The sequence below is a fragment of the Litorivicinus lipolyticus genome, assembly GCF_009650135.1.
Lineage (GTDB): Bacteria > Pseudomonadota > Gammaproteobacteria > Pseudomonadales > Litorivicinaceae > Litorivicinus > Litorivicinus lipolyticus.
On record NZ_CP045871.1, the window covers coordinates 1,067,725 to 1,123,489 of the forward strand.

A 55,765-nucleotide genomic window follows, 5' to 3' on the forward strand; every position below is an offset into this window, starting at 1 on the left:
GCTATTTCGGCAGCCGGGCGAGTAGGCCATCATAATAGCGGTGGTCAAAGGACTGCCACTGGGTCAGTTGTAGGCCGTCGGTTAGTCGCAGCCCGTTAAGGGCGTCGATGCGTGTCGGTCCAGCCATGCTGGGTGCACGAAAAAGCACATCGCCCGGCAAGTTAATGCCCCGGCCGACCTGTTTGAACGGGGTGCCGTAACGCGTCGTGTAGCCGCGAGCTGCCGCTATGGTGGTCAGGCAGGCGTCGACTTGGCCGGCTATCACCGCGCGCAGACAGTTGGCGTTGTTGAGATAGGCCTCCACAGTGACGGCCTCCGGTACCAGCACCTTGGCGAGCCAGTGCGCGCTCGAACTCAAACCCGGTGTGGCGATGTGCCTGAGTGGTTTGCGTTCGACCACAAAGGGCGCGATCGGCTGACTACGGTTGCTGCGGGCGATCGCAGTCCAGCCTAAGCTGATGGCCTCGCGGTAATGCATGGCGCGCAAAATAACCCAATCCAAGTGCTGCAATTGACTGGCGTGGGTAAAGGTCAGCGATTCGCCGGTTATGGTTCGGCCCAAGCGCGCGCCTAGGTCAGCCCCGGTCCGCGCGGCGTTTTCCGTCGCGATCAACGTCAGGTGGTCGGTTTCGACGCCTAGGCGCTCAGCGCTGACGGCACTGGTTGACATCAGCAAAGCGCAGGCAATGGCTCGGTGGACTTGCGTCATGATTTCACGTTGGTGCTACGCCTGGTTAGTAAGTCTTTGTTATAGTAATGAAAATTGAACGGAATGCACCTTATGACACGATCTGAACTGATTGAACGGATGTCGCTGCGCCATCCCGAGTTGCCGATCCAAGACGTCGAGTTGGCCGTGAAGGGTATTATTGAGCGCATGTCGCGCTCGCTGTCACGGGGACAGCGTGTCGAAGTGCGCGGCTTTGGTAGTTTTTCGCTGGCTCACCGCGAGCCACGTGTGGGTCGTAACCCCCGTACTGGTGAGCCAGTTGTGCTGGGGTCCAAATATGTTCCACGATTCAAGGCCGGCAAAGCGCTGCGTGATGCGGTCGACGATGCTCGAAAGCGAGGTGAGTAAATGCAGTGGTTAAAGACATTGAGTTTGGTGCTATTGGTGATCTTGACGGTGGTGATCGGGATTGTGATGTTTTTGCACAATTCGGCCATGGTCAGCGTTGATCTGATTTGGTTTTCGACACCCGAGGCGGCGCTGGCCGTATGGTTAATGGTGTTCTTTGCGCTGGGGTTGACCCTGGGCGTGTCGATTTCGTTGGTGGCCTATTTGTGGATTCGCGGCCGCACCTGGGGGCTGCGCCGTAAGGTACGCCGGCTTGAGGCCGATCGTGCCGTGACGGTAACACCAGGGAACGCGGCATGACCCACTCCCCGGTCATTGTGGCCCTGGACTACCCAACCGCCGAAGGTGCGCTGGACTTGGCGCGCCGTTTGGATCCGGCGGACTGTCGGCTCAAAGTCGGCAAAGAACTTTACACCCGGGCAGGACCTGCGTTGTTGGCCCAGCTCCATACGCTGGGCTTTGATGTGTTCCTGGACCTTAAGTTTCATGACATTCCGAACACAGTATCGCGAGCGGTCTCGGTGGCCGCGGATTTGGGCGTTTGGATGGTCAACGTTCACGCCAGTTGCGGGCGCCGTGCCATGACTCAGGCTGCTGACACTCTGGCACAGTTTTCGGCCCCGCCGGAACTGATTGCGGTGACCGTGTTGACCAGCTTTTCACAGGCCGAGTTTGAAGAGGTACATCACGGCGAGCGCCTCGAAGAGCGGGTGTCGATGCTGGCGGCACTGACCCAGGACTGTGGGTTGGACGGTGTCGTCTGTTCGCCTCACGAAGTGCCTCGATTGCGCGCCGAACGCGGTCTGAATTTTGGTTTGGTCACGCCCGGCGTTCGCCCTGTCGGCAGTGACGCTGGCGACCAAACTCGGATCATGACGCCTGAGCAGGCGATTGCCGCTGGATCGTCTTACTTGGTCATTGGTCGTCCCATTACCCAAGCGAGTGACCCATTGCAGGCCCTCCATCAGATTAATCTGACCTTGGGCGCTGACTAGGCCGACCTCACCAATCCGGTGTGTGTCGGCCAGCGTGGATAATGCCGCCAGACTGCTTCTTCAACACACAGGAGCAGCACATGCGACAACTGGCATTAATGATTGGTTTGTTTTCCGGCGCGGCACTGGCCGGTGCGGTCGACATCAACAGCGCGGACGAGGGGGCGCTAGCCGAGGCCCTCAGCGGTGTTGGCCCGGCCTTGGCGCGCCGCATTGTCGAATTTCGGGAGCGCGAAGGGCGCTTCCCGACACCGGACTCGATTCAACTGGTGCCGGGTGTCGGCATTAAGCTGTACCAGCGCAACCGTGACTTCATTCAAGCCCACCCCAAAGAACAGCCCGCGCCCCGACAGGACTAGTCCTCAAGCACAGGGTTAGTCGCGCACTCGCGGCGCACAATAGCCTTGTCAGTCAACAGAGGGCAGAGCATGCGCAAGCTATTGGTGCTGGGTGGTGCGGGGTTTATCGGGCATCAAGTCGCCAGTCACTGGGTTGAATCCCATACGGACGCCTGCGTCACGGTGCTGGATTCTATGAGCAGTCCATTTGCCAGTGCACGGATGCAAAATTTCGCGGCACGCGACGGTGTGCGCTTTATTCATGGCGACATCCGTGAGCCGCGGCTGTTGCAGGACTGCCTGGCCGAGCATGGCTTCGATGCGGTGCTGCACGTGGCGACCGGCTTGGACAGTGGCCCGTTCGCGCCGCTGGATGCGTCCGAGGACTTTTCGGCCAGCACCCAAGCGGCGATGCAGGCGCTGACCGGTCTATCAGGTCCCAAGCCGGTGCTCGGGATGGTGGTCTCGACAGCGCCCTGGGGCAATGACATCAACAAAGTTATCGGCCATCGCGTTGCCATGCGTCCGGCCACCGCATTGGGGGTGGCCGAAGCGGTCGCCTGCGAAGTGGCGCTGGGTCTTGGTCGCGCCGGGGCGATTGATACACGGTTATATGCGGCGCCCCTCGCCTTTGGCCCGGGTCAAATGGAAGGGCCGGTCGCTGATTTGATTGCAGCGCTGTTGCTGGGCTATCCGGTGACCACGCGACTGCCCGCCGAGGTGCGTTGGAACGGGGTCTATGCGCCGGACCTGGCGGCACGTGTATGTGCTGATTTGCGAGTGCCGATTGGCCCCGGTGACATTCGACGAGTGGTCGGCAATCCAGGGCGCGGTTGGGCTGCGCTGGTCAATGAACTGGCGGGGTTGCTCGAACGGTTCTTTGCCACCAACCCAGCCCTTAAACACCGCTTTCCAAATGCGACCTGGACCTGTCACACGAAAGGCATTGATATTGTTCACCCCGGCTGGCCCGAACAACTGGATACGGGCATCGGCGCACTGACCGAACCGGCCACCGGCTGGAGTGCGGCGCTGGCCGAAACCCTGCGTTGGTACCTGTCCAATCAGGCCAGTTGGCAGGGGCCGTTTGAGTCGACATTGTCTGCACGCGTGGCAATTGATCAATAACTCAAAAAAGCGTTTGACTCGGGGCCGGCCTGCCCCTAGTATCTGCGCCGTTCCAAACTGATCCGCTGTAGCTCAGTTGGTAGAGCAGAAGACTGTTAATCTTTTGGTCGCTGGTTCGAGTCCAGCCAGCGGAGCCATTTTGGAAGTAATTAACCCCAGCATTGTCTGGGGTTTTTTGCGTCTGGGTATTGGGCTTTTTATCCGCCAAGTTGCCCCCACTGAACAGTCAAACAATAAAGGAATTCAACATGGATCTGGGAATCACGAATAAACGCGCGCTGGTCATGGGTGGGTCACAGGGCATTGGCCGGGCCATCGCCTTGTCGTTGGCCGGCGAGGGCGCCGCGGTCACGGTGGTGGCACGCGATGCGACCAAACTTGGCGCGGTCGTGGCGGAGTTGCAAGCGCTTGGCGCGACTGCGGATATGCAGGTGATTGACGTCGGCGACGCGCAACAGCGTGACGCGCTGTGTCAATTGGTGGCGGGCGGTCGCTACGACATCTTGGTCGCCAACGCCGGTGGGCCGCCTCCGGGCACCGTTCCGGGTATCGCCGAGGACGTTTGGCAGTCGCACTTTGACATGATGGTCAAGGGCATGATTGCGGTGATCGAATCGGCACTGCCGCACATGCAGTCAGCGGGCTGGGGCCGGATCGCGGTAGTGTCGTCCTCGGGTATCCAAATACCGATTCCAAAATTGGCGATCTCGAACACCCTGCGCAGTGCCTTGGCCGCCTATGCCAAGTCGTTGGCCGAGCAGGTCGCCGCGGACGGCGTCACGGTGAATCTGTTGTTACCTGGCCGAGTTGATACCGATCGCGTCAAGGCAATTGATGCAGGTGCCGCTAAAGCCGCCGACATCACGCCGCAAGAGGCACGCACGCGTTCGATCGCCACCATTCCGGCGGCGCGCTATGGCGACCCGCGCGAATTTGGAGACGTAGCGGCATTTATTTGCAGCGAACGCGCCAGCTACGTCACCGGCAGCCAAATTCGAATTGACGGTGGCCTGATTCGGGCCTTGTAAGGCCCGAATCGTCTGGGTTACTGTCAGTAGGTTCCACTACAAAAAAATAAAAGGAAGTCGCATGAAACAACCTATTCTCGCAGGCCTCGCGGTCGCTGCCATGGGTCTGACGCCATTGGCTCAGGCTGAGGGCAACTACATCTTGGCCACGGCCTCCACCGGCGGTACCTACTACCCGGTCGGCGTGGCGATCTCGACCCTGACCAAAATCAAGCTGCAGCCGAAAATGAAGATTGGCATGTCGGCGATTAACTCGGCCGGTTCAGGTGAAAACTTGCGTCTGCTGCGCGAGGGCGAAGCCCAGTTTGCGATCTTGCAGGGCTTGTACGGCTACTACGGCTATCAGGGTGTCGGCCCCGTCGAAAAAGACGGCGCTCAAAAACACCTGCGTTCGGTGTCGATGCTGTGGCAAAACGTCGAGCACTACATTGTTCAAAGCGAGTTCGCCAAGACCGGCACGGTGGATGATATCGTCGGGCTGAAGGGCGAAACCTTGGCGATGGGCAATAAGAACTCGGGCACCATTGGTTCGAACGCGGCGATCATGTCGAATCTGGGCTTGGACATTTACGCGGACGTTAGCTTGATGCACGGCGGTTATGGCCCCTCGGCTGATGCCCTGCAAAACGGTCAGGTAGCCGGTGTCGGTATCCCAGCGGGTATCCCGGTTGGCGCAATTACCAAGTTAAAAGCCTCGGCGGGTGATGATGTGACCCTACTGACCATGACCCCGGAGCAGCAAAAGCGCGCCGACGGCGGGTTTGAGTTGTGGACGCCCTTTACCATCCCCGCGGGCACTTACCCAGGCCAAGACGCCGACGTTCAAACGGTGGCGCAGCCTAACTTCATGGCGACCCATGCGGACGTCAACGAAGAAGACGTTTACTTGATCACCAAGACAATTTACGAAAACTTGGCGTTCTTGAACGGCATCCACCCCGCAACTAAGGCGATGGCCCTTGAAAAAGCCATTTCCGGTCTGCCTGCGCCGCTGCACCCCGGTGCCGCGCGTTTCTACCAAGAGCAGGGTATTGAAATCCCCGCTCGTTTGATCGCTAACTAAGCGGCAGGGCGGGCCGCAAGGCTCGCCCGTTCCCTAATTATGTTTGACAGAAATATACCCGGCGGCCTGTCCCATGTGGCCTGGCTGCTTGGGCTAGTGATCGCTATTTTCCACCTCTGGGTCGCTTTTGTGCCGGTGGTGTCTGAGTTTGCGCGCAATGCCATCCATTTTGGTGGTTTTGTCGTGCTGGCGGCGCTGACGCGCCCGGCCAACTTGGGCCATGCGTATGAACGCAAAGGCTGGATCCTGGACCTTATTTTTGCCGGGGCCGTGGCCTGGGCGGCCTCCCATGTGATCTTGGGTGAGGACGCAATTTACGACCGTGGCGTGCGCTTGATAGCGGTCGATTGGACCGCGATTGGCGTGTTGATACTGGCGGCGATCGAGTTTTCGCGGCGTGTGGCGGGCTGGGTTGTGCCCTGTCTCATCATTGTCTGCCTGACCTATCTGTCGTTTTGGGGCAAATATGTCCCCGGCGTGTTTAGCTTCGGAGGACTGTCCCTCGAAACTCTCGCATTCCGCTCGGTCTACGGCGATGACGCGCTGTTTGGCACCATCAGCCGAATCTCGTCGACCTATGTTTTTGTATTTATTATTTTCGGCGCTTTTCTGGTGCGCTCCGGCGCCGGTGAGTTCGTCATTGACCTGGCCCGCGCAGTCGCCGGACGCCTGCAGGGCGGCCCGGGAATCGTGGCGGTACTGGCGTCCGGATTGACCGGCACCATCAGCGGTTCGGCCGTGGCCAACACTGCCAGCACCGGGGTGATCACTATCCCGATGATGAAGCGCGCGGGTTTCCCGGCGCGCTTTGCCGGCGCGGTCGAAGCTAGCGCCTCCACCGGCGGCCAATTAATGCCGCCGATTATGGGGGCGGGCGCCTTTGTGATGGCCGCTTATACCCAAATACCCTACGAAACCATCGCGCTGGCGGCGGCAGTGCCTGCGCTTTTGTACTTTGCCTCGGTCATCTATTTCGTGCGCATTCAAGCACGTAAGCTCGATTTGAAACCGATGGAAAACGAAGAACAGCTGACGCTGGGCCAGGCCTTCAAACGGGGTGGCGCAAGCTTCGTTATTCCGATCTGTTTGTTGATTGGTTTACTGGTGTCCGGTTTCACCCCGACTTATGCGGCGGTCATTGGGATTGTTGCGATCATCGCATCCAGTCACCTGACCCAGCGGCCGATGGGCGTTTTCGATGTCTTGGACGCCTTGGTGTTGGGCTCGAAAAACATGGTGATGACCGCGATATTGCTGTGTTCGGTCGGCCTGATCGTCAACGTCATCGCGACCGCTGGCATCGGCAATACCTTCAGCTTGATGATCGCCGATTGGGCTGGCGGCAATGTCGTCATCGCGATCGGTTTGATTGCGATCGCCTCATTGGTTTTGGGGATGGGGTTGCCGGTCACGGCGGCCTACATCGTGCTGGCAACACTCAGTGCCCCGGCACTGGCCAGCATGATTGCCGACCAGGCGGTCGTGCCGGCGCTGTTAATGGGCGTTAACGAGTCGATCCTGCCGGTCGTTCAGATGGGACTGCCGGGGTTCAGTGCGGACTCCAGTGCGGCCGAAGTGGCTGCGATGTGGGCCCAGGCCGGGCCGGACATAAAGCCGATGATTCGCGACATGCTGGTTGCCCCTGAGGCGGCCACGGCGGCATTGCTGGCGTCACACATGATTATTTTTTGGTTGTCGCAGGACTCGAATGTGACCCCGCCTGTGTGTTTGGCGGCGTTTACGGCGGCGGCGATTGCCAAAAGCCATCCGATGAAAACCGGCTTTACCAGCTGGAAGCTGTCCAAGGGCTTGTACATTGTGCCGTTGCTGTTTGCCTACTCGCCGATTCTATCGGGTGATTGGGCGGCGGTGTTTTGGGTCGGCAGCACCGCTTTGGTCGGCATTTACTTGGTCGCCGGGGCGCTTGAAGGGTGGCTTGAATACGCGTTGCCCGTGTGGGGACGGGCGTTGGCGTTGGTGGCTGGGGTCGCGCTGATGTGGCCCGGCGTGTTGGCACCCATGGCCGGCGCGGCCGGTGCGATTGTGCTGATAATTCAACAAATGAGGGCCAGTTCAACAGTACAGGGCAAGACTGACCACCTTTGAATCGTGATGTTGTTCACATTTTATGGTCTTGTGTCTGGGGCTTTTTTGTCCGCTGGTCGATGGTAGGGGTACGCAAACAATCAACGTTGCCGTTTGGAGGTAATGACGATGTATTCCGATCTTAATATCAGTATGGATACCAATGAAATCCGCCCCGACCACGTTATGCTGTGGTTTCCTGACATGGCTCACCGCGAGGCCTGCCGCTTGCTGTGGGAATGGAAAGCCCGCTCCAATGGGCGACATGCTGGCGTCTCCCGCGGCGACCTAAAAAGCCTGTTGGGCGATCTGCGCCTCATTAAACCTTGAGTCTTGGGCCCATAGGACTCAACCTTGGGCCATGACCAACAAATTTCGCGTTAAAAGCCCGTTCGAGCCGAGCGGCGACCAACCCACAGCCATTGCCGGATTGGTAGACGGCATCAATATGGGCTTGGCCCATCAAACCCTGCTGGGTGTGACCGGTTCCGGCAAGACCTTCACGGTGGCCAAGGTCATCGAGGCCGTTCAGCGCCCAACGATCGTTCTAACGCACAATAAAACCTTGGCCGCGCAGCTGTATGGCGAGTTCAAAGAGTTCTTTCCGGATAATGCGGTTGAGTACTTTGTTTCGTACTACGATTACTACCAACCTGAAGCCTACGTGCCCTCATCCGATACCTTTATCGAGAAAGATGCCCAGATCAACGAGCACATCGAGCAGATGCGCTTGTCGGCGACCAAAGCGCTGTTAGAGCGCTCGGACACGATCATTGTGGCCACGGTGTCCGCAATATATGGACTGGGCGATCCCGCCGCTTATCACCAAATGATTTTGCACATCAGCCGTGGTGACCGTATTGGCCAGCGCGATATCTTGCGCCGCCTAGCGGAGCTGCAGTACACCCGCAACGACATGCAGTTGCAACGCTCGACCTACCGCGCGCGCGGCGATGTCATTGATATTTTTCCGGCCGAGTCGGACGGCCAGGCGGTCCGGTTCGAGCTGTTTGACGACGAAGTTGAGCGGATCACGATGTTCGATCCCTTGACCGGTCAAACCTTGCGCGAGCTGCCGCGCTTTACGGTGTATCCAAAAAGCCACTACGTCACCCCAAAGCACCGAATTATTGACGCCATCGATTTGATCAAGGATGAGTTGGCCGACCGCCTCAAAGTGTTGCAAGACAACCACCAACTGCTAGAAGCCCAGCGCTTATCCCAGCGCACGACCTATGATTTGGAAATGATGCAAGAACTCGGCTATTGCCAGGGCATCGAAAACTACTCGCGCTACCTGTCTGGTAAATCGCCCGGAGAGGCGCCGCCGACGCTGTTTGATTACCTGCCGCCGGATTCACTGCTGGTGATTGACGAAAGTCACGTTATGGTCCCGCAGCTGGGTGCGATGTACAAAGGTGACCGTTCGCGCAAAGAAACCTTGGTCAGTTACGGCTTTCGCTTGCCCAGCGCGCTGGACAATCGACCGCTGCGGTTGGATGAATGGGAAGCGATTAAGCCCCAGTGCATTTTTGTCAGCGCGACGCCGTCCAAATACGAGGCGGCGAACTCGGACCAGACCGTCGAGCAGGTCGTTCGGCCGACCGGGCTGATTGATCCCCAGGTCGAGATTCGCCCGGCTCTGAGTCAGGTCGATGATGTCCTGGGTGAAATACATAAGCGCGTGGCGGTGGACGAGCGCGTGCTGATTACCGTGCTGACCAAGCGCATGGCTGAGGATCTGACGGAATACCTGCGCGACCATGGTGTGCGTATCCGCTACCTGCATTCGGACATCGACACGGTCGAACGGGTCGAGATTATCCGTGACCTGCGGCTGGGCGAGTTTGATGTATTGGTCGGGATCAACTTGCTGCGCGAGGGCCTGGATATGCCCGAGGTGTCATTGGTTGCGATCATGGACGCTGATAAGGAAGGGTTCTTGCGTTCGGATCGCTCCTTGATCCAAACCATCGGACGTGCCGCCCGTCACTTGAACGGCAAGGCCATTTTGTACGCCGATCGCATCACCGACTCGATGCGACGCAGTATCGACGAAACCGATCGCCGCCGAAACAAGCAAGAGGCCCACAATAAAGCCCATGGCATTGTCCCCAAGTCGGTCAATAAACGCATCGATGACATCATGGAAGGGGCGGTCGTGGTGGGCGCGCGCGGCAAGAAGGGCGCGACCAAGGAAACCGTTAAATCCAAGGTCGAAGTGGTCGATGTTCGGGGCATGACGCCAAAGCAGTTGTCCAAGGCGATGACGCAGTTGGAAGAGGACATGTATCAGGCCGCAAAGGCCCTGGATTTCGAGAAGGCAGCGGCGCTGCGCGACCAATTGCATACGATCCAACAAAACGCATTTTAGGGCTTTACAAGGCCGGTCGCGGTCTCTATTATTCGCGACCTGTTGAGGGCGCACGCTCTTAACTATAGCCCCAAATCGGGGGTCCGTAGCTCAGTTGGTTAGAGCGCTGCCTTGACATGGCAGAGGTCGGCAGTTCGAATCTGCCCGGACCCACCACTTCTTATTTATGCCTTCTTTAATTTCGAACACAGCGACTGTAGTTGGGTTGCAACCGTGACTGAATTTTCCAGTGTATGACTCAAGCTTTGCAGCCGACCGCGTAGCCGTTCGTCCGATGAGATTGCGCGTGTCAGTTGACCCTCGATGTCCAGCAATGTGACCGCGATCGACTGCGCCAATGTAGCGATCGCATCGATGGCTTGTGTGGCGTCGGTACCGCTACGAACATAGCGGGTCAGTTGTGACGCCAGCGCGTCCGCTGACAGATGGATTTGGCGAACAATCGGCCGTGCGGCGGTACTCAGTGCAACACTGCGCTGGGCCAGTCGCAGTGTTTCCTCTGCTACCACCGCAAATCCGCCGCCCTCGCCATCGGCTGCGGCGGCATCAAATAATGCGTTCAGCGCCAACAGTTCGGCGTGTTGTCCCCGGTGCTGCAGATCCTCAAGCAATCCATCCAGCCCGCCCGCTTCGGTTGACGCCTGCATCAATGCGTCCTCAGTGGTTAGTAGGTGATGGTGCAAGTGCGTGTCCGGGTTGCTGGGTGTTAGCTGGCTGGTGACGTTACAGGGCGCCCAGAAGGCATTGAGTTCCTGTGATGCCAGCTGTAGCTGGCCACGTTCAAGGCTGATGACTTGGGCGCCATGAGTTTGCCTGACGCGGTCAAAGGCGCGATAGGCCACGACTACGCTGAGTCCGAAGCCTGCAATAATGGCGGCGGGTGTGTTGAGGGAGGCTGTGCCGACGGCTGCAGCAATCAGAGATAAATCCAATGTGTAGTTCATGGCGCCACCCTAACGCCGGTCTTTTGGGCGCGCCTTGTCTTAGGGATCAGGCAGTCGGCAGTGTGAACCAGAACTTTGAACCAGTGCCCACTTCTGACGTGATCCAGATCTTGCCGCCGGCGTTGGTGACCAGTTTTTGGCAAATGGTTGCGCCCAGCCCGGTGCTGCGGCCATACCGATCGTGGGGGTTAAGGTGGCGGAACGGCGCGAACACTTCGGGAATGTGTTGTTCGGCGATGCCGATGCCATTGTCTTCAACGAAAAATGCAGCCGCAGCCGGGTCATAGCCAACATGGATGGTTGGGATGTCCGATTCGTTGTACTTGACGCCATTAACGATCAAGTTACGCAGCAATTCGCGCAGCGCCGCAGGGTCCAGTGTGACCGGTGCTAGCGTGTCGTCGGCGGTCAGTTCGACCTGCTTTTCTTCAAACGTAAAGGCCAGCGACTCACGGATGTCCTCAATCACCTGCTGCCAATGGGTGATGTGTCTGGTGCTGTCAAGCCGGGTAATGCGCGACATCCTCAGCAGGTCCGCAATCATGTCGCTGAGGTTTTTGCTCAGGCTGATCATGCGGTCCATGTATTGATTGGCGGTGTCGTCCAGGTCGTCGCCGTAGTCCTCTTTTAAGAAGTTGGCGTAGTTGCTGATGCCGCGCAGGGGCTCTTTAAGGTCGTGCGAGGCAATGTGGGCAAAATCATCCAGCTCACTGTTCGAACGCATTAACTCGTCCTTAAGCCGTTCGATCTCGCTGAAGCGCAGGGTTTCGTCGGTGATGTCCTGATCGATCCCAATGACGAGGCTACCTTTGGTGCCTGCGAACAATGCGGTCGCTTGTGAGCGTACCCAGCGAATGCTGCCGTCGGTTCGTCGGACTCGAAAGTCACGTGACACCACGGCGTCCGTGACTAGCGCTTCGTCAAAAAAGGCGGCGCGCGATTCGGCGTCGTCCGGATGGACGCGCGACAGCAATTGGTCAACAGCAACGTTATCGTGGGCGCCGTGTACTTCGTAGAGTTCGGCCAAGCGGTCGTCGATATGGACGTTGCGTTCGCGCGCTTCGTACACCCAAATGCCCATGCCGCCAGCGCTCAGCGCCAGGCTGGTGCGCTGTTCGCTGCGGTGCAGGTCCGCCATATTGGATTGGATCTGATCGGCCATGATGTCAAAGGCTTGGCCGACGGAGCTGATTTCGTCGCCACCCTTCATGCCAGTCCGGTGAGTCAGCTCTCCTTGCGCGAATCGCTGTGCGGATTGGGCCAATGCGCCCATGCTGCGGCTCAGTTGGTTACCAATCCAGTAGGCCACGGCGGCCAAAATGAGCAGGGTTACGGTCGACAGCAGGATGCCAGTGGCAAATACATTGCCCAATGCCGCTTTGGCCTGGCTTTCGTCAAAGTGCAGCCATAACGTGCCGCGCTCGCGTCCGCCAACGACCAGTTCGCTGGTGTACCAATTTTCACCGATGGCAACGAATGGTTTGCCTAATTGGCGAGGGTCGGCGGAGGCAATAATTTTAAGGTCGCGATCAACCGCGACGCCTTCCAAAATATCAGGGGATTGACGCAGGTTTAAAAAGAACTCGTCGAGGCGGGCGAAGTCTTGTTCGAGGAAGGCCTCGACCACGGGTTCGGATAGAATCGACGTGGTTGCTTTGAAGCTGGAGTCGCGCACGCTGGCCAAGTCATCCGACACCAAATTTTGCATGGTGAGCAGTGTCAGCATCAGCAGCGCGGCCGTGGGGCAGAACACCAGCAGCGCGATTTTGAATCGTAGTTGCACGGTAATCCTCGTCGGTGCAGGCATTAATACTAATGCGTTGGTCGCTGAAACAACAGTGCGGTGGGTCGCGATTTTAGCCCAGCTACCGTAGACTACGCGGCCTCCGGAACGCCGACGTAGGGCGACCGTAACCTATACTAAGGACTGACTTTGATTACTATTTCTTTGCCGGACGGCAGCCAGCGCCAATTTGATGTGCCTGTGACCTTAATGGACGTCGCCGCGGATATTGGGCCTGGCTTGGCCAAGGCCACTGTTTGTGGGCGTGTCGACGGCGTTTTAAAGGATGCCTGCGAGCCGATTACGGCGGATGCAAAGATTGAACTCATCACTGGGCGTGACGACGAGGGCGTCGAGGTTATCCGCCACTCATTCGCGCACTTGGTCGGTCACGCAGCTAAACAGTTGTTCCCCGGTATCAAAATGGCGATCGGGCCGGTCATTGAGCACGGTTTCTACTACGACGTTGACTTTGAACGGGCGCTGACGCCGGATGATTTGGCGGCGCTTGAAAAACGCATTAAGGAGCTGGTCAAAACCGACTACCCGGTGGTCAAACAGTGGGTCAGCCGCGCCGAGGCGCTGGCAACCTTTGCTAGTCGCGGCGAACCGTACAAGCAAGAGATTATCAATAACGACATTCCTGACGACGGTCAGCCGATCGCGCTGTATCACCACCAAGAATACGTTGATATGTGCCGCGGTCCGCACGTGCCGAATACGCGCGTGTTGCGTTACTTTAAGTTGACTAATATCACCGGTGCTTATTGGCGCGGTGACGCCAACAATCCCCAGTTACAGCGGATTTACGGCATTGCGTTCAACAGTAAAGATGATTTGAAGGCGCACCAGAAGTTCCTCGAAGAAGCCAAGCGGCGCGACCACCGTGAGCTGGCGAAGCGTATGGACCTGTTCCACTTGCAAGAAGAAGCCCCGGGCATGGTGTTTTGGCACCCCCAAGGATGGACGATTTATCAGGTGTTAGAGCAGTACGTCCGCGAGTGCCAAAAAGCCGAGGGCTATCAGGAAATTCGCACGCCGATGATGATGGATCAGGCGTTTTGGAAGCGCACGGGGCACTGGGATAACTACGCCGACGCGATGTTTACCACGTCCAGTGAAAAACGCGACTACGCGATTAAGCCGATGAACTGCCCCGCGCATTGCCAGGTGTTTGACCAGGGTGTCAAAAGCTACCGCGACTTGCCGATTCGATTGGCAGAGTTTGGCTGTTGCCACCGTAATGAGCCCTCGGGGTCACTGCACGGGTTGATGCGGGTGCGTAACTTTACCCAAGACGATGGCCATATTTTTTGCACGCCCGAGCAGGTCGGCGAGGAAGTGCGTCGCTTCAACACCATGCTCTATGCCATCTACCAAGCGTTGGGCTTTGACGAAGTCATTGTGCGCATGTCCACGCGCCCTGAAAAACGGGTCGGCGATGACGCGACCTGGGACAAGGCCGAAAAGACATTGGCGGATGCGCTCAACGACTTGGGCTTGGACTGGAAAGAGCTGCCGGGCGAGGGTGCATTTTACGGGCCAAAAATCGAATACAGCCTGAAAGACTGTTTGGGCCGGGTCTGGCAGTGTGGCACCATGCAGGTCGACTTCTTTATGCCCGAGCGATTGGACATCAATTACGTCGGCGAAGACGGCGATCGTCATCGTCCGGTCATGTTGCACCGCGCTGTACTAGGTTCATTCGAGCGCTTTATCGGGATTTTGATCGAAAACCACGCTGGCGATTTGCCGCTGTGGTTGGCGCCGACCCAGGCTGTTTTGATGAACATCACCGATAAACAGGGCGAATACATCGAAAAAATCAGTGCAGAACTGGCATTAGATGGATTTAGGGTCCAGTCTGACTTGAGGAATGAGAAGGTCGGCTATAAGATTCGCCAGCACACATTGGCCAAGGTTCCTTATTTGTTGGTCGCTGGTGACAAAGAAATGCAGAGCAATCAGGTGGCAGTTCGCACCCAGTCCGGCGAGGACTTGGGCGTAATGGACGTTTCAGAGTTGAAACAACGCCTGGTTGCCGAAGTGGCCCTGTTGGGTCGTAAACCGGAGTAGTAGAGCAATCAGACGCGGAAACATGCAGCGGGCCCCGGCGGCCCCGAAGCACATGATTAATGAAGCCATTCGTTCACCAAACGTGCGCCTTATCGGGCCCAACGGTGATCAGATAGGCGTCGTTGCCACTCGTGACGCTATCGTAGCTGCCAAGGAAAACGATTTAGACCTGGTGATGATCTCGGAAAACGCGGATCCGCCAGTCGCTAAAATCATGGACTATGGAAAGAAGCTCTACGAAGACAAAAAAGCGAAGAATGAGGCCAAGAAAAAACAGGTCCAGACTAAGCTGAAAGAGCTCAAGTTCCGTCCCGGCACGGACGACGGCGACTACAACGTGAAAATGAAACACATGGTTGAGTTTCTGGATCACGGAGACAAAGTCAAAGTCACCATCCGATTCCGAGGGCGTGAAATGGCGCACCAAGATTTGGGCGTCAAATTGTTGCAACGGGTTGAAAAAGACTTGGAAGAAATTGCCAATGTCGAAAGCCGTCCGGCGCTGGAAGGGCGTCAGATGGTCATGGTTTTCGCGCCTAAGTCGCGGAAAGGCAAGTAGTCGACTCGTCGACTGCTTGGAAGTTAATGGCGAAATGCAGTAGGGCCCCCCGGTCCTGCTCATTTACATCCTGAAGAGGGAAAAAGATGCCGAAAATTAAGACAAACTCGGGGGCTCTGAAGCGGTTTAAAAAAACCGGTAAGGGCTGGAAACACCGCGCGGCCAACCGCTCGCACATCCTGACCAAAAAGTCGACGAAGCGTAAACGTAATTTACGTGGAATGGACCAGGTCAAGGCCTGTGATGCGCAACTGCTACCACGCATGTTGCCTTACACTAAGTAAGCGGGAGATAAGATATGGCACGCGTAAAACGGGGCGTACAAGCCCGTCGTCGTCACAAGAAAATCATGAAGCAGGCCAAGGGCTATTACGGAGCGCGTTCACGCGTCTTTCGCGTAGCCAAGCAAGCGGTAATCAAGGCTGGGCAGTATGCCTACCGTGACCGCCGTACGCGTAAGCGTCAGTTCCGTCGTTTGTGGATCGCGCGTATCAACGCTGCGGCACGCATCAACGGTTTGAGCTACAGCCGTTTCATTAACGGCCTCAAGCGCGCCGAAATCATGCTGGACCGTAAGGTATTGGCTGATTTGGCAGTGCGTGAAAAGGCTGCTTTTGCGGCCATCGCGGAGAAAGCGAAGTCAGCACTGGCGGCTTAACTGCCCCCGAGTTGATTTGGTTTTGTACCGCACGAAAGCTCGGCATCGCATGATGTCGGGCTTTTTTAATATTTGACACAACGCAGAGACAGACATGGATCTTGATCAAATTCAAAACCAAGCACTGGACGCCGTTGCCTCCGCTGCGAGCGTAGAGGCCCTGGAAAGTATCCGGGTTCAGTACTTGGGTAAAAAAGGCGAGTTAACGGCACAGCTGAAGGCCCTAGGTAAAATGGAGCCGGAGGCGCGTAAGGCGGCTGGACAGTTGGTGAACGTGGCCAAGCAAGCGGTCGAGGCCGCCATTGGTGAGCGTAAAACGCTATTAACCGCGCAGGCGCTGCAGGCCCAGTTGGCGGCGGAAACCATCGATGTGACCTTGCCCGGGCGTAACCGCAATCCCGGTTCGGCGCATCCGGTGTCCAAGACCATGGAGCGAATGCAGCAGTTCTTTGCCTCGGTCGGTTATTCGGTCGCCGAAGGTCCGGAAATCGAGGACGACTGGCACAACTTTGAAGCGCTCAACATTCCGTCTCACCACCCAGCGCGTGCCATGCACGACACCTTCTATTTTCCGGACGGTCAGTTGCTGAGGACTCACACATCGCCGGTCCAAATACGGGCGATGTTAACGCAAGGCGCGCCGATCCGTGTGATTGCGCCCGGCCGCGTCTACCGCTGTGACTATGATGTGACTCACAGCCCCATGTTCCACCAGGTCGAAGGCTTGGTCGTCGACAAGGGCATCAGCATGGCGGACTTGAAGGGCACCGTGACGGAGTTTTTGCGGGTGTTCTTCGAAAAGGACCTGCAGGTTCGCTTCCGCGCGAGCTACTTTCCGTTCACCGAGCCGAGTGCCGAAGTGGACATGGAGTGCGTGATTTGTAATGGCGATGGTTGCCGCGTCTGTAAAGGCACCGGCTGGCTGGAAGTTATGGGCTGCGGCATGGTTCATCCGGAGGTGTTCAAGCACGCCGGTGTGGACGGTGAAACCTACAGCGGTTTTGCCTTTGGCATGGGCGTCGAGCGCCTGGCCATGCTGCGCTATGGCGTCAACGACTTGCGGTTGTTCTTCGAGAACGACCTGCGTTTCCTCAAACAATTTAGCGCCTAAGGAATTCCCATGCTTGTCAGTGAAAAATGGCTTCGTAGCTGGGTTAACCCGGCGGCCACGACCGATCAAATTGTATCCCTGCTAACCTTTGCCGGTTTGGAAGTGGATGGCGTGTCAGCGCCCTGCAAACCCTTTACCGACGTTGTGGTGGCGCGTATCGACGCGATCGAACCGCACCCGGACGCGGATAAATTGCGCGTCTGCAGCGTCAACGACGGCACCGATCTTCATCAGGTGGTGTGCGGCGCGGCCAACGCGCGCGTCGGGCTGGTTGCGCCCTTGGCGCGCGTCGGTGCCAAACTGGACGACAGCTTCAAAATTAAGAAAGCCAAGTTACGCGGTGTCGAGAGCTTGGGCATGTTGTGCGGCGCGGACGAGCTGGGCTTGTCCGAGGTGCGTGACGGCTTAATGGAGTTGCCGGCGGATGCGGCGATTGGCGCGCCGCTGCGTGACTATTTGGGCCTGGACGACGCCTTAATCGATATTGACCTGACCCCGAACCGCGGCGACTGCTTTGGCTTACGCGGAATCGCGCGCGAAGTGGGCGTGCTGACGTCGACCGCGGTTAACGAGCCCTCGATTAAACCGATCGCGGCCGCCATTGACGCTCAGGTGCCGGTGGTGTTGGACGACCCTGCTGGGTGTCCGCGCTACCTCAGCCGTGTCATCCAAGGCGTGGATTTGTCGGTCGCAAGCCCGGACTGGTTGATCGAGCGCTTGCGCCGCGCCGGTGTGCGTTCCATCGACCCGGCGGTTGATGTGACCAACTACGTGATGATGGAACTGGGCCAGCCGATGCACGCCTTTGACCGCTCACAGATCGACACTGGCATTGTTGTGCGCCGTGCGCGCGACGGCGAGCAATTGACCTTGCTGGACGGCAAGGTGGTGGAGCTGGGTGCCGAGGTATTGATTATCGCAGACCATACCAAACCCTTGGCCTTAGCCGGCATTATGGGCGGTGAACACTCCGGCGTTGCCGCCACGACCACGGATTTGCTGTTAGAGGTGGCCTGGTTCAACCCGCTGACGATTGCCGGCCGCGCCCGCCGTTTCGGTTTGCACACCGATGCCTCGCAACGTTACGAGCGTGGCGTTGACAGCCAGCTGCAAGCCCAAGCGATGGAGCGGGCGACCCAGTTGCTGCTGGACATTGTCGGCGGTCAGGCCGGCGCTGTGGTCGAGGCGGTGTCGCAGGCACATGTCCCGGCGCCGCGCGTCGTTGAATTGCGTGCCGACCGATTGGCGGCCCAGTTGGACCTGCATATCCCCGCCGACACGGTGACGGACATTTTGACCCGATTGGGCATGAATCCGGTCGTGGCTGAGGGTACGTGGCGCTGCACCGCGCCCAGCTGGCGCCATGATATTGCGATTGAACAGGACTTGGTCGAGGAAGTGGCGCGGGTTTATGGGTATGACAACCTGCCCTCGAAAATGCCGGCGGCGACCAACGGTATGCCGCGCCTGGCCGAAGCGATTCGGGATAAAAACCGCATTCGTTCGCAGTTAGTGGACTTGGGGCTGAACGAGGTTATTACCTACAGCTTCGTACATCCCAATCAGCACAATCATTTCCATGACGATAACGCGGTCATGGATTTGGCCAACCCGATCACTGCCGATATGGTGCGCATGCGCCAGTCGATGTTGCCCGGGCTGACGCAGACTGCGGCCTATAACCTGAATCGCCAGCACAAAGGCGTCAGCATTTTCGAGATCGGGCAGTGCTTTGCCGGCGCCGTTGATGCGCTGGAACAAAAGGATCGCTTGGGTGTGTTGATGTCCGGTGATGTCAATCAGTGGGACTGGCAGTCACCGTCACGATCGGTTGATTTCTATGACGTTAAAGGTGTGGTCGAGGGCTTGGTCGCCGATGGCTTGAGCTTTGAGCCGGCGCAGCGCCAGGGCATGCACCCCGGACGCACGGCGAATGTCTTGATCAACGGCGAGGTGGTGGGCTTTATTGGCGCACTGCACCCGCAGTTGGCGAGCACGTTGGACCTGCCGGACGCGACCTACGTGGCGGATCTATCGTTGGCGGCGGTGGCCCACGCCAATGTAGCCTCGTTTAAACCGCTGTCGAAGTTCCCATCGTCCGGCCGCGACTTCGCGCTGTTAGTCGGAGGGCAATCGTGGGCGGCCATTCGTGAAGTTATCGCGGCGTCTGCGGGTCCGTTATTGGATTCGGTGGTGCTGTTTGACGTCTATGAAGGCAAGGGTTTGCCGGAGGGCATGAAGAGCTTGGCGGTGCACCTGTCATGGCGCGACGCGGACGCCACCTTGGAGGAAGCGGTGCTGAATGCCGCGGCCGACAATGTGCTGGCGGCGCTGTCTGAACAGCTGGGTGTAACGCTGCGCTAAGGGCTGTGTGCGGGTCGAGGTTCTCTCGATCCGCACTGAGTTCATTTCGAGTTCTGGGCACTAAGGTGCTTTTTTTCCTTGAGTTTTTCATTTCTCCGCCCCATAGTTTACGGCCGTGGGGAGGGCAATCTTGTGTCAGCACTCAGTAAAGCCGATTTGGCGGAATTTTTAAGCGACGCCATTGGGCTCAGCAAACGTGAGTCCAAAGATCTGGTGGAAGCATTTTTCGACGAAATCAGTGCGGCATTAGTCAGCAACGCCGATGTGCGCCTGTCCGGTTTTGGAAATTTCACTACCCGCGACAAAGCACCGCGCCCCGGACGTAATCCGAAAACTGGCGAAGAGATCCCGATTACCGCGCGTCGCGTGGTCAGCTTTCGCGCGGGCCAAAAATTACGCCACCGCGTCGAGGCCGTGATTGACGGTCGCGATGTCGCCACCGATTGGATGACCGACGACGATCACGACGATGACTGACCCGACCCCGAACGACGATCAAATGGACCTAATCGACACCGGCGAGTTGCCGGTGCCGGTCGATGCCGTGGTGCCCACGGCCGACGGTGAAGCGTTGGGCGAGGGCGAGGTGTTGCCACCGGTGCCCGGCAAACATTGGTTTGCGATTGGCGAGGTGGCGTCGCTGTGTAAGGTGCGCTCGCACGTGCTGCGTTATTGGGAACAGGAATTTCCTGACCTGAAGCCGGCCAAGCGTCGTGGCAACCGCCGTTACTACTCCAATGCCGACGTGCTGTTGGCCCGGCGTATACGGACGCTGTTGTACGATCGTGGGTACACGATTGCCGGTGCGCGCTTGCAATTGGCTAAAAAGGGCGAGCAATCGGAAGGTAAATCCTGGATTCAGCAGGAGCTGCAAAGCCTGCGCCAGGAAATTCGAGCAATTGCACGATTACTCGAAGATTAACCTTTACAGCCACCCCCCGAATACCTATTATGCGCCCCGCAAAGACGTCTCGGGGCGTGGCGCAGCCTGGTAGCGCACTACAATGGGGTTGTAGGGGTCGAAGGTTCAAATCCTTCCGTCCCGACCAGTTTTTGCAATAACGAACGCCGGTCCGGTAGTTCAGTTGGTTAGAATGCCGGCCTGTCACGCCGGAGGTCGAGGGTTCGAGTCCCTTCCGGATCGCCATATTTCATACGAAAAAGCCCATGTCAAAAGAAGCAGCGTAGCGGCTTTTGACATGGGCTTTTTTGTATGTGAGTTTTTTACCGGAAGGGTGCTCGAACCCTCGTGCGGGGTTCGACAAATCGGCCATGGACGGCCGATTTGAGCGAGCGCCTAGCGCGAGTCCGAAGGACGCCGAAGCGGGACGCGTAGGCGCAGTCCCGCCCGGATCGCTGTTTGCCTGCACCTCGATCTGTGTCTTTGCCGTAGCCGCGTCTGACCTACGCCCAGTCCTCACGCGCGTTGAGTGCCGAAGCGGGACGCGTAGGCGCAGTCCCGCCCGGATCGCTGTTTGCCTGCACCTCGATCTGTGTCTTTGCCTTAGCCGCGTCTGACCTACGCCCAGTCCTCACGCGCGTTGAGTGCCGAAGCGGGACGCGTAGGCGCAGTCCCGCCCGGATCGCTGTTTGCCTGCACCTCGATCTGTGTCTTTTCCTTAGCCGCGTCTGACCTACGCCCAGTCCTCACGCGCGTTGAGTGCCGAAGCGGGACGCGTAGGCGCAGTCCCGCCCGGATCGCTGTTTGCCTGCACCTCGATCTATGTCTTACTTAAGCGGCTTTTGACAGGGAACGCGCGTAGCCTTTGTGACGCTGCATCGATCTCGCCGTCATGCCGTCTGCGATTGGCGCGACAATTCTGTAAAATGCGTCGGCATCAGTTGCCCCCAATCCACGTGTTTTGAGTTGCGAATGAACTTTAACGAATGGCTGGCCCTCGCCAGCGTCTGCCTGCTCGGCGCCGTATCCCCTGGCCCCTCACTGTTTGTCATCTTGCGTGCGGCCATCCATGGCGGACGTTGGCTGGGTGTGGTCACGGGCATTGCCCATGCGTTGGCGGTCGCCATCTACGCGGTAGGTGCGATTGTCGTGCTCAGTGGCGTCTTGGCGGTCGGTGAGGGCGCCCTGATGGCGGTCCAGGCAGTTGGCATTATCTGGTTGTTGAAGCTGTCGTGGGGTCTGTGGCATTCGCGCGCGGGCCATATGGACATCAGCACCTCCGCCAGCATCCGAGACGGCTTCTTGATTGCCTTTCTAAACCCAAAAATGTTGGCGTTTTTCCTCGCCGTATTCAGTCCGTTCGTGACCAGTGACGGTGGTTTCCAGCGCAACCTGGTGTTGGTCGCGACCCCGGCGATTATCGATGGTGTGTGGTACAGCATGGCCGCCGTGGTGCTGTCCACGGAGGCCATGCGCCAGGCCTTGTTGGCCCGGGCTGTGTGGTTGAATCGTGCGATGGCGGTGGTGTTAGCGTCGATTGCGGTAATGATCAGCTATCGCTTGCTGGCGAACCTCTGAGCGCGACCTGACGGGCGCACAGCGCCGACACAACGCCCAGCGCTGCAATCGGCAACGGAATCCACAGTAGGGCGCCGGCACTGGCTAACCAACCGATTGCCGCGGGTCCCGACGCGCCGCCGGCTGCCGCACAGGTCAATATTGCGCCGGCAATTTTCGGCTTGGTGGCCGGTTGCGCATTGGTAATCGCCTGATAAATCAAACTGGGGAAAATCACGCTGGCGCTTAACCCGACGGCCCACAGCGCGGCAATTCCGAACCATAGCTGGTGTTGGCCGACGAACAGCAGGCCCGCGGACCCCGCCAGCATCCATGGCATCAGTTTTAACCACCAGGCGGCGCTTAAAGGCAGGCCGGCCAGGCTAATACGCCCGACCGTGATCAAAATCCAAAATACCGAGGTGGCCATGCCGGCGACTTCGATTGACATCGACCAGCCCTGGGTCATCAGCGTGTAGGCCCAGTTGCCGACGGACGCCTCAACGGCGACATAAGTGCCGCCGGCGATGACGGCAATCCAATCGCCGCGTTTGAGTGCACCCAAGGTTTGCCCGCGATCGGTGTCGACCACGCGTGGCAAGGTGTAGTACCCGGCAAAGGCAAACAAGGCCGGCACCACACACCACAGCAAGTTCCATTGCCACGCAATACCCGAGCTGACCAGCAGCGTCATGGTGAACGCCGCGGCCGCCGCGCCACCGCCCCACATGCCATGGATGACCATGGTTTTGCGGTTGCTAAGAGCACGCGCGGCGTAGGTGTTCAGGTACGCATGGATTGCGCCATTGCCCAGCCCGCGAACGACGCCGGCCGCCAGTAACCAGTGCCAGGTCGGCGCCAAAGCGACGCAAATGGCCCCTACCACAGCAATCACGGTTGACCCCTTAAGGCCGTGACGTATGCCCCAGTGCTTCAGTGCCCAGGACGACAGTAAGCTGCCGGCCATGGAGGCGATCAGGTACGCGGCCAGCAAATACCCCAGGTCGCCAATGTCGCGACCCATTTCACCGCGCAGTGTCGGCCACAGCACGCCCAGCATGCCGTCGAAGGCGCCCAAGGACAGGAACATGGCGCCCAAGATAATGGCAATACGGTTAGTCGATAGCATGTGATGGATCCGGTGAATGATGCCGCGGATGCTACCGCAGGGGCGGACGCAAAACGATTACAAATGTTGATCATTGCCAGCCACTTTGATGGGCGCAACTTTGTTAGGCTTGGACAAAATTAACCCGAGACCTGTTGATGAAATTTCCCAAATCCAGTGCCCGCTACCTCAATGCGATTTTATTGTCCGGTGTGATGTCGTTTGTTGTGTCCGGGTTTGCGACCGCCAAAGCGGTGGGCGGACTGCCGCCGGGCATCGTCATGCAATGGCTCGGCGCCTGGGCGATTGCTTGGCCGATCGCGGCGGTGGTGGCGATCTTGGTCGGCCCGCGGGTTCAACGATTGGTCGCCCGATTGACCCAGTAGGTTGCCGGTAGCGCGCTGAAACAATCTTTCGTCAGCCGATGCATTGAAACCCAGATCTAAGCACGGCATGCTCAACCAACAACAAAAAAAGGAATCCCCATGCTAAAACGTCAAATTGCGGCGGCCGTTGCGCTGTCGGCACTTGCGGCCGCGCCGCTGGCTATGGCCGAAACATTGCGCTGGGCGCGCTCCGGTGATTCGTTGACCATGGACCCCCATGCGCAAAACGAAGGCACCACCCATACGCTGGCCCACCAAATTTACGAACCCTTATTGCAACGCGACATGGCCGGCCAAATCATTCCGGCGCTGGCCACCAGCTGGGCCACATTGCCGGGTAATCCCAACGTGTGGCGCTTGGAATTGCGTGAAGGCGTCAAGTTCCACGGCGGCGAAGACTTCACCTCTGAAGACGCGGTCTTCAGCATTAACCGCGCGATGATGGAAACATCGGACATGAAAGGGTTGTTGACGTCGATTAAATCCGTCAGCGCACCCAGCAAATTCGCGGTCGATATTGAAACCAATGGCGCCAACCCGCTGTTGATCAATAACCTGACCAACTTGTTCATGATGGACAAGGGCTGGACCGAAGCGAACGGATCGGTGACTCCTCAAGATTTCGCCAACGGCGAAACAACCTTTGCATCCAGCAACACCAACGGCACGGGTGCTTTTGAGCTGGTATCACGCACGCCCGATGAGCGCACGGTATTGACCGCTAACCCGAACTATTGGGGTAAGGGCCAATTCCCACTGGAAGTTACTGAAGTGATCTTTACCCCGATTCAATCGGCGGCCACGCGCGTGGCGGCGCTGTTGTCGGGCGAAGTCGACTTCGTTCAGGATGCTCCGGTACAGGACCTTAAGCGGGTCGATTCGGCGGACGGGTTGAGGGTGGCGACGGCGGCTCAAAACCGGGTTATTTTCTTTGGCATGAATCAAGGCAAGGCGGATCTGGAAACGGATAACGTCGACGGCGCCAACCCCTTTGCGGACCGCCGTGTCCGAGAAGCGATGAACATGGCCATTAACCGTTCAGCGATTCAGCAAGTGGTCATGCGCGGCCAGTCAGACCCGACCGGTGTCATCATGCCTCCATTTGTTAATGGCTGGACGGCCGAACTGGGTCAAGTCCCGGCCAACGACATGAACAAGGCCAAGGGATTGATGGCCGAGGCGGGTTACGGCGACGGCTTCAGCATCACATTGAACTGCCCGAACGACCGCTACATCAATGATGAAGCAATCTGCCAGGCGGCGGTTGGTATGCTCGGTCAAATCGGCGTCAAAGTGAATTTGGACGCGAAGCCGAAAGCACAGCACTTCCCGCTGATCCAAAACAAAACCACCGAGTTTTACATGTTGGGGTGGGGCGTTCCGACCTTTGATTCGCACTACATCTTTAACTTCCTGGCGCATACGAGCGAGGGTGATCGTGGACCGTGGAACAACACCGGGTACTCGAACGCGTCGGTGGACAGCATGATCGTCAGCCTGGAATCGGAAACCGACCTGGCAGCACGCGACGCCACCATTGGCAAAATCTGGAAGCAACTTCAGGAAGACATCCTTTACCTGCCGGTGCACAACCAGGTGCTGAACTGGAGCATGCGCGACGACATCAAGTTTGACGTGCAGCCCGAAGACCAGCCGCACTTCAAATTTCTGTCATTTAACTAAGCTACGCGGGGCTCCGGCCCCGCTACTCCTATGATTTGGATTATTTTTAACCGCCTCACGCAGGCGGTCTTTGTTTTGCTATTGGTCGCGCTGGTGGCCTTTAGTATGTTCCGGTTTGTCGGTGACCCGGTGTCAAATATGTTGGGCCAGGAAGCGACCTTGGCAGATCGGGAATCATTACGTGACCGGTTGGGGCTGAATGATGCCTTGCCGGTTCAATATTTTAGATTCGTCGCGGATGCCGTTCAGGGTGACTTCGGCGTGTCATACCGCACCGGCGAGCCGGTCGCGGATCTGATTGCCCATCGGTTGCCTGCGACCTTGGAGCTGGCACTGGTGTCGGCGATCCTGGCGCTGACGCTAGGGATTGTGCTGGGTGTGTACACCGCCATCCGGCGCCGCGGCGTGGTTGCGCAACTGATTATGGCGACCTCGTTGATTGGCGTGTCGTTGCCGACTTTCTTGATCGGTGTGTTGCTGATTTGGGTGTTTGCCGTTGAGCTTGGCTGGTTGCCCTCGTTCGGGCGGGCTGGCGTGATCCAAGTCGGCGACTGGAGCACCGGATTGTTAACGCTGGAGGGTTGGCGGTCGTTACTGCTGCCGGCGATTACCTTGGGGCTTTATCAAATGACACTGATCATGCGTTTGGTGCGCGCTGAAATGCTCGAGGTGCTGCGCCAAGACTTCATCAAATTTGCGCGCGCACGGGGCTTATCCCAGCGCCGTATCTATTTCGGCCATGCCCTTAAAAATACGCTGGTACCGGTGATCACCGTGGCCGGCTTGCAGCTGGGGTCCATCGTGGCGTTTTCGATTATCACCGAGTCGGTGTTCCAGTGGCCCGGCGTTGGGCTGATGTTCATTAATGCCGTGTACTTTGTCGATATCCCCGTGATGTCCGCGTATCTGCTGTTGGTGGGCGTGGTCTTCGTGGTCATCAACTTGGTCGTGGACCTGTTGTATTTCTGGATTGATCCGCGCCTTAAGACCGGTTCATTGGCCAAAGGATCACGCGCATGACGGACTTTTTTGATTCGGATTTTTGGCACGCCTTTAAGGGCTCGCCGGTCGCGATCATTGCCTTTTCGGTGGTGGTATTGCTGGTCGGCGGGGCGCTGTTGGCGCCGTGGCTGGCGCCGACTAACCCCTTTGACATGGGCGCGTTGAACCTGATGAACGGCTTTACACCGCCGTTGACGGACAACGCCTTTACCGGCGAGCGCTTTGTGCTGGGCACCGATGACCAGGGCCGGGATCTGTTGTCGGCAATTTTATATGGGCTGCGGGTATCGCTGTTCGTCGGCTTCAGCGCGGTCGGCCTGGCGCTGGTGCTGGGGGTGTCATTGGGTTTGTTGGCGGGCTACGTCGGCGGTTGGTTGGACGCTTTTATTATGCGCGTCGCCGATGTTCAGGTGACCTTTCCATCGATTTTGATTGCGATGCTGATTTTTGGTGTGGCCCAGGGGGTGTTGCCACCCGAGGCCCGCAGCGAGCTGGCAATCGGGGTGCTGATTTTAAGTATTGGGTTAAGCGAGTGGGTTCAGTTTGCGCGCACGGTGCGTGGAACCACCCTGGTCGAAAAAGAAAAAGAGTACGTACAGGCCGCGAAGTTGATGGGGTTGGGGCGCTTTCAGATTATGCGCAAGCACATCTTGCCGAACGTGTTGGGTCCGGTGCTGGTCATTGCCACGATCACGCTGGCGCTGGCTATCATTGCCGAGGCCACGCTGTCATTTTTGGGCGTTGGCGCGCCACCGACCGAGCCCAGTTTGGGGACCTTGATTAGTATCGGCCAGGACTTCTTGTTCTCCGGCGAATGGTGGATTTTGTTGTTCCCAGCCTTAACGCTGTTGTCGCTAGCATTGGCGGTCAACTTGCTGGGTGACTGGCTACGCGACACATTGAATCCGAGGTTGCAATGAGCGTGCTTCGAGTCGAGGACCTGTCGGTTCAGTTTCCGTCACGCCGCGGCACCTTGACGGCATTGGACGGTGTCACCTTCGATCTACAGGCCGGCGAGATCCTCGGTCTGGTCGGTGAATCCGGCGCCGGAAAATCGATGACCGGGGCGGCACTGCTGGGGTTGTTGGAACCGCCTGGGCGGATCAGCGGAGGCCGTATATTTTTTCAGGATGAACGGGTCGACCTTGCCCCCGAGGCCTTTCGCGGCCATCGAATTGGCATGGTGTTTCAAGACCCCCTGACCAGTTTGAATCCTCTGAAAACGGTCGGTGATCAGCTGATCGAAACCCTGCGCTGGCATCGTGATTTGACCGGCGCCCAAGCCCGTCGCGAGGCCGGCGAGTTATTGACCGAAGTTGGCTTGGACCCGAGCCGCCTGGACGCCTATCCGCACGAATTCTCGGGTGGCATGCGCCAACGGGTGGTGATCGCGCTGGCCCTGGCACCGCGCCCGGCGGTGTTGGTCGCCGATGAGCCGACCACGGCGCTCGATGTGTCGATTCAGGCGCAGATATTGGAACTGTTGAAGCGGTTGTGCCGTGAGCGCGGGACCGCGGTGATCTTGATCACCCATGACATGGGCGTGGTTGCGCAAACGACCGACCGCGTCGGGGTCTTGTACGCCGGGCGACTGGTTGAAGTCGGCACGACTGCGCAGGTCATCAACGCACCCAAGCATCCGTATACGCGCGGACTGATGGCGTCGACGCCGACGCTGGCCGGCAGCGTGGACCAGGACCTCTACCAGATCCCCGGCAGCATGCCGCGGCTGGATCAAATTCCCGTCGGTTGCGCCTTCAATCCGCGCTGCGAACACGTCAGCGAGCGGTGTTTGCGCGAGCGGCCACGCCTGGACAACGGTCGCGCTTGTTTTTGGAGTGAAGGCACATGAGCTTGGTTCAGGTCTCGAACCTCAATAAAACCTTCGATCAATCGCAGCCCGCGTGGTTGCGCGCGATCACACGGGCGCCGGTGCGCCAGGTCAAGGCGGTCCAGTCGGTTAGCTTTACGATTGACGCCGGCCAGACCTTTGCGCTGGTCGGCGAAAGCGGGTCGGGTAAATCGACGCTGGCGCGCGCGGTGGTCGGTTTGGAAGCGGCGGACAGCGGACAGGTCCTGTTCGATGGTCAGGCGGTCACGCCACAAGCTCCGATGGCGCTGCGCCGTCAAATCCAAATGGTCTTTCAGTCGCCCTATGCGAGCCTGAATCCGCGCTGGCGAGTCGGGGATATTATCGCTGAACCCTTAACCGTGTTTGGACTGGCGACTGCGCGCGGGGCCGTCCAAACACGGGTCGCCGAATTGTTGGTCAAGGTCGGGTTGTCAGCCAGTGACGGCGCGCGCTATCCGCACGAATTCAGTGGCGGCCAACGCCAGCGCATATCGATCGCGCGTGCGCTGGCGTCCGAGCCGCGCTTTATCGTCTGTGACGAGCCGACCTCGGCGTTGGATGTGTCGGTTCAGGCGCAGGTGTTAAACCTGCTGAAACAGCTGCAGCGAGACCTGGGGTTGACCTACCTCTTTATCACCCATGACCTAGCCGTGGTCCGCACCATGGCCCACCGCATCGGCGTCATGCGTCAGGGTGCGTGGGTCGAAGAGCAGTCCGCGGATGCCTTGTTTGCATCGCCCCAAGACCCCTACACCCAGATGCTGCTGACCTCGGCTCCGGTGATTCGCTAGGACCATCCCAATGGTGCAGGTTCGCGCTGTCTCGCTCCGGCGTAGGCTCAAACCATGGAGGGTAGTCGAATGATTGAAGTGAAACGCAATGGAAAGCGGGTCGAACTGGTGGTCGAAGGGCCTATCAATTTGGCCGCGATGCAAGATTTCATACCGAGGGCGCTGATTGCCACCGAAGGGCTCAAGCACGGGTCGATGCTGATGCACCTAGGCGAGGGCGCCTGGCCAACATTGGCTGCGGTGGGGCTTGAGTTGGTTGAACTGCCGAAAATGATTCGCTTGATTCGCCGCTTTGACCGCATCGCAGTAATGACCGATCGCGACTGGATCGGTGAGCTGGCGGAATTCGAGGGGTTGTTGATACCGGGGCTGAAAATTGAAGCCTTTGACCTCGACGAATTGGCCGAGGCCTCCGCCTGGCTAAAGGAGCCGCTACCCGCTTAGCGGCAGCGCGGTGTTGCCGTGGGTCTGTGAACATACCGCCGGCCAGCGCTTGCAGGCACTGGCGCAACGGTTAGCCAATCGCAGCGCGGCTTAGCTCTGGTCGTGAAGCGGGCTGACCTGATTGATCCACTCTTGGCGGTTGCAATAGCTGGTGACACGTTTGATTTCGCCGTTTTTGATCTCGAAGAATGCCCCGGCCTGCAGGTCATAGGCTTGGCCCGTGGCGCGCGGTAAGCCGTCTTCGGTCGCCAGGTAGTGTCCCTGCATACGGTACTCGGTGGCGGCTCGACTGCCGTCTTCATTGATGCAAATGACGCGGTCAACCATTTGTTCATCGTAGTGCGCGCGGCGATGTTCGAAGGCCGCTCGAAATGCGAGTTTGCCGTCCTCGCGATGGCTTTGATTGACGTCATGCACGACGTCGTCGCTGAGTAACGCCAGTAGTCCCGGTAAATCGTCGCTATTAAGTGCGCTGTAGTACTGCTCGATGAGTGCCCGTGTGTCGGCCATGCCCGTTCTCCAATGGTTCTTGTACATTCTTTATAGGCCGCTTTGACTGCGAACGCGAGTGCCGCCTGGTCTGGTCAAATAGGGTGCTTCGGGGTTACAAGGGGGTTCGTCAAAAGGAGAAACGAAATGCACCCTGCACTGATAATTGGCATCGCCCTAGTGCTCGGCGGTTGTGCCGTCCAAACCCCGGTGGTCGATAGCCTTGATGCGCGGCTAAGCCAAGCGCTTGGCCAACCCTTATCAAGCTATGCAAATGCCTTGGGCGATGCGGCGGTTGTTGCGGCGGATGGCGCGTTGACGCGTCATGGCTGGCGCAACGCGGACCTTATAAAACCCTGTGAGGTCGAACTGTGGGCGGATACGGGCGGCGTCATTCGCAAGGTTGCCTGGACTGGGTATGACCGGTCGTGTCGTGCGTTGCTGGAACGGCTGCCGTGAGGGCGTTGCTGTGGGCCTGTTTGGCACTCTGGGCGGGGCAGGCTAGTGCGCTCAGCTTGGAGGATTACCTTGATCAACCTGAACGCTATGGTCAGGTGCTGTTGATGCGCCACGCGATCGCGCCGGGCACCGGTGATCCTGGTGATTTCGAATTGGGTAACTGTGCCAGTCAGCGCAATCTGGATGCGCGCGGTCAGGCTCAGGCGATTGCCACGGGCGAGCGCTTGTCAGCGGCCGGGTTTGCGCCACAGGTGATTGCCACCAGTCCCTGGTGCCGGTGTCATCAGACCGCTCGGCTGTTGGCGTTAGGTGAACCGGAAGTCGACATGGGCCTGGCTTCGTTCTTTCAAGGGCATGTCCAGCGCGCCGATACCCTGGCCGCGTTTGACGCATTGCTAGGGCGCATTGGCGAGCGATCCGCGATCTTGGTGACTCACTTCGTGGTGATCAGTGCCGTCGCCGGGCGCAGTCCGGCAAGCGGTGGGCTGGTGGCGTTTAACCCACGAACCCAAGAGAGTTGGTCGATCGACTAGGCGAGCTGCTGAGTGGTGGTTTTTTGTCAGCGGATCTATGTGAACTGAGGCCCAGATTTGCTGCGCTGCGTTGGCTTAGCGTCAACACTCATAGTGCAGGAGGGGTTCCTATGATCCATTCCACCTTACAGCGCCAATGCTTGGAAGACGCCGTACTCTATTTCGAAGCGATTTGGCACCGTCCGATTACACCCATGGAAATTGAGCAGCTAGAAGAGTTGGTGCGTGTGCGTGCCGGCAATGCGTGCATAGAGGAAATTCGACGAATTGCTGCCGGCTGTGCCGCGGATCTGGATTACTTGGCTGAGGAGGGCGAGCAATTTTTCGTCAGTGCCGGATTGGACGATGAGCGCTTCGATTCGTTGATGGGTTATCACTGAATGCCGAAACTCCGCCAGTTTTGTGGATCTCGGTAATTTATTTGGCTTTTCGTCATTTAGGGCTTGCCAAGGTGGGCCATGCTCTTTATTATCCGCGCCCACAACGACGCGCTCGTAGCTCAGCTGGATAGAGTACCTGGCTACGAACCAGGCGGTCGGAGGTTCGAATCCTCCCGAGCGCGCCATACAAATAAAAAAGCCCTGACCTTTGGTCGGGGCTTTTTTATTTGTGCGCTCGTTGGAGGATGCGAACCGACTGGAGGTTCGACGCCGACCGTGTTCAAAGCGCAGCTTTGCACGCGGTCAAGGACTGGCGAAGCCACCCGCAGGGCGCAAACGGCATTAGGCGTTTGCGGTCTATCCGACCGGTGCGCCATGTGAGCCCTGACCTTTGGTCGGGGCTTTTTTATTTGTGCGCTCGTTGGAGGTTCGACAGCCTTGGTAGACGTAATCAGACGGCGGCCAACGCGTTAGTGGCCGTTAAATCGAGGGAGCTGTGGCATTATCCACGCATACCCAAAAATGATGAGTGTGTGATGATTAGTTTGAAAACGCCGCTGACGGCTGATGACCTAAAGGCCTTGGACAAGTGCTTGACCTTTGAGGTCGGTCCGCAGGGGCTCAGTGTTGACCGCTTGGATGGCTTATTACACGCGCTGGCGATTGGGCCAACCACGCTTGATCCAACAACCTGGGTCCATATGGTCTGGGGCGGGGCTCTGGGTCAACCGTCCAAATTGTCCGACGATGCGCTGGAGCGGTTGACCAACTTAGTGTTTCGACGGATGAACCAGGTCGTGGCGGGTTTTTCCGGTGATGAATACAAGGTTGCGCCGGTATTTAAGACGCAGTGGAGCCAGGGCCGCAATTTGAGTGACCCGACGGGGTTCGCGCAGGGATTCATGCTGGGGGTCGACTTGACGCGTGGGGACTGGGCCGCCTGTTTAGACCGGCCGAGTATGGAGCTGCTGCGGGCGTTGGGCGACACATCGGATCCAGTTGAGCTTGCGGATATTGAATCCCTGCAACACAAACACGACGCGACTCATTTTGTGGTTGGTAATTTGATCGCCATTTATGAGTTTTGGATGCCCCGGCGCATCGCCGCCAAACAGACGGTCACGGTGAAGATTGGCCGCAATGATCCCTGTCCTTGCGGCAGTGGTAAAAAACACAAAAAGTGTTGCGAAGGGCAGTCGGCGACCGCGTGAACCGATCGAGGTCGCTCACTTCATTGAATTGGCCAAGGCTGGCCTCAGTGATAAGAGAGTAGCGGGGGGGGAAATCGTTGAAACGGTCATTGCGTTTAATCTGTATGTGTTTGTTGCTGAGCGGTTGCGGGATGCAGTTTGCCTACAACAACGCCCGATTTATGGCGTCCTGGTACCTCAACGATTTCATCGACCTGTCGCGCGAGCAAAAGACTGCGTTCAAAGCGGAGCTTGCCCAGTTGCATGACTGGCATCGTGCAAATGAACTGCCGCTCTACCGAGACACCTTGGTGCAAATTCGAGCGCAGCTCAGTGGTGCCAAGCTGGATCCAGACGCATTACAGGGCCATATCGCGCTCATGCGGCAGCGCTGGGATGCCATCGTTATCCAGGCGACCCCCGCGATCGTTGAATTAAGTCGTACCGTCACCCCACAGCAAGTCCAAGGGTTGATGTTGGCGGTTGAAGCGCGCAGCCAAGAAAGGCTATCCGACGCCGAGACTGCGGCTGATCACGCCCAAGATACGGTTGCGGGCATCGAAAAATGGACGGGGCCGCTGAGTCCATCGCAACAAACGAGGGTGCTGAACTTCGCCGCACAATACCCCGATATCACCGTCCAGACCGTGGCCGCTCACCGCGCATTTCAATCGCAACTGTTCGAGGTTTTGGCCGAGCCCAGCGGCGCTGACCGCGCCGCGCGGCTGGGGTTTTTATTCGCAAACGCGTTGGATACGCCGCAGGGCCGTCAATTGGTAGCGCTTCGTGCGGCTCGATTGGACGGTCGGGTGCAACTGATGACGGATCTCTGGGCTGGCGCTGATGAACGTCAAAAGCGCAGGGTCATTAAACGCGTGGGTAATTATATCGATGACATGGATGCCCTGATCAACACCGAGCTGACGAAGGCCGTGGCGACGAACGCGGATGCCACACTGCGATAGCGCATGAAGATCGTTTAGACTGCGGCCCCACGCCACAGCCGAGCACTAAAATGAACGACGTTGCCACTTTGTTAATGCGTTTAGTCAAAAAACCGAACGAGCTGATGTTCGTCGACGTCATTGCGACGATTGACCGAGCCTATCGTTTCGCGCCGACGGCGTTTTCAAACGGCACGGCCGACAACACGGCCGAGCAAAACCAGGGATCGGCCAAGGTATTGGCGTTTGCGCGCCTGCATAACCTTGGCGAACCTCAAACACTCGCGTGTTGGGCGGAGCACTATCGCAGTGTTCTGGACCATCCGGAGGGCACTGATCATCAAAACATCCGCCAGTTTATCCAGACAGGTTGGGCTGGGGTTCAACTACCGTCAGATTGTTTGGTTCTGATTAACCAGACCGTCAAATAGACGCCTCCAAACAGACTGTCACGGTGACGGTTGGCCCCCACGATCCGAGCCGTTAAGTGCCCGTGGTTTTACTGCGGGCACGAGTCCCGATCAGGCCCGCTAACGCCGTTAAGAGCAGCCAGGCAGCGGCCGGTAGCGGAACGTTGGCGATTGGATCGGGGTTGTTGGTGATGCTGCCGCCGTCACAGGCGCCATAGCCGAATGATTTGTCGCTACCGTCGCAACTATTGTTACCCAGTGAAAACAGCAGTATTTTCTTGCCGTTATATCGGTTCAAACGTCAGCGACACCTTCGCGCTTGCCTTACTCCCCCGGCACAACCAAATCCGTCGACGCCATAAACTCCCCAAAGCGTTTGCACCAGACCGTCACCGACCCTAGCGCATTAATTTCGGTGTCGCTGAGCGCCCCGAGCGAGTAGTAGCTTGCGCCCTTGCCTTTGACCAATGGCCCGACCTCGATTTGTTCGGTCGCGGCAAAGCGTTCTTCGCTGTCAATTCCGCGCGCCATCGACAGGTATAGGTACAGATCCGGCGCCAAGCCGATCTCGACGTCCGGGTGCAACTGCACAAACACATCGCCTTCGCGGGTGACCAGCGATAAACCGCCTTTGCCGGTGTGGGCGAAGTCTTGGCCCGGATCGTCGGTGCGGAACTGACCACTGGCGATTACACGGGCGCTGTCCAGTACCTGGTCGGGTAGGCTGCGCGACTGGAAATCGGCGACGTGGCCGGTCACTGCGGCTTTGAGGTCGTCGAACAGCCCTGCGTGCGTGGCGGTCGGTAGGGCGGTTAGCGCGCCAATCATTAGCGCTCGGGTCATGTGCGTCATCATAGTGGGTTCCATCGGCCACCTAGGCCATTATCGAAACTGAAAAAAAAGGGCCGGCACCGAAGTACCGACCCTCATGTAAACCCGTTTGGGTTTAGCCTGCGTTGACCATGGGGATCATGCTCAGTGCTTCGGTCGGCGGCGTAAACTGCGTCAGCTGAATACCCTGGACCGCTTCGCGGTATTCGGCCAGCGTCGGCGAGCGACCCAAGATGGCAGCCAACACCACCACCGGCGTTGAAGCCAGCAAGGATTCGCCTTTCTTGTCAGCGCGATCCTCGACCACACGGCCTTGGAACAAGCGGGTCGAGGTTGCGAACACGGTATCGCCTTTGGCCGCTTTTTCTTGGTTACCCATACACAGGTTACAACCGGGACGCTCCAGATACAGGATGTTCTCGTACTCGGTGCGGGCGGCCTGTTTCGGCGCGTCGTCGTCGAATTCGAAACCGGCGTATTTCTGCAGAATTTCCCAGTCACCTTCGGCCTTCAACTCATCAATGATGTTGTAGGTCGGTGCGGCGACGACTAGCGGCGCTTGGAACTCGACTTTGCCTTGCTTGGCTTCCAGGTTGCGCAGGATTTGGACGACGATTTTGACGTCGTCCTTGTGGACCATGCAGGAACCAACAAAGCCCAGATCGACTTTGCGCTCGCCTGCGTAATACGACAGCGGGCGAATGGCGTCGTGGGTGTAACGCTTTGAGACGTCATCGTTATTAACGTCCGGATCGGCAATCATCGGCTCGACAATGGTGTTCAGGTCGACTTCAAGTTCTGCGTAGTACTGACAGTTGTTGTCAGGCATCAGCAGCGGTCGGCCGGTGCCGTTGGCGATGTCGTGAATACGGGCGTCGGCTTTGTCAATCAGGCCCTGGAGCATGTTGGCGTCGTTTTCCATGCCTTTGTTGATCATGATTTGGATGCGGCTTTTGGCCATCTCCAGTGATCCAATCAAGGTGTCCGGCTGTGAAATACAGATCGAGGCCTTGGCCTTCATCTCGGCGGTCCAGTCGGTAAAGGTAAAGGCTTGGTCAGCCAGCAAGGTGCCAATGTGGACCTCGATGACGCGGCCCTGGAAGACGTTTTCGCCGAATTTTTTCAGCATTTGTAGCTGGGTTGCGTGGACGACGTCACGGAAGTCCATGCCATCTTGCATTTCACCCGAGAAGGTGACCTTGACGGATTCGGGAATCGGCATGGCCGCTTCACCGGTCGCCAGCGCCAGCGCCACCGTGCCCGAATCGGCACCGAAGGCGACGCCCTTGGACATACGGGTGTGCGAGTCACCCCCAATGATGACCGACCATTCATCGACGGTGATGTCGTTCAGTACCTTGTGAATGACGTCGGTCATGGCGTGGTACTGACCCAAGGGGTCACGCGCCGTAATCAGGCCAAACTTGCTCATAAATGACATCAATTTCGGGATGTTAGTCTGGGCTTTTTTATCCCACACCGAGGCGGTGTGACAGCCTGACTGGTAGGCGCCGTCAACCGACGGTGAAATGACCATGGCCGCCATGGCTTCCAATTCCTGCGATGTCATCAGGCCGGTGGTGTCTTGCGACCCGACGATGTTAACGCGAACGCGAACGTCGGAACCGGCGTGCAACTCAACACCGTCTTCAACGCCAACCGCGTTGTTGTTAAAGATTTTTTCGACCGCGGTCAGACCTTGACCTGCGTTGGTGACTTCTTTGGACGGTGCGAATACCGGCGTGACCGGCACACCCAACGCGTGTGCGGCGAAGTTTTGCAGCTTTTTGCCAAAGACAACGGCATACGAGCCACCGGCTTTCATGAATTCGACTTTTTGCGGGGTGAACGCGGCCGCCACGTCGGCCACTTCCTGGCCGTCTTTCAACAGTTTTTTGGTGCGGGTGTTGATCGTCAATACCGTTCCGGTTTCAACCGAGTAGGTCTGGTCTAGTACGGCGTCACCATTGGCATCGACAACCGTGTTGCCGTTGGCATCGACTTTTTTGACCCAGTTTTTTAGATCCAAACCAATGCCGCCGGTGACGCCGACCGTGGTCAAGAAAATCGGCGAAATGCCATTGGTGCCGCCAACGACAGGCGCGATATTGACGAAGGGCACGTACGGGCTGGCTTGCTTGCCGGCCCACAACGCCACGTTGTTAACACCGGACATGCGCGAGGAACCCACGCCCATCGTGCCTTTCTCGGCAATCAGCATGACCTTTTTACCCGGGTGCTGTTTTTGCAGCGCAACGATTTTCTGTTGGTCGTCCGGGCTGCACATGCAGCGGCCGTGTAGTTCACGGTCCGAGCGCGAGTGGGCTTGGTTACCTGGCGACAACAAATCGGTCGATATGTCGCCTTCGGCGGCCACAAAGGTGACGATGTCGATGGTTTCGTCAATCTCGGGCAGCGAGGTAAAGAACTCAGCCGCCGCGTAGCTTTCGAGGACATCCTTGGCGATTGCGCTGCCGGCTTTGAACGCCGCTTCCAGGCGTGCCGTGTCGGCCTCGTACAGGAATACCTGGGTTTTCAGAACGTCGGCCGCCGCATTGGCAATCGCCACATCGTCGCCCAGTGCCAGGTCCAACAGCACTTCAATCGAGGTGCCGCCTTTCATGTGCGACAACAACTCAAAGGCAAAAGTCGGCGTGATTTCGTCGAGCACGACCTGACCCACGATGACGTCTTTCAGGAAGGTGGCTTTGACGCCTGCCGCGCCAGTGGTACCGGGGAGAGTGTTGTAGATCAGGTGCTGCAACGAATCCGCGCGGTGCTCGCTGGTGGTGTCCTTGATCTGTGCGACGATATCGGTCAGTAGCTCGGCGCTATCGATCGGCTTGGGGTGCAGTCCGTCGGTGGCGCGTTCGGCGATCTCTTGCAGGTAATCAGAATAAAAGCTCATACATCTCCCTAAGTGTAAATGTCGCATCAAAAGACGCTCAAATACGGCCGGCCATGATTGCGCCAGCGGTTGTTTGAGCGTTTGGGGTGGCACCGTGACGGAGCGGCTAGGCGCCCGGTCGGTACTTCTTTTGATGATGACGGTGTCGGCGGTTGTGACGACCAAAATTTCTACTGCGAATAATAACGCAAACTGACGTGGGTTGCTGAGGGGTACTACTAAATAATGTGCCACCCTTGGCGCCGTCAGCACGTGGTGCGGTGACCGCTGTTGGGGCGGCTTGAACCGAGTGGCACAAAAGGCAAGTATTGAGCCACGAACGAAGGAGGTGCCTATGTTTCGATTACTCGTCGCCAGCCTATGGATCGTCAGCATTTTACCGCCGCCGGCCAACGCTGATCAGTTTGCCCCCGAGTTGGATGGGCTGTTTGAACGGCTCGCCGCAGCCGAATCAGAGACGGCCGGGCGCCAGTTAGAGTCGATGATCTGGCGGCACTGGCTTGCGTTCCCCGACGACTCCGAAGCGCAGTACATTTTTAACGACGTGGTCGAGGCCATCAGCTTCGGCCAATTGAAACGCGGGCTTGAACAGGCGGACAAGGTGATCGAATCGCACCCTAATTTCGCCGAAATATGGAACAAGCGGGCGACCTTGTATTTTATTCAGGGCGACTATCAACGTTCGGTGTCGGACATCATCCAAACGCTGGCGTTAGAGCCGCGTCACTTCGGCGCGCTGTCCGGTTTGGTCCAAATTTTCGAGCGTCAAGCCCAGTATCAGCGCGCATTAAAAGTGCTGGCACAACTCAAAGCGGTGGTGCCGCAAAGCCCCGGGCTGGACGATTGGGAAGGCCGCTTGCGTGAAAAGTTGGCCGAGTCGGCGACCTAGCGACCACCCAAGTCGGTCAGCCGCCCAGGGTCGCGCCGGGGTTGGCAGCGGTTGACTGCAAATAATCCTGCTGCAGCCGGTACATCCGGATCGCGTCGACGTAGCGGCCGTTGACAAAAAACTCGGCGACTAAGCGTCCTTCCTCGACGAACCCGATGGCCTCGTAGATGTGACGTGCCGCCGGATTTTCGACTGATACCACCAGGTAGACCTTGTTCAGATTGAGGACTTTAAAGGCGTAGTCCAGCGCTTGGCTGGTGATGTCGGTGCCGATGCCCTGACCTTGATAGGTGGGCGAGACAATAATTTGGAACTCGCAGCGCCGGTGCACGGTGGTGATCTCGATCAGTTCTACCAGGCCAACGCGGTGGCCCCCTTGGTGCGCGATAAAGCGCCGCTCGGATTGGTCGTGGATGTGCTTGAGGTACAGCTCTTCCAGCTCCAGAAATGATTCGTACGGCTCTTCGAACCAAAAGCGCATCAGTCGCATGTCATTGTTAAGGCCGTGAACAAAGGGCAGGTCGTCGCGTTCTAAGGCGCGCAGTTGAATAGGGTCCATGGGTCAACTCGTTAGGTGCGTTGGCGCGACAATACGCCGACTGTGTCAGCGGCGGAAGTACCCAGGGTCGGGTTGCGTGTCAGGGGTGCCGGTGGCGGTTGACATAAAGATATCTTTATATTTAACTGGGGATCAAACATGCAGAGTAGGGCGGGCGCCCTCACCAACCTGTCGGTGTCGACAAGGTGGTCAGAGACTCAGTCTCCATGGGGCCGTATGGCAACCAATGACGCGCCCCGCCCACCGTGACGGAGGTGTCTATGATCGACTGCAATCACACATTGGGATGGCCGCAACCGGTTGAGCCTTTATTTGGCGATGTGCCATCGGGATTAGTTCGGGCTTATCGCCAATCCTGTTATCCCGTGCTGGCGGCGGATCCGGCGATCGAGTTGCGACCGGGTCAGCCCTGTCCCGCCATGGATCAATGGTTGGTCGAAAAGGGGCGCCATTTCGGTGCCGTGGTCACGGCCCACAATCCTTACTCGATCCCCCAATCAGCAGACTGGAACGCCACCGCCAATGCATCCTTGGCGGCGTTCATTCAGGCCCGTGGTTGGGAGTTCGTTGATGCCGAAGGCCGCAGCACCGACCCCTTGCAAAGCTGGCCCGTCGAGGCCTCGTTTTTGGTCCTGGTGCCGAGTCTGATCGAAGCGGTGTTACTGGCTAACAGTTTCCGCCAGCATGCCTTTGTTTGGGCCCAGGTGGGTCAACCGGTGCAGCTAAAGTCGGGTCACTACGGTGGTGACCTAAAAGGCTAGACCGCCGCTGTCACGGTAATTTCAACCAACAGCGCGTCGCGCGCCATCGCCGCTTGCACGCACGCCCGTGCCGGCGCATGCCCCTCGGGCACCCAGGCGTCCCACACAGCATTCATGGCCGCGAAGTCGTCCATGGTTTTGACGTAAATCGTCGCCGACAATAGCCGCGTACGGTCCGAGCCTACGGATTCCAACAGGGCGTCAATTTTAGCCAACGTGGTTCGTGTTTGTTCGCTGATGTCGGCGTCGGCGTCGGCGGCGACTTGACCGCATAAATACACGGTGCCGTTGTGGATGACGGCGCGGCTCATGCGCGCCTTGGTTTCGAAGCGTTGAATCATGCGGAATCCTTGTGAGTCCAGTTTTTGCTGGGGTAGCGGCTGATGCCGAGCCCGTTCGGGTCAATGTCGGGTTGGCTGCCGGTGACCACGTCGGCCAACAGCTTGCTGGAGCCGCACGACATGGTCCAGCCCAGCGTGCCGTGGCCGGCGTTGGTGTACAGGTTTTTAAACGGCGTGGCACCGACGATGGGCGTGCCGTCCGGCGTCATCGGGCGCAATCCGGTCCAAAATTCGCCTTGGCTGATATCGCCGCCGTCGGGGAAAATGTCGCGCACGACCATCTCGATGGTGGCGCGGCGCTTGTCGGGCAGATCCAGGTTGAAGCCCGCCAATTCAGCGGTACCCGCCACTCGAATGCGGTCGTCAAAACGGGTCAGTGCGACTTTATAGGTTTCGTCCATGACCGTGGATACCGGCGCCGCGTCGGGGTTGGTGATCGGTACGGTCAACGAGTAACCCTTGACCGGGAAAATCGGCAAATCTAACCCAATCGCATCCAGTAGAGCGGTGCTGTAGCTGCCCATGGCAACGACATAGGCATCGGCTGTTTGAAGACCGGCGCTGGTCTTGATGCCGGTGATTTGATCGCTTCTGGCCTCAATCCCCAAAATCCGCGTGTTCATCCGATAGCGGACACCCATCGCGCGAGTTTTTTCCGCTAATCGCTCGGTGAACAACAAGCAATCGCCGGTTTCGTCGTTGGGCAGGCGCAGACCTCCGACCAGTTTGTCAGAGACTCGGGCCAGCGCCGGTTCAACCGCAATGCACTGCTCAACATCAAGCGACTCGTAAGGCACGTTGCAGCGCTCGAGCACCTCGATGTCTTTGTACGATGCCTCGACCTGTTTTTGAGTGCGGAACAGCTGCAGCGTGCCCTTGCTTCGGTTCTCGTAGGCAATATCGGCTTCCTTGCGGATATCGATAAAGCAATCACGGCTGTATTCGGCCAGCCGCATCATGCGTTCTTTATTGATCGCATATTTACTGTCGGTGCAGTTGGTCAGCATTTGCATGACCCAGTTCCACATGGCCGGATCGACACGGGCCTTCATTTTAAGCGGCGCGTGTTCTTGTAACAGCCATTTGGCGGCCTTGACCGGGATGCCCGGCGCCGCCCATGGCGCGGAATAGCCGGGTGAAATTTGACCGGCATTGGCGAAACTGGTCTCCAGGCCCGGTTGAGCTTGGCGGTCGATAACGGTGACCTGGTGGCCTTGGCGGGCCAAATAGTAAGCGCTGGTGACGCCGACCACGCCGGCGCCCAATACAATCACGTTCATCCGATCGTCCTCTGTTTGATTCCATGCATCATATGGAATTTCGAAGCGCAAATAACTTCGTTATTATTGTATTTGCAGTGATATCCTCCGCTTGATGATATTTAAATGAAGGATTGATCTGATGGCGTTGTCCGAGCGTAAACTGGACCGTATTGATCGCAATATTTTGCGTGCGCTGCAGCGCGATGGTCGGCTGTCGTACGTTGATTTGGCGGCCGAGGTCGGCCTCAGTGCGACGCCTTGCCTTGAACGCGTCCGGCGCCTTGAAAAGGACGGCATTATCCGGGGATATACCGCGCTGTTGGCACCTGCGGCCTTGGACGCCGGGTTGCTGGTGTTCGTTGAAATCAGCCTGACCTATCGCGCCCCGACGGTGTTCGACGATTTTCGTGACGAGGTGCTGAAACTGGAACAGGTCATGGAGTGCCACCTGGTGTCCGGGGACTTTGACTACCTGATCAAAGCCCGAATTGGCGAAATGTCTCAATACCGGGCGTTGTTGGGTGAGCTGCTGTTGGCGCTGCCGAATGTCGACAAGTCGCGCAGCTACATAGTCATGGAGGAGGTCAAGGAAACCCCGAATCTGGTGGTGCCGGGGCCGTAGTTCAGAGCAGTCCCTGTTCGCCTAGCACCTTGCGTGCGCTACGAAAGCACTCCAGCGCTTGGGGCGCGCCGCAATAGATCCCGACGACGTGAATAATGGCGCGAATTTCCTCGACCGAAACGCCGTTATTGATTGCGCCGCGACAATGGCCCTCCCATTCGTTCATTTTGCCCAGGGCGCCGATCATCGCCAGATTCATCATCGAGCGAGTTTTCGCCGGGATCACGTCGTCACCCCACCCAAACCCCCAGGCCCACGCGGTCATGGCTTCTTGAAAGGGCCGCGTAAAGTCATCCGCATCGGCCAGGTTTTTGTCGACGTAGTCCGCGCCCATGGTTTGTTTGCGCTGCTCCAGCCCTTTCAAAAACAAATCCTCGTCGAACACGCTCATGCTTTTTTCACAAACTGAGATTTGAGCATCATTGAGCCTGCGCCGTCGACGCGGCAGTCGATGTCATGGTCACCGTCGACAAAACGCCCGATCTTGGCTTTGGTCCCGATCTTTAACACGGTCGAGCTGCCTTTAACTTTTAGGTCTTTAATCAGCGTGACCCGATCGCCTTCCGCCAGCGGATTGCCGTTCGCATCACGCACGTCCACGGCGGCATCGTCGGCGTGCGTGTCCGCGTCGCCGTCGACCCATTCGTGGGCGCATTCCGGGCAAATCCATTGGCTTTGGTCGGGGTAGGCAAAGGTGCCTTGGCATTGGGGGCAGGCGGGGTTGGTCATGGTGCGTCCTTGCGGTCAGTCAAAAACAAAGGTTACCAGCGCGTCGGCGCCACGGTCACCTTCGATTTTACACTGTCCCTCAGCCCTAGGCGTGCGCCGGCGGTTCGGGTGACAATGGCGGACTAACTGGAGCCCGCCTTGATTCGTTATTGCCTGACCTTTGCAGTGTTGTTGTGCGTATCCGCCTGGGGTGCTGAAAAGCCGCGGGTGCTCGGTCCAGTCGACCCAACACTGGCCGCGGAGCTGTCGGCGGTGTTAACCGCGTCCGCGGATGCTGAAACCGCGTTCGAAGCGCGTCGCCAATCACGCCGTGCGGCCAGGGTCGCCAGCGATTTTCTAAATTCCCAGGGCTATTTCAAGGCCCAGGTCGAGCCGGTGCCGGACGGGCTGGTGGCTGCGATACGCGTTGACCCGGGCGCGCGCTTTCGCATTGCACAGGTGCGACTGCTCGGCGCGCCGGATGGCGTTGACTGGGTCGCCTTGAGCGTCGGTGATCTGGCCTTGCCATCGGTCATTCACACGGCGGCAGACCGTGCCCTTGCGCGGGCCCGCGATCAGGGTTACGCCGATGTTGTTTTGGTGGCGACGCGGGTCGCTGGGGATGCCGAGCAGGCAACCGTCGATGTCACATACGAACTCGCATTGGGGCCACGAATCACGCTGGGCGACGTCAAGTTCGCCGACGATTTTCCGATCCACGCTGAATACCGCCACGCACTGGTGCCGTTTGAAACCGGTGCCGACTATGCGCCGGCCACGCTGGCGGAACTTGAACAGCGTATGACTTCGACTCGATTATTTTCGTTGGTGTCCGCTTCGCTGCTGGCCGATGGCGAGGCCGAGCAGCGCGATGTCGCGTTGCTGACCCGGTCTCGGCCGCGCTACACGCTGGCCAGCGGCGTCAGTTTTTCGACTGATGAGGGGCCGGGCCTGACCTTGGAGTGGACCATGCGCAACCCGACTGGACGTGGCGATACCCTGGTTCTGAACCCCAGTGTAAGCCGTGATCGGTCCGCCATGGCGCTGGACTGGAGCTGGCCAAACGCACTGGGATTTGATCGAAGTTTGGCCTTTAATGGTTTGATTGAAAAGGAAAAAACAGACGGATTCGAGCGTCAAGCCGAGACGCTTGCCGCGACCCTGAACCTGCGGGTCTCGCCGACCCTGAGTTATACCTTGGGGGGCGCCCTGGAGGCCACATCCGAGACCGACATCAACGGCGCACGTGACCTGACCATTGTCAGTGTCAACGGTGGTATCAGGCTGGACCACACCGATGATTTTCTCAATCCGGTGCGCGGCTGGCGGTTTGACCTAAGCGCAGAACCGGGCGTGTTAAGTGGCGATGCCAGCGGCCAATTTATTCGTGTGCAATCGGAAATGAGCGCCTATTTGGCGCTGGACGCGGCGCAATCGTGGGTGGCGGCGGCGCTGGTCGGTGGCGGTGCGGTGTTCGCTGACAGCCAATTAAGCCTGCCCGCCAGCCGACGTTTTTATGCCGGCGGTGGCGGTAGCGCCCGGGGCTATGCGTTCCAGTCAATCGGGCCACGCCAGGGCGGCACGCCCAGTGGTGGCCGGGTTCTGGCGCGGACGGCGTTTGAATTGCGCAAACGTCACAGTGAAACCCTAGGCTACGTCTGGTTTGTCGACGCCGCATCGGTCGGCCAAACCGTCAGTGACCTGGGTCAGGGCACGCGCGTCGGTACCGGGTTTGGGTTGCGTTACTTCACCTCGATCGGGCCGCTGCGGGCGGACATTGGGGTGCCGGTGGCGGCACGCGACAGCGATGACCCGTTTCAGCTCTACCTGTCGATCGGCCAAGCATTTTGAAGTGGTGGACTGCGCTGACATTTGGGCTGCTGATGGCGCTCGGCGGTGGCCTCAATACCGTGCTGGCGACTCAGCACGGCTTGCAATGGTTGCTGGATCAGGTTGCGGGGTCGGTCCAGGCCAGCGGCGTTCGCGGGCGCCTGATCGGTCCGCTCAAAATCCAGACCCTGGCGGTTCGCGATGCCGAGGGTGTGTGGTTGCGCGCGTCCGATGTCCAGCTCGATTGGACACCGCGGCAGCTGCTGTCCTGGGTGGTTTCGATCGAGCAGCTCAGTGCGGCCTCGATCGAATGGGTCCGCCAACCACTGCCAACGACTGCCACTGACGACGGCGGGCCGCTGCCGATGCCGCTGCCTGGGCTGCGGGTCGGGCGGTTAAGCGTGGCTCAGTTTGGCTTGCCGGATGACGTTGATGCGGTCAACCAATGGGCCGTTGACGGGGCGTTGCAGGGCGATGCTCAGTCCGTTACCGGTCACCTGGATGTTTGGCCGTTGAGTGCGAGCCCAGACGCTGACCGATTGGCCATTGAAGGTGATTGGAGTGTCCAGGGTGGGGCGCATGTGCGGGCCCAGCTGGACGGCACCGCCGACGGGCTGTGGGCACGCATGGCTCGGCTCGATGTGACCAGCCCTTGGTCGCTACATCTTGACGCCGCGGGTTCTATTGAGGCCTGGACGCTGGGGGTGCAAGGCACCGACAGCACGGCGACCTTTGTCGACCTGGCAGCCAGTGGGCACCGTCATTTAGGGGCCGCGACCATGGACCTGCGAATCGACGCGCTGGCCGACCTGGCACCCTATGCACGCCAGCTGGGTAGGCACCTCACATTGACCCTGAACCGCGACCTGGATAGCGTCCGAGCCAGCGCCGACAGCGCCACCGCGCGGATCCAGGTGAGCGCCCCGTGGACCGGCACGGCGTTGCCGAGCTCGGCGGATTTGGACCTGCACATCAAGCAGTTGGCGCCGCTGATTGGCCGCGATGACATTAAGGTCAGCGCGCTGGGGCTGACCGGGACCGCGCAAGCCGTGAGCCAGGGCTGGGCCCTTCACTCGGTTGTGTCCGCGGCCGATGTGGCGGCGCCGGGCGTTCAGTCCCCGCAGCTGACACTGAACAGTCGGGTCCACACCAGCCCCGAACGGGTCGACTTTGAACTCGACCTACGCGGCGCGCTGGCCGGTCAAGGCTGGGCCGACGACGCCTTTGCGCTGACATCCCACGGCCAGCTTACCCTGGCCACGGGCCGCCTTGGCCTGACGTCGTTGCGCGTTAGCGGCGATAACGGCTCAGCGACCGCCGCGGGGACGGTTCAAATGCCGGGCCATCTGGACCTGACCGGTACAGTGCAAAGCCCGCGGTTACCGCTTCCGCTGCCCGCGCTATTCAACTGGTCGCTGCTGCAACAGGACGCAGGCGCCTATGCCCTGGCGCTCGATGGGGGCGATCTATCGGTTCAGGTGTCGGCGCCCCCGGCGCTGGATTCAGCCGCCGCTCGGGTCAGTGTCGACGCGCTGGCCCACGCCGGCACAGCGATAGAGCAGGCGACGCTCGATCTGTCGGTGTCGGCGGTGGACCAAGGCTGGGCGTTCGATACGGACCTTGCGTTGGCGGCGGTAACGATTGCACAGCAACGTGTCGAACAGGTACGGCTGGCTGCACCGGGCCGATGGGTGGCCGGGGTGTTGTACACGGACATCGCGTTGGCGGCCGAGGTCCAGTCGCAACCTGCGCAACTTGAGACGGCACTGGTGGTGGATGGCCAAGCCTGGTCGTTGGCGCAATTGACCGGTGGCTGGGCCGGGTGGCAAATCGCCGGCACGGTGTCGGGCAATTTAGCCACACCCGAGCAAGCACGCGGGTCGGTCCAACTCAGCGGGACCCAGGGGCCGTTGGATGTCACCGCGGCGCTTGACCTGCTCGGGGCGAGCGCCGAGTTGAGCGCGACCGTCAGCGGTGCCCAAGGCCCGGGCTGGTCATTGGATACTCAAACCCTGACGGCTTTGCTCACACCCACCCAGATCAGCGGGACGCTGCGCGGAACGGGACGGGTTGAGCGCGGCGGTGCGCCGGTTGCACTGGCTATGTCGGTACCCTTTGAAGCGTCGCCACAACGCCAGCGAGTGTCGTTGACGCCGACCGCGAGCCTGGGTGATATCAAGGTGAAGACACTGTCGCCGCTGGTCATACAGGATGTAAATGGCGTACTCGATGCGGCGGGAGTGCTTGGCATGCTGGGCGGACAGGTGAATGTGCAGGCCGCACTGGACGGTGACGCACTGCAAGCTCGCGTTGACATGGACGGCCTTGATTTGGTCGACCTAGGACCCTGGGTCGGGCGTGATGATCTACGTGGTACGGTTTCCGGCCAGGTGCGGTTGCCGAAAAGCCGTCGACTGACTGACCTGTCCGCCCGCTTCGACGCCGCAGGCTTAGCGGCAGGGCCGGCCAATACGCCCAGTTTGGCGTTAACCGGAGAGGCCAGGTTGGCCGCGCAGCGTCTGGACTTTGAGGTGCGGGCGGCCGATTCGCTGGCAACCTTTAACGCGCGAACACAGGGGCACTTGGTCACCGACCCTCCATCCGGCTGGGGGCTAGTGGCGCGGCGGATTGAGGCTGAGGCGTCACTGACCGGTGCGCTCGGTCCCCTTTGGTCTGTGGTGGGGCCGGCTGAGCAACGCCTGGTCGGCAACATCGACGCCCAAGCACAGCTCAATGGCCCGTTGGCATCACCGCTGTGGTCAGCGCAGGTCGCGCTAAGTCAGGCCGAGTTTGAGGACGGCCTGTCCGGGCTGTGGGTCAAAAATGTCGGCGCGCAGGCTCGGGTAGATCCGCGCGCAATTGAGCTGCTGAACTTAACCGGAGAGGGCGCGAAGGGCGGAACCTTTGATGTGCGCGGGGTCTATCCACTGACCGGCGGTGGTCAACAGCTGACGCTGTCACTGGACGCGCTGGCACCGTTGCAGCGTGACGACATTCAATTGGTAGTGTCCGGCCGTGCCGTGTATCAGGCGCTTGGCACCGAACCCAGCATCAGCGGCGCGATCGTGCTGAACCAGGGGCGAATCGACCTGGATCAACGGACGGGCAACCGGTTCACCACCCTAGACGTCGACTTTGGTGATGTACCGACGCCGGTGACAGTGGCCGGCACGGGGATTGCGCTGGACCTTCGCATCGGTGCTGCCAACCAGCTGTTCGTCAGCGGCCTAGGACTGGACAGCGAGTGGTCAACCGACATTGCCATTGGCGGCACCACCCGTGCACCGATGTTGAGCGGTCAGGTCGCCTCGATTCGTGGGGACTTGGATTTGCTGGGCAAGGTGTTTGAGCTCGAACCCTCAGCGATTCAGTTTAACGGTGCGCCGACCGGTGCGCGCCTTGATTTTAGCGCGCTGCGCCAAGTCGAGGATGTCGAAGTTCGTGTTCGTGTGACCGGGTTGGCGAGCGCACCGGTGATCGACTTGGCGGCCACGCCGGACTTGCCTGATGATGAAATATTGGCGCGGGTGCTGTTCGGGCGTTCAGCCTCTCAATTGGGCACGCTGGAGGCCGCGCAACTGGCGTGGGCCGTCAGTCGTTACACCCTTGGCGATACCGCCAGCTTGGTCGGCAGCGTGCAAACGGCACTGGGGGTCGACCGACTAGAGGTCGGTGTCAATGACCAGGGCCAAGCCAGTGTTGGGGCCGGTAAATACATCGCGGACGACCTGTATGTCGAAGTCCGCAGCAGCGCCCAAGGGGCGGCGGGCCTTAACATCGAATGGACGCCGCGTCGTAACGTTGAAATCGCGACCGAAGTCGAAGGCGCCGGGGATCCCCGGCTGAGCATTCAATGGAAGCGCGACTACGACTAGCCGTTAGGCCAGCGCGGGTGTCACAAAATCAACGCCCGTGGCGATACTGAGCATGCATAGCCACGCAAACATCAGTAGTTGGCGCGCCTCAACGCGCGTCAGTCGGGTGTCCAATTTAGCCCACTGATCGCTGAGCTCGGCGCTGACTCGATCCAATTGCAGGCTCAGTTGATCCATCCGCTGTGTTAACTGCTGTTGAACGGCATTGACCTGTTGCGCCAATGCCGACAGTTGCAAACTAGCAGCCCCCAGCGCGGCAGCCCCCGTGGCGGCGACTCGCGCGCCGGATGTGTGTAGAAAGTTTCGTCTGTTCATCGCGTTAACATACGCCGACCGGCTGCGCCGTCAAGGTAGCCGCTCACCGTTGCACAAAAAAACGCCCACCCCGGTCAGGGGTGAGCGCCATGCAGCCAGGGGGGCGTTAGGTTCGACGTTTAAAGCGCACGCCGGCAAAGCCAAACAAGGCGGTACCAAACAGCCATACGGCTGCGGGCAACGGCACCGCTGCAATGTCATCAACGTCGGTAATGGTGCCGCCCGGCTCGTAGTCAAAGGTCAGCTTGACCTTGGAATAGTAGTTGCACGCCAGCGCGTGAACCGAGTCCGAAAAGTCTACGATGATGCTGGCCATGGAATCGCCCATCAGACCGTTAAATAGACCGTCATCGAGGTCGAACCCGAGCTTAAATAGCCGCGTGTTGTACCCCAGCTTGCCCCAATGAAGGGGTTTTTCGTTTGCGGTCATATTGGCGTGGCCGCTGTCGATATTGCTGCCTAATACTGTGCCGTCGATCGAGACTGACGAAATGTACTCCGAGCTGTGGTTGAAGTCCGACAGCGCCCACACCGTCAGGTGGGCGTTGGACAAGACGTTGCCGTTGGCGACTAGGTCGGCGGCGTCGGACAGGCTATGGGTAAATGACTGTCCAGTTTGGTGTTGCCACTGTTTGTCCCATCCCAGGGTGACCGTGCCGGCGCTAGCGGCTTGGGTCAGCAGTAGGCCCAATGCGACGAAGGCGGTGCCAAAGCGATTGATCATAGGTTGTTTCCTTTCGGCTCAGATTGAGGAGGTTCTACCCAGTATCTAAGCCAAATTCGTGCCAACAATTAATGCACCGTTATTGTGCGGATGCGGCTTGTTGAACGCTTGAAACGTGTAAAAAAGTCCGACGTTCCGCGCTGCCGTAGTAAACCTAGCCGACGCCGCCATGGCATAAACGCTAGGGCTTGGTTGGTGTCGGGATTGGGGCGCTGGGCGCGATGATGTCTTGGGTGTGTGGGGTCCGTTGTTGATCCGATTGCTGGACGGCACGCATGAACAGCGTGATCGCCAACAGGGAGGCCAGCACGGTCAGGAGCCAAGAATGTTTCATCGCTCATTTGAAGCACAGTTTGTGCCAATGAAGCACAGTTTGTGCCAACCCTAGGGTGTTTGGCGTAGGGCCGGAGTACATGGTCGCTGGGGTGGGGCTTTAGTACGGTTCGAGTGGAACCGGGCTCGTGTCGGATCGCGACCCGCCAACAACCTCAATAAGGTGGATTGCCCATGGAATTTCGAAAACTTTCGCCGGTCGCTGTGGCACTGGCATCACTGACCTTGGTGGGCTGCGCAAGTACCTACAACGCGGACAGTTTGGCCGTCTACAGTGACGAGACCCGCACCGAAATGGCAACACCGTTTGAAGTCGGTGCCGGTGATGTGATCGAAGTTCGTGTCTGGCGGTCCCCGGAACTGTCGGTGTCCGGACCGGTGCGCAGCGACGGGATGTTTGCCTTGCCTTTGATCGGCTCGATTCAGGTCGCCGGGCGCACGCCCGAGGATGTTAAAACGGAAATCGAAACTAAGCTAACCGAGTTCGTGGCCAGCCCTGAAGTGACGGTCATTGTGGCCAACACCAGCAGCGATGAGTTTACCAATCGAGTGCGCGTGACCGGTGCGGTCGGCTCGCCATTGTCGCTGTCGTGGCGCAAGGACATGACGGTGCTGGATTTGGTGCTGTTGGCGGGCGGCGCTAATGATTTCGCCGCACCGCAAAAAACCGTGCTGTACCGCAAGACCGAGAACGGCGTCACCGCCTATCCGGTCTACCTCGATGACATCTTGTATGGCGGTAAGCTGGCGACCAATTACAACCTAATGCCGTCTGATATTCTAACCGTGCCGGAAAGCAGCTTTTGAGTGCCGTTAAACACCCACTGGCGCTGGCGTGCTTGTCGCTGGCACCGATGCTTGCCGTGGCCGGCGACCTGACGGTGCGCCTGACCGCGGCCACCGACTACAGCAGCAACCCGCAAAAACTGGCGACTGCGCAGTCCGGTCGTGATGACAGCGTCGCGGTGGCCGTCGCGTTTGAAGACAACCTCGGCGGCAACCAGGTCAGCGCCGCGTACTCGGCCACACAAACGGCTTCCAGCGGTGCATCGAATGCCGACGGGACGCGGGTAGCGGGGCGGCTGAACGCGCTGATTCCGGTTAATTCGCGGCTTGATGTGTCGGTGTCACACAGTGCCGAGCAGGTTCTCAGCGACCCGACATTGGCGTCAACGACCAGCAACCAAAGGGATACGCACACACTGTCCGTGTCGGCTGATTTTCGACCGTTTAGCCCAGGCCGTGGCGACCTTCTAATCATCCCAGAGATGAGCTACGCAGCCGTCACCGACGGCACCGGCGAGGACGTTCGAACCACCGGCCTGGAGGTGCGTTACGAGTACGCGTTGGACCCGGTCACCTTGATTGCGCCCTACGCCAGGGTCACCAATACCAACCCGGAATTAAGTGAGCGTTTGGAATACCGAGGGGGTGGGGTTCGGGTCAGTCGCAGCCTTCGTGAGCTGTCGTATTTCGCCGAACTGGGTCGTGCGAGTACGGACCGCGCCTCGGGCGCCGGCACCAAAGATACGGAGTACAGCGTCGGTGCTAGCTTGGATCGCGCCGTCTATGCCGTCTCGGTGACGGCGGATCGATCTGTGCAGGCGGCACGCCCCACCAGTCTGGTGCAGCAAATCGCAGCGCAATTGGGTATCCAGGGTATTGGCGTGTCACAGGCGGTGACCCGCACACTGGGAACCGAGCTTGAATTGCGCCGGTTGTGCGAGCGTTGTTCGCTGACGTTACGCTACGACCAGGTCGAGCAGCGTTTTTCGGCTGCGCCGAGTAACGACCGTGATGCAGTGATTCTGGGCGTAAGCGGCAGCTATGAGCTGTCACGCGCCAGCGTATTACGCGCCAACTGGGGCGCCGAGTCGACCGAGTTTTCGAGCAACCCAAGTAGCAATTTTGACACCGGTAACTGGGGGTTGGCGTGGGACTACAGCGGTATTCCTGGGCTTTCGTTGACGCTGACCGGTGGTTTTGAGACGCGCGATGATGTCGGCACCGCCACTGATTATGACGAGTGGACCTTTGGGGCCTCGGTGACCAAGACCCTGTAGCCCTAACCGGGCTGTTCCAACTGGTATTTGGTCATCATGTCATACAGAGTCGGCCGCGATATTTTCAGTATTTTCGCAGCCTCGGTTATGTTCGACGCCTTATCCAGTGCCGAGGTGATCGCCGATACCTCGGCTAATTTGCGTGCCTCGCGCAGGCTGACGGACCCGTTGACACAGCCGTCCGATACCTCGGTGGCTTCGGTGCCGGCGACTCCCTCCAAGTTCAGGTCATCCAGCGTAATCAACGGGTTGTCACTCATGACCGCGGCGGTTTTGATCTTGCTTTCAAGTTCGCGCACGTTGCCCGGCCAATCGTAGGTCAGTAGGGCGGCGCGCGCCGCGGCCGAGAAACCCTGCATATCGACCAGGTGATATTTGTCGATCGTCTGGGCTAAAAAATAGTCCGCCAGGATCAGTCGATCGCCACCACGCGCCCGTAGTGGCGGTATCTCAACTTCAAATTCGCAAATACGGTAGTACAGGTCCTCTCGGAAACTGCCCTCGCTGACCATGCTCTTTAGGCGTTTGTTGGTCGCACAGACGACCCGCACATCGACCGCAATGTCGTGGGTCGAGCCGACCCGCTGAATCGTGCGCTGTTGCAAAAATCGCAACAGTTTGGTCTGTAGCAACAGCGGCATATCGCCAATTTCGTCCAAGAACAGCGTGCCACCGTCGGCGCATTCAATTTTGCCGGCGGTTTGCTTGGCAGCCCCCGTGAACGCCCCTTTTTCGTAGCCGAACAGCTCGCTTTCGATCAAGTTTTCCGGAATGGCGGCGCAGTTGATAGCCTGAAATCGTCGGTCTTTGCGCGGGCTGTGACGGTGTATCGCGTTCGCAAATATGTCCTTGCCGACGCCACTTTCGCCCATCAAGGTACAGGTGATTTCGGTGCCCGCGAGTTTTTTGATCGAGCGGCAGATGCGCATCATTTCTGGGTTTTGGGTTCGAATTTCACCCACCAGATCATCGACCATCAGGTGGTCCCGGCAGTTCATGGCGCGCAGCCGATGGGTTTCAAAGCAGCGATTAACGATCAAATCGAGGGTGTCGGGGTCGACCGGCTTGTGGAAAAAATCGATGGCGCCCAAGCCGATCGCACGCAGGGCGTTGGCTTCTTCGCTCTTACCGGTCATGACCAATATTTTGCTGTTGGGCTGAATGTCCAAAATTGCTTCGATGCACCGAAAGCCCTCGGACACGCCCTGGGCATCCGGCGGCAATCCAAGGTCTTGAAGAATCACCTGCGGCTGTTCGGCGCGAACAATCGCCAGTGCACTGTCGACGGCGGCCGCGGTGAATACCTGCATCCCTAAAAAATGCCATCCCAGTTGCTTCGCCAACCCGAGGTCGTCCTCGATAATTAACAGCTTTCGGCTGTCGTCATGATGTGGCATCGGATACTCCTGTATAAATGGGGAGGAACAGCGAAAACAGCGTGCCGTGGTCCGGGCGGCTTTCGACCTGGATCATGCCGCCGAGCTGTTCGATATAGGTTTTGGTCAGATAAACACCAATCCCCAGACCGCCGGACTGCTTGGTCGATTCAAACGGTTTAAATAATTGGTGGTTGATAAATTCTTCGCTCATACCCGGCCCCGAGTCTTGAATTCGAACACGTGCGTAGGGGGGTTGGATATCGGCACAAAGTCTGACAGGAGCACCCGCACTGGCGTCCTGGGCGTTTTTAACAATGTGCCCAATCGCCATCGCCAGCTTGTCATGGTCACACGCGATATCCGGCAGCTGGGCTGGCAAATTGAGGGTGGGTGGGCCACTGGCGTTGGCGTACAGCGTCACTGCGGTGTCGACAATCCGCGCCAGGTTGATCGGCTGGCGGTGCTCCGGCTTGCTGCTACCCAAGCGCCCAACTAGGGTTCGTAGTCGCTTGACCGAGTTGTCGATGGTGTCCAGCACGTCGTCCATAAAAGCCGGGTTATCTCGGTGTTTGGCGGCATTGTTGAGCAGCAAGGTTTGTTGGTGCAGCACATTGTTTAAGTCGTGCATCAAGAACGAACTCATTTGCGAGTAAACCGCGAACCGGGCCTGCGCCTCTTGCTCGCGCTCGTAGCGGTGCAGCTGCAGGTAACCGGCGACTTGGTCGCTGCTGAGGCGCGCGATATCGAGCGATTCATAGTCGAACTCAGGGGCCGCTTGTTCGCTCACCAGTCCAGCAAAACCGATGATCTGGCCGCGAATGCTGATCGGCAAGACCAACCACACGCCGCTCAGCTGATCCAGCCACGGCGGTAACTGATGGTTGAATTGCCCGGCGGCACTGTCCAGCGGCGATCGGACCGCAAAGATCCACTGGTGTGACAGCATGGTTTGGACCATTGGATGCTGGTCGTCAACGGCCCATGCGCTGCCGCCATTGGGCGCGGCACCGGTCGCTGCCACGACCCGAAATTCACGACCAAATTTGAGCCACAAGACGCCGGATTGACTGGCGGTGGCATTGACCAGTACCGACAGCGCGACGTCCTCGGCCTTTGACTGGTCGTTGCCGCTGGCAAGCGCCTCACTGACCTTCATCCATTCGGTGCGGTAGTCAACACGGTGGCTGAAAAAGTGTTTATTGACCATGACCCGCATTTTTCGTCGGGCTTTAGCCGACACCGCACCCACGAACACGACCAACAATAATCCGACGATTGCGACCGTCAGCAGCACATTGATGGCGGTGCTGTTGTTGGCATGAATCAGTGTGCTCGAGGTGATCATGACGCTGACCACCAGGGCCATGGTCAGCAACGACCAGCCGCCCTGGGCGGCCTGATAGGACAGTTTCAGTCGACCGGATTGGCGGCGTCGTTGCAGCCGGTACAGCGCCCACACACAGAGCCCGACGCATACGGCCACATACAGCAGCGGCCGTGTTTGGCTAATCCACAGCGCGGCCTGTAGGTCGGCGATGCTGAGTGACAGGTAAAAAATGTCCAAGCACACCAGGCTACCCATGCTGATGACTAACACGCGTTCGTCCGGCGCCAGTTTGTCCGAGCCAATGACGCGCTCAAAGGCGTACAGGGTGACGAAGGCGAACACCACGCTGATCGTTTCGCTGAACCAGTCAGTAAAGCTGACGCCGGCGGATTCGGTGACAATAGCGGCGCCTGCAACCAGCCAGACGGCCCAAAAACTCCAGATAAAGATGACTGATCGTAGGTTGGTGTTAAGGGCGACCCACAAAATCGCCAGCGTCCACGCCAGGTACCCCACCAGCGCGCTGGAGGTGCGGTATTGGGCGATTGCGTCTACCAGGGTTGGACTCAACCAGGCAGCCGCGGTCAGCACCGTATTCAGAATCAGGCCGACCACCAGCGTCAACGTAATTCGCCGGTCCGTGAGCAGCCGCCACAGTGCCGCCAGCAGCAGCGTGCTTAGCAGTACAAAAAGCACTGGTGTAAAGAAAAGCGTCAAGTTCCAACCATTTGGGTGTCGGTCCGTTATGTGGCGGGCAAAAGTGGTACGCCCAACACAAACTTAGTACGTGAAATGCCCAGCGGCGGCTATTGGAGGCTGGACCTTAAGACAGTGCGTGGTGCGAAGTGAGGGCGCATGTGTAAAAAAAACCGTCGCCGTGTCCGCGCTGCATTGTGCTTAGGTGCAAGAAATCCCGACGCCTGGGTTGGGATGTTCCCTGTGAAATCACTGCATTTACCCGGCGGGAAAATTTGTAAGCCCATTTAAAACAATGGCTTAGATGGTTTTCATGGCGCCGTGTTGAGGCTCGAGGCACCCCAGCTAAACCCTGCGTATGCACCCCTTGGTGCGAAGGTGGTTTCGGATGGCTTGCCCTATGCTTGGCTCATCTGAATTGACGCGGTGCAATAAAAGTAGCCATGAATACCAGAGTAGATAGTCGACAAAGCCCATTGCTGCAGCGCCGAACGTCGCTGAGCAGTGTGCTGCAACCGTTGGTTGATGCCACGCTGGTCGGCGGCCTGTTTTTCATGGTGACTGACATACAGTCCGGCGCCGTCGGTATGTCTTGCGTGTTGTTTTTTGTGCTGCTGTTGGGGGCCATG

The 55,765-nt window shown here is 58.7% G+C and carries 58 protein-coding genes, 5 tRNA genes and 1 riboswitch (1 of these 64 cut by a window edge); of the genes, 45 read left to right on the top strand and 18 right to left on the bottom strand.

Annotation, left to right across the window (positions count from 1 at the left end):
- Nucleotide 1: 1 nt before the first annotated feature.
- The gene (locus tag GH975_RS05500; RefSeq protein WP_153713562.1) at nt 2-709 is read right to left on the bottom strand and encodes a type 2 periplasmic-binding domain-containing protein; all 708 of its coding nucleotides are present in this window, start codon (nt 707-709) and stop codon (nt 2-4) included.
- A gap of 72 nt (nt 710-781) precedes the next feature.
- Here GH975_RS05500 and GH975_RS05505 point away from each other — a divergent pair, with 72 nt between their 5' ends.
- The 12 genes from GH975_RS05505 to GH975_RS05560 all read left to right on the top strand — a co-directional run bounded on the left by GH975_RS05505 (nt 782) and on the right by GH975_RS05560 (nt 10,245).
- Complete coding sequence (locus GH975_RS05505; RefSeq protein WP_153713563.1) at nt 782-1,078, top strand: integration host factor subunit beta; 297 nt, start codon at nt 782-784, stop codon at nt 1,076-1,078.
- Nucleotides 1,079-1,378, top strand: a complete 300-nt coding sequence (locus GH975_RS05510) for a LapA family protein (RefSeq protein WP_153713564.1) — start codon at nt 1,079-1,081, stop codon at nt 1,376-1,378.
- Nucleotides 1,375-2,073, top strand: coding sequence for an orotidine-5'-phosphate decarboxylase (gene pyrF, locus GH975_RS05515; RefSeq protein WP_153713565.1), 699 nt, complete (start codon nt 1,375-1,377; stop codon nt 2,071-2,073). Before GH975_RS05510 ends, pyrF begins: the two co-directional genes overlap by 4 nt.
- A gap of 80 nt (nt 2,074-2,153) precedes the next feature.
- Nucleotides 2,154-2,432: a ComEA family DNA-binding protein gene (locus GH975_RS05520; RefSeq protein ID WP_170272553.1), complete on the top strand. Its 279-nt coding sequence runs from the start codon at nt 2,154-2,156 to the stop codon at nt 2,430-2,432.
- A gap of 69 nt (nt 2,433-2,501) precedes the next feature.
- Nucleotides 2,502-3,539, top strand: a complete 1,038-nt coding sequence (locus tag GH975_RS05525; RefSeq protein ID WP_153713567.1) for an NAD-dependent epimerase/dehydratase family protein — start codon at nt 2,502-2,504, stop codon at nt 3,537-3,539.
- Nucleotides 3,540-3,600: 61 nt separating this feature from the next.
- Nucleotides 3,601-3,676, top strand: a tRNA-Asn gene (locus GH975_RS05530).
- Nucleotides 3,677-3,787: 111 nt separating this feature from the next.
- Complete coding sequence (locus GH975_RS05535; RefSeq protein ID WP_153713568.1) at nt 3,788-4,567, top strand: SDR family oxidoreductase; 780 nt, start codon at nt 3,788-3,790, stop codon at nt 4,565-4,567.
- Between the two features lie 61 nt (nt 4,568-4,628).
- Nucleotides 4,629-5,630, top strand: a complete 1,002-nt coding sequence (locus tag GH975_RS05540; protein ID WP_153713569.1) for a TAXI family TRAP transporter solute-binding subunit — start codon at nt 4,629-4,631, stop codon at nt 5,628-5,630.
- 39 nt (nt 5,631-5,669) lie between these two features.
- Complete coding sequence (locus tag GH975_RS05545; protein WP_153713570.1) at nt 5,670-7,736, top strand: TRAP transporter permease; 2,067 nt, start codon at nt 5,670-5,672, stop codon at nt 7,734-7,736.
- Nucleotides 7,737-7,838: 102 nt separating this feature from the next.
- Nucleotides 7,839-8,045 carry a hypothetical protein gene (locus tag GH975_RS05550; RefSeq protein WP_153713571.1) on the top strand — a complete coding sequence of 69 codons (207 nt, stop codon included), beginning with the start codon at nt 7,839-7,841 and terminating at the stop codon, nt 8,043-8,045.
- 31 nt (nt 8,046-8,076) lie between these two features.
- Nucleotides 8,077-10,089, top strand: a complete 2,013-nt coding sequence (gene uvrB / locus GH975_RS05555; protein ID WP_153713572.1) for an excinuclease ABC subunit UvrB — start codon at nt 8,077-8,079, stop codon at nt 10,087-10,089.
- Nucleotides 10,090-10,168: 79 nt separating this feature from the next.
- Nucleotides 10,169-10,245 (top strand) — tRNA-Val (locus tag GH975_RS05560).
- Between the two features lie 8 nt (nt 10,246-10,253).
- Here GH975_RS05560 and GH975_RS05565 read toward each other — a convergent pair.
- Both GH975_RS05565 and GH975_RS05570 read right to left on the bottom strand, forming a co-directional pair.
- Complete coding sequence (locus GH975_RS05565; protein WP_153713573.1) at nt 10,254-11,033, bottom strand: methyl-accepting chemotaxis protein; 780 nt, start codon at nt 11,031-11,033, stop codon at nt 10,254-10,256.
- Between the two features lie 46 nt (nt 11,034-11,079).
- On the bottom strand, nt 11,080-12,816 hold the full coding sequence (locus tag GH975_RS05570; RefSeq protein WP_170272554.1) for a sensor histidine kinase: 1,737 nt from the start codon (nt 12,814-12,816) through the stop codon (nt 11,080-11,082).
- A gap of 150 nt (nt 12,817-12,966) precedes the next feature.
- Between GH975_RS05570 and thrS the strand changes: the two genes are divergently transcribed.
- From thrS to GH975_RS05625, 11 genes are all read left to right on the top strand, one after another.
- The gene (gene thrS / locus GH975_RS05575) at nt 12,967-14,892 is read left to right on the top strand and encodes a threonine--tRNA ligase (protein ID WP_153713575.1); all 1,926 of its coding nucleotides are present in this window, start codon (nt 12,967-12,969) and stop codon (nt 14,890-14,892) included.
- A 52-nt stretch (nt 14,893-14,944) separates the two neighbouring features.
- The gene (infC, locus tag GH975_RS05580) at nt 14,945-15,451 is read left to right on the top strand and encodes a translation initiation factor IF-3 (RefSeq protein ID WP_153713576.1); all 507 of its coding nucleotides are present in this window, start codon (nt 14,945-14,947) and stop codon (nt 15,449-15,451) included.
- An 86-nt stretch (nt 15,452-15,537) separates the two neighbouring features.
- Nucleotides 15,538-15,735 carry a 50S ribosomal protein L35 gene (gene rpmI, locus GH975_RS05585; RefSeq protein WP_153713577.1) on the top strand — a complete coding sequence of 66 codons (198 nt, stop codon included), beginning with the start codon at nt 15,538-15,540 and terminating at the stop codon, nt 15,733-15,735.
- 14 nt (nt 15,736-15,749) lie between these two features.
- Entirely contained in the window at nt 15,750-16,109 is a 360-nt protein-coding gene (gene rplT / locus GH975_RS05590; RefSeq protein ID WP_153713578.1) for a 50S ribosomal protein L20, read from the top strand.
- A 94-nt stretch (nt 16,110-16,203) separates the two neighbouring features.
- Complete coding sequence (pheS, locus tag GH975_RS05595; RefSeq protein WP_153713579.1) at nt 16,204-17,220, top strand: phenylalanine--tRNA ligase subunit alpha; 1,017 nt, start codon at nt 16,204-16,206, stop codon at nt 17,218-17,220.
- Nucleotides 17,221-17,229: 9 nt separating this feature from the next.
- Nucleotides 17,230-19,584 (top strand): phenylalanine--tRNA ligase subunit beta, encoded by a 2,355-nt coding sequence (pheT, locus tag GH975_RS05600; RefSeq protein WP_153713580.1) that lies wholly within the window; start codon nt 17,230-17,232, stop codon nt 19,582-19,584.
- Between the two features lie 132 nt (nt 19,585-19,716).
- Complete coding sequence (locus GH975_RS05605) at nt 19,717-20,061, top strand: integration host factor subunit alpha (protein ID WP_153713581.1); 345 nt, start codon at nt 19,717-19,719, stop codon at nt 20,059-20,061.
- Nucleotides 20,054-20,506 (top strand): MerR family transcriptional regulator, encoded by a 453-nt coding sequence (locus tag GH975_RS05610; RefSeq protein ID WP_407657249.1) that lies wholly within the window; start codon nt 20,054-20,056, stop codon nt 20,504-20,506. Before GH975_RS05605 ends, GH975_RS05610 begins: the two co-directional genes overlap by 8 nt.
- 50 nt (nt 20,507-20,556) lie before the next feature.
- Nucleotides 20,557-20,633: transfer RNA gene (locus GH975_RS05615), tRNA-Pro, on the top strand.
- A 21-nt stretch (nt 20,634-20,654) separates the two neighbouring features.
- Nucleotides 20,655-20,731 (top strand) — tRNA-Asp (locus GH975_RS05620).
- 726 nt (nt 20,732-21,457) lie between these two features.
- Nucleotides 21,458-22,063 carry a LysE family translocator gene (locus GH975_RS05625; RefSeq protein WP_153713582.1) on the top strand — a complete coding sequence of 202 codons (606 nt, stop codon included), beginning with the start codon at nt 21,458-21,460 and terminating at the stop codon, nt 22,061-22,063.
- Here the strand turns inward: GH975_RS05625 and GH975_RS05630 are convergent.
- Nucleotides 22,035-23,171, bottom strand: a complete 1,137-nt coding sequence (locus GH975_RS05630) for an MFS transporter (RefSeq protein ID WP_153713583.1) — start codon at nt 23,169-23,171, stop codon at nt 22,035-22,037. The genes GH975_RS05625 and GH975_RS05630 overlap by 29 nt on opposite strands.
- A 137-nt stretch (nt 23,172-23,308) precedes the next feature.
- On the opposite strand from GH975_RS05630, the gene GH975_RS05635 reads away from it, so the two are divergent.
- The 7 genes from GH975_RS05635 (at nt 23,309) to GH975_RS05665 (ending at nt 29,308) form a co-directional block, all read left to right on the top strand.
- Nucleotides 23,309-23,536: a DUF2798 domain-containing protein gene (locus GH975_RS05635; RefSeq protein WP_153713584.1), complete on the top strand. Its 228-nt coding sequence runs from the start codon at nt 23,309-23,311 to the stop codon at nt 23,534-23,536.
- Nucleotides 23,537-23,635: 99 nt separating this feature from the next.
- Nucleotides 23,636-25,219, top strand: coding sequence for an ABC transporter substrate-binding protein (locus GH975_RS05640; protein WP_153713585.1), 1,584 nt, complete (start codon nt 23,636-23,638; stop codon nt 25,217-25,219).
- 30 nt (nt 25,220-25,249) lie between these two features.
- Complete coding sequence (locus GH975_RS05645) at nt 25,250-26,239, top strand: ABC transporter permease (RefSeq protein ID WP_153713586.1); 990 nt, start codon at nt 25,250-25,252, stop codon at nt 26,237-26,239.
- Nucleotides 26,236-27,141, top strand: coding sequence for an ABC transporter permease (locus tag GH975_RS05650; protein ID WP_153713587.1), 906 nt, complete (start codon nt 26,236-26,238; stop codon nt 27,139-27,141). Before GH975_RS05645 ends, GH975_RS05650 begins: the two co-directional genes overlap by 4 nt.
- Nucleotides 27,138-28,073 (top strand): ABC transporter ATP-binding protein, encoded by a 936-nt coding sequence (locus GH975_RS05655; protein ID WP_153713588.1) that lies wholly within the window; start codon nt 27,138-27,140, stop codon nt 28,071-28,073. Before GH975_RS05650 ends, GH975_RS05655 begins: the two co-directional genes overlap by 4 nt.
- Nucleotides 28,070-28,864 carry an ATP-binding cassette domain-containing protein gene (locus GH975_RS05660; RefSeq protein ID WP_153713589.1) on the top strand — a complete coding sequence of 265 codons (795 nt, stop codon included), beginning with the start codon at nt 28,070-28,072 and terminating at the stop codon, nt 28,862-28,864. Before GH975_RS05655 ends, GH975_RS05660 begins: the two co-directional genes overlap by 4 nt.
- A 69-nt stretch (nt 28,865-28,933) precedes the next feature.
- Nucleotides 28,934-29,308, top strand: a complete 375-nt coding sequence (locus GH975_RS05665) for a SpoIIAA family protein (RefSeq protein WP_170272555.1) — start codon at nt 28,934-28,936, stop codon at nt 29,306-29,308.
- Between the two features lie 90 nt (nt 29,309-29,398).
- Here GH975_RS05665 and GH975_RS05670 read toward each other — a convergent pair whose 3' ends face one another.
- The gene (locus GH975_RS05670) at nt 29,399-29,818 is read right to left on the bottom strand and encodes a ketosteroid isomerase-related protein (RefSeq protein ID WP_153713591.1); all 420 of its coding nucleotides are present in this window, start codon (nt 29,816-29,818) and stop codon (nt 29,399-29,401) included.
- 126 nt (nt 29,819-29,944) lie between these two features.
- On the opposite strand from GH975_RS05670, the gene GH975_RS05675 reads away from it, so the two are divergent.
- The 7 genes from GH975_RS05675 to GH975_RS05705 all read left to right on the top strand — a co-directional run bounded on the left by GH975_RS05675 (nt 29,945) and on the right by GH975_RS05705 (nt 33,734).
- Nucleotides 29,945-30,256 (top strand): hypothetical protein, encoded by a 312-nt coding sequence (locus GH975_RS05675; RefSeq protein WP_153713592.1) that lies wholly within the window; start codon nt 29,945-29,947, stop codon nt 30,254-30,256.
- Nucleotides 30,253-30,789, top strand: coding sequence for a SixA phosphatase family protein (locus GH975_RS05680; RefSeq protein ID WP_153713593.1), 537 nt, complete (start codon nt 30,253-30,255; stop codon nt 30,787-30,789). Before GH975_RS05675 ends, GH975_RS05680 begins: the two co-directional genes overlap by 4 nt.
- Nucleotides 30,790-30,899: 110 nt before the next feature.
- Entirely contained in the window at nt 30,900-31,169 is a 270-nt protein-coding gene (locus GH975_RS05685; RefSeq protein ID WP_153713594.1) for a hypothetical protein, read from the top strand.
- Nucleotides 31,170-31,277: 108 nt separating this feature from the next.
- Nucleotides 31,278-31,354, top strand: a tRNA-Arg gene (locus GH975_RS05690).
- Between the two features lie 351 nt (nt 31,355-31,705).
- Complete coding sequence (locus tag GH975_RS05695; protein WP_170272556.1) at nt 31,706-32,380, top strand: UPF0149 family protein; 675 nt, start codon at nt 31,706-31,708, stop codon at nt 32,378-32,380.
- A 77-nt stretch (nt 32,381-32,457) separates the two neighbouring features.
- The gene (locus GH975_RS05700; RefSeq protein WP_153713596.1) at nt 32,458-33,324 is read left to right on the top strand and encodes a DUF6279 family lipoprotein; all 867 of its coding nucleotides are present in this window, start codon (nt 32,458-32,460) and stop codon (nt 33,322-33,324) included.
- 50 nt (nt 33,325-33,374) lie between these two features.
- A complete protein-coding gene (locus GH975_RS05705; protein WP_153713597.1) occupies nt 33,375-33,734 on the top strand; it encodes a HopJ type III effector protein in 360 nt (119 codons plus the stop codon).
- A 52-nt stretch (nt 33,735-33,786) separates the two neighbouring features.
- On the opposite strand, the gene GH975_RS05710 is transcribed toward GH975_RS05705, so the two are convergent.
- The 3 genes from GH975_RS05710 to GH975_RS05720 form a co-directional block, all read right to left on the bottom strand.
- Nucleotides 33,787-34,011 (bottom strand): VPLPA-CTERM sorting domain-containing protein, encoded by a 225-nt coding sequence (locus GH975_RS05710; RefSeq protein ID WP_153713598.1) that lies wholly within the window; start codon nt 34,009-34,011, stop codon nt 33,787-33,789.
- A gap of 26 nt (nt 34,012-34,037) precedes the next feature.
- On the bottom strand, nt 34,038-34,556 hold the full coding sequence (locus GH975_RS05715) for a DM13 domain-containing protein (RefSeq protein WP_170272557.1): 519 nt from the start codon (nt 34,554-34,556) through the stop codon (nt 34,038-34,040).
- 103 nt (nt 34,557-34,659) lie between these two features.
- Nucleotides 34,660-37,452, bottom strand: a complete 2,793-nt coding sequence (locus GH975_RS05720) for a bifunctional aconitate hydratase 2/2-methylisocitrate dehydratase (protein ID WP_153713600.1) — start codon at nt 37,450-37,452, stop codon at nt 34,660-34,662.
- Between the two features lie 334 nt (nt 37,453-37,786).
- Here GH975_RS05720 and GH975_RS05725 point away from each other — a divergent pair, with 334 nt between their 5' ends.
- Entirely contained in the window at nt 37,787-38,341 is a 555-nt protein-coding gene (locus tag GH975_RS05725; RefSeq protein WP_153713601.1) for a tetratricopeptide repeat protein, read from the top strand.
- A gap of 16 nt (nt 38,342-38,357) precedes the next feature.
- Here GH975_RS05725 and speG read toward each other — a convergent pair whose 3' ends face one another.
- Nucleotides 38,358-38,900: a spermidine N1-acetyltransferase gene (gene speG / locus GH975_RS05730; protein WP_153713602.1), complete on the bottom strand. Its 543-nt coding sequence runs from the start codon at nt 38,898-38,900 to the stop codon at nt 38,358-38,360.
- A gap of 131 nt (nt 38,901-39,031) precedes the next feature.
- Nucleotides 39,032-39,137, top strand: a riboswitch (SAM-I-IV-variant riboswitch).
- A gap of 23 nt (nt 39,138-39,160) precedes the next feature.
- On the opposite strand from speG, the gene GH975_RS05735 reads away from it, so the two are divergent.
- Nucleotides 39,161-39,661, top strand: coding sequence for a DUF3293 domain-containing protein (locus GH975_RS05735; RefSeq protein WP_153713603.1), 501 nt, complete (start codon nt 39,161-39,163; stop codon nt 39,659-39,661).
- Here GH975_RS05735 and GH975_RS05740 read toward each other — a convergent pair.
- Complete coding sequence (locus GH975_RS05740; protein WP_153713604.1) at nt 39,658-40,002, bottom strand: RidA family protein; 345 nt, start codon at nt 40,000-40,002, stop codon at nt 39,658-39,660. The genes GH975_RS05735 and GH975_RS05740 overlap by 4 nt on opposite strands.
- Nucleotides 39,999-41,282, bottom strand: coding sequence for a D-amino acid dehydrogenase (locus GH975_RS05745; RefSeq protein WP_153713605.1), 1,284 nt, complete (start codon nt 41,280-41,282; stop codon nt 39,999-40,001). Before GH975_RS05745 ends, GH975_RS05740 begins: the two co-directional genes overlap by 4 nt.
- Before the next feature lie 121 nt (nt 41,283-41,403).
- Between GH975_RS05745 and GH975_RS05750 the strand changes: the two genes are divergently transcribed.
- Nucleotides 41,404-41,886, top strand: a complete 483-nt coding sequence (locus tag GH975_RS05750; RefSeq protein WP_153713606.1) for a winged helix-turn-helix transcriptional regulator — start codon at nt 41,404-41,406, stop codon at nt 41,884-41,886.
- Nucleotide 41,887: 1 nt separating this feature from the next.
- Here GH975_RS05750 and GH975_RS05755 read toward each other — a convergent pair whose 3' ends face one another.
- Together GH975_RS05755 and GH975_RS05760 are read right to left on the bottom strand one after the other, a co-directional pair.
- Nucleotides 41,888-42,277: a carboxymuconolactone decarboxylase family protein gene (locus GH975_RS05755; protein ID WP_153713607.1), complete on the bottom strand. Its 390-nt coding sequence runs from the start codon at nt 42,275-42,277 to the stop codon at nt 41,888-41,890.
- A complete protein-coding gene (locus GH975_RS05760) occupies nt 42,274-42,615 on the bottom strand; it encodes a zinc ribbon domain-containing protein YjdM (RefSeq protein ID WP_153713608.1) in 342 nt (113 codons plus the stop codon). The genes GH975_RS05755 and GH975_RS05760 overlap by 4 nt, the downstream gene beginning before the upstream one ends.
- A gap of 138 nt (nt 42,616-42,753) precedes the next feature.
- Between GH975_RS05760 and GH975_RS05765 the strand changes: the two genes are divergently transcribed.
- Both GH975_RS05765 and GH975_RS05770 read left to right on the top strand, forming a co-directional pair.
- Complete coding sequence (locus GH975_RS05765; RefSeq protein WP_153713609.1) at nt 42,754-44,445, top strand: autotransporter assembly complex protein TamA; 1,692 nt, start codon at nt 42,754-42,756, stop codon at nt 44,443-44,445.
- Nucleotides 44,442-48,299 carry a translocation/assembly module TamB domain-containing protein gene (locus tag GH975_RS05770; RefSeq protein ID WP_153713610.1) on the top strand — a complete coding sequence of 1,286 codons (3,858 nt, stop codon included), beginning with the start codon at nt 44,442-44,444 and terminating at the stop codon, nt 48,297-48,299. Before GH975_RS05765 ends, GH975_RS05770 begins: the two co-directional genes overlap by 4 nt.
- A gap of 3 nt (nt 48,300-48,302) precedes the next feature.
- Here GH975_RS05770 and GH975_RS05775 read toward each other — a convergent pair whose 3' ends face one another.
- From GH975_RS05775 to GH975_RS05785, 3 genes are all read right to left on the bottom strand, one after another.
- Nucleotides 48,303-48,614 (bottom strand): hypothetical protein, encoded by a 312-nt coding sequence (locus tag GH975_RS05775; protein ID WP_153713611.1) that lies wholly within the window; start codon nt 48,612-48,614, stop codon nt 48,303-48,305.
- A gap of 106 nt (nt 48,615-48,720) precedes the next feature.
- Nucleotides 48,721-49,338, bottom strand: a complete 618-nt coding sequence (locus GH975_RS05780; protein WP_153713612.1) for a VPLPA-CTERM sorting domain-containing protein — start codon at nt 49,336-49,338, stop codon at nt 48,721-48,723.
- Between the two features lie 181 nt (nt 49,339-49,519).
- Nucleotides 49,520-49,672 (bottom strand): hypothetical protein, encoded by a 153-nt coding sequence (locus GH975_RS05785; RefSeq protein WP_153713613.1) that lies wholly within the window; start codon nt 49,670-49,672, stop codon nt 49,520-49,522.
- Nucleotides 49,673-49,845: 173 nt separating this feature from the next.
- Here GH975_RS05785 and GH975_RS05790 point away from each other — a divergent pair, with 173 nt between their 5' ends.
- A complete protein-coding gene (locus GH975_RS05790; RefSeq protein ID WP_153713614.1) occupies nt 49,846-50,478 on the top strand; it encodes a polysaccharide biosynthesis/export family protein in 633 nt (210 codons plus the stop codon).
- Nucleotides 50,475-51,734, top strand: coding sequence for a hypothetical protein (locus GH975_RS05795; protein ID WP_153713615.1), 1,260 nt, complete (start codon nt 50,475-50,477; stop codon nt 51,732-51,734). Before GH975_RS05790 ends, GH975_RS05795 begins: the two co-directional genes overlap by 4 nt.
- Nucleotides 51,735-51,736: 2 nt before the next feature.
- Here GH975_RS05795 and prsR read toward each other — a convergent pair whose 3' ends face one another.
- Entirely contained in the window at nt 51,737-53,131 is a 1,395-nt protein-coding gene (prsR, locus tag GH975_RS05800; protein ID WP_153713616.1) for a PEP-CTERM-box response regulator transcription factor, read from the bottom strand.
- On the bottom strand, nt 53,118-55,157 hold the full coding sequence (gene prsK / locus GH975_RS05805; protein WP_170272558.1) for an XrtA/PEP-CTERM system histidine kinase PrsK: 2,040 nt from the start codon (nt 55,155-55,157) through the stop codon (nt 53,118-53,120). Before prsK ends, prsR begins: the two co-directional genes overlap by 14 nt.
- Nucleotides 55,158-55,579: 422 nt before the next feature.
- On the opposite strand from prsK, the gene GH975_RS05810 reads away from it, so the two are divergent.
- A protein-coding gene (locus GH975_RS05810; RefSeq protein ID WP_153713618.1) for an undecaprenyl-phosphate glucose phosphotransferase crosses the window boundary here: on the top strand, nt 55,580-55,765 show its 5' end (the start). 1,200 nt of this gene lie beyond the right edge of the window; only the first 186 of its 1,386 coding nucleotides appear in the window; the start codon lies at nt 55,580-55,582; its stop codon lies beyond the right edge, outside the window.

Coding starts and splice junctions, on each gene's coding strand:
- GH975_RS05675 (WP_153713592.1), top strand. CDS start 29,945: ATGCACCCTGCACTGATAATTGGCATCGCCCTAGTGCTCGGCGGTTGT.
- GH975_RS05505 (WP_153713563.1), top strand. CDS start 782: ATGACACGATCTGAACTGATTGAACGGATGTCGCTGCGCCATCCCGAG.
- GH975_RS05655 (WP_153713588.1), top strand. CDS start 27,138: ATGAGCGTGCTTCGAGTCGAGGACCTGTCGGTTCAGTTTCCGTCACGC.
- GH975_RS05790 (WP_153713614.1), top strand. CDS start 49,846: ATGGAATTTCGAAAACTTTCGCCGGTCGCTGTGGCACTGGCATCACTG.
- GH975_RS05660 (WP_153713589.1), top strand. CDS start 28,070: ATGAGCTTGGTTCAGGTCTCGAACCTCAATAAAACCTTCGATCAATCG.
- GH975_RS05745 (WP_153713605.1), bottom strand. CDS start 41,282: ATGAACGTGATTGTATTGGGCGCCGGCGTGGTCGGCGTCACCAGCGCT.
- GH975_RS05520 (WP_170272553.1), top strand. CDS start 2,154: ATGCGACAACTGGCATTAATGATTGGTTTGTTTTCCGGCGCGGCACTG.
- GH975_RS05755 (WP_153713607.1), bottom strand. CDS start 42,277: ATGAGCGTGTTCGACGAGGATTTGTTTTTGAAAGGGCTGGAGCAGCGC.
- GH975_RS05550 (WP_153713571.1), top strand. CDS start 7,839: ATGACGATGTATTCCGATCTTAATATCAGTATGGATACCAATGAAATC.
- pheT (WP_153713580.1), top strand. CDS start 17,230: ATGCTTGTCAGTGAAAAATGGCTTCGTAGCTGGGTTAACCCGGCGGCC.
- GH975_RS05645 (WP_153713586.1), top strand. CDS start 25,250: ATGATTTGGATTATTTTTAACCGCCTCACGCAGGCGGTCTTTGTTTTG.
- GH975_RS05775 (WP_153713611.1), bottom strand. CDS start 48,614: ATGAACAGACGAAACTTTCTACACACATCCGGCGCGCGAGTCGCCGCC.
- GH975_RS05545 (WP_153713570.1), top strand. CDS start 5,670: ATGTTTGACAGAAATATACCCGGCGGCCTGTCCCATGTGGCCTGGCTG.
- GH975_RS05630 (WP_153713583.1), bottom strand. CDS start 23,171: ATGCTATCGACTAACCGTATTGCCATTATCTTGGGCGCCATGTTCCTG.
- GH975_RS05785 (WP_153713613.1), bottom strand. CDS start 49,672: ATGAAACATTCTTGGCTCCTGACCGTGCTGGCCTCCCTGTTGGCGATC.
- GH975_RS05735 (WP_153713603.1), top strand. CDS start 39,161: ATGATCGACTGCAATCACACATTGGGATGGCCGCAACCGGTTGAGCCT.
- GH975_RS05610 (WP_407657249.1), top strand. CDS start 20,054: ATGACTGACCCGACCCCGAACGACGATCAAATGGACCTAATCGACACC.
- GH975_RS05725 (WP_153713601.1), top strand. CDS start 37,787: ATGTTTCGATTACTCGTCGCCAGCCTATGGATCGTCAGCATTTTACCG.
- GH975_RS05705 (WP_153713597.1), top strand. CDS start 33,375: ATGAACGACGTTGCCACTTTGTTAATGCGTTTAGTCAAAAAACCGAAC.
- rpmI (WP_153713577.1), top strand. CDS start 15,538: ATGCCGAAAATTAAGACAAACTCGGGGGCTCTGAAGCGGTTTAAAAAA.
- GH975_RS05740 (WP_153713604.1), bottom strand. CDS start 40,002: ATGATTCAACGCTTCGAAACCAAGGCGCGCATGAGCCGCGCCGTCATC.
- GH975_RS05670 (WP_153713591.1), bottom strand. CDS start 29,818: ATGGCCGACACACGGGCACTCATCGAGCAGTACTACAGCGCACTTAAT.
- infC (WP_153713576.1), top strand. CDS start 14,945: ATGATTAATGAAGCCATTCGTTCACCAAACGTGCGCCTTATCGGGCCC.
- GH975_RS05525 (WP_153713567.1), top strand. CDS start 2,502: ATGCGCAAGCTATTGGTGCTGGGTGGTGCGGGGTTTATCGGGCATCAA.
- GH975_RS05500 (WP_153713562.1), bottom strand. CDS start 709: ATGACGCAAGTCCACCGAGCCATTGCCTGCGCTTTGCTGATGTCAACC.
- GH975_RS05510 (WP_153713564.1), top strand. CDS start 1,079: ATGCAGTGGTTAAAGACATTGAGTTTGGTGCTATTGGTGATCTTGACG.
- GH975_RS05720 (WP_153713600.1), bottom strand. CDS start 37,452: ATGAGCTTTTATTCTGATTACCTGCAAGAGATCGCCGAACGCGCCACC.
- GH975_RS05760 (WP_153713608.1), bottom strand. CDS start 42,615: ATGACCAACCCCGCCTGCCCCCAATGCCAAGGCACCTTTGCCTACCCC.
- GH975_RS05535 (WP_153713568.1), top strand. CDS start 3,788: ATGGATCTGGGAATCACGAATAAACGCGCGCTGGTCATGGGTGGGTCA.
- GH975_RS05540 (WP_153713569.1), top strand. CDS start 4,629: ATGAAACAACCTATTCTCGCAGGCCTCGCGGTCGCTGCCATGGGTCTG.
- GH975_RS05685 (WP_153713594.1), top strand. CDS start 30,900: ATGATCCATTCCACCTTACAGCGCCAATGCTTGGAAGACGCCGTACTC.
- speG (WP_153713602.1), bottom strand. CDS start 38,900: ATGGACCCTATTCAACTGCGCGCCTTAGAACGCGACGACCTGCCCTTT.
- GH975_RS05780 (WP_153713612.1), bottom strand. CDS start 49,338: ATGATCAATCGCTTTGGCACCGCCTTCGTCGCATTGGGCCTACTGCTG.
- GH975_RS05640 (WP_153713585.1), top strand. CDS start 23,636: ATGCTAAAACGTCAAATTGCGGCGGCCGTTGCGCTGTCGGCACTTGCG.
- uvrB (WP_153713572.1), top strand. CDS start 8,077: ATGACCAACAAATTTCGCGTTAAAAGCCCGTTCGAGCCGAGCGGCGAC.
- GH975_RS05625 (WP_153713582.1), top strand. CDS start 21,458: ATGAACTTTAACGAATGGCTGGCCCTCGCCAGCGTCTGCCTGCTCGGC.
- GH975_RS05635 (WP_153713584.1), top strand. CDS start 23,309: ATGAAATTTCCCAAATCCAGTGCCCGCTACCTCAATGCGATTTTATTG.
- pheS (WP_153713579.1), top strand. CDS start 16,204: ATGGATCTTGATCAAATTCAAAACCAAGCACTGGACGCCGTTGCCTCC.
- GH975_RS05750 (WP_153713606.1), top strand. CDS start 41,404: ATGGCGTTGTCCGAGCGTAAACTGGACCGTATTGATCGCAATATTTTG.
- rplT (WP_153713578.1), top strand. CDS start 15,750: ATGGCACGCGTAAAACGGGGCGTACAAGCCCGTCGTCGTCACAAGAAA.
- GH975_RS05665 (WP_170272555.1), top strand. CDS start 28,934: ATGATTGAAGTGAAACGCAATGGAAAGCGGGTCGAACTGGTGGTCGAA.
- GH975_RS05650 (WP_153713587.1), top strand. CDS start 26,236: ATGACGGACTTTTTTGATTCGGATTTTTGGCACGCCTTTAAGGGCTCG.
- GH975_RS05695 (WP_170272556.1), top strand. CDS start 31,706: ATGATTAGTTTGAAAACGCCGCTGACGGCTGATGACCTAAAGGCCTTG.
- GH975_RS05565 (WP_153713573.1), bottom strand. CDS start 11,033: ATGAACTACACATTGGATTTATCTCTGATTGCTGCAGCCGTCGGCACA.
- pyrF (WP_153713565.1), top strand. CDS start 1,375: ATGACCCACTCCCCGGTCATTGTGGCCCTGGACTACCCAACCGCCGAA.
- prsR (WP_153713616.1), bottom strand. CDS start 53,131: ATGCCACATCATGACGACAGCCGAAAGCTGTTAATTATCGAGGACGAC.
- GH975_RS05715 (WP_170272557.1), bottom strand. CDS start 34,556: ATGACCCGAGCGCTAATGATTGGCGCGCTAACCGCCCTACCGACCGCC.